Below are 56,356 nucleotides of genomic sequence, written 5' to 3'. Positions count from 1 at the left end.
CGGCGGCGCGCATCACGGGGATGTCGCCGTCATGCCAAGTGCCGTCGAAATAGGTCCGGATATTGCTGCCTGTGGCCATGGTCGCCTCCCTTTGGCGCGGAGCCTAAGCCGGGGGCGCGGCAGGGTCCAGAGGGGTCAGTCCGCCTCAGCCAGCAGCGCCTCTAGATCCAGCCGGGTGTTTACCATCCTGAGGTTGCCAGTGGCGTCGCGCGGCCAGTCCTCGGGCGCGCGGTCACGGTAGAGCTCGACGCCGTTGCCATCCGGATCAGACAGGTAGACCGCCTCGCTGACCCCGTGATCGGCGGCGCCCTCCAACTGGATGCCGGCCTCCAGAACGCGTTTCAGAACCTGCGCCAGCGCCTTGCGGTCGGGATAGAGAAAAGCCGTGTGGTATAGCCCGGTATGCCCCGGCGGAGGCGGTGTGCCGCCCTTGCTGTCCCAAGTGTTCAGGCCGATATGATGGTGATAGCCGCCCGCGGACAGAAAGGCGGCCTCGGTGCCGTAGCGTTGTTGCAATTCGAAACCCAGAACGCCGGAATAGAAGCCGATGGCGCGCTCGAGATCGGCAACACGCAGGTGTACGTGGCCGATGCGGGTTTCGGGATGCGTTGTGAATGCCATGATATGACCCTTTCTTGCTTGCCGCAGAAATGGGCCAGTTTCAGGCTTCAGGCAATTCCGTACCCTGACGCAGAGACGGTGCGCAAACACACAGGGCTTTCATCGTTCTGAAAGTACTCCGGGGTGTTTGAGGGGCAGCGCCCCTCATTCCAGCCAATCCAGCGTGGCGCAGCCACTCATTTGGGTCAGGCGCCGACCATGCCGACGATCTCTTTCGTTTTCTTCAGGATCGGTGCGGCGATCTCGCGGGCCTTGCCGGCGCCGTCCGACAGGATGCGGTCGATCTCGGCGGTGTCCTGCATCAGGCGGGCCATTTCGTCTGAAATCGGCGCCAGCTTTTCCACCGCCAGTTCGGCCAGCGCGGGCTTGAACGTGCCGAATTGCTGCCCGCCCACGTCGCGCATAACCTGATCGACGCTCTGGTCATTGAGGGCGGCGTAGATGTTCACAAGGTTGCGGGCCTCGGGGCGATCCTCCAGCCCTTCGGCGTCGGACGGCAGGGGTTCGGGGTCGGTCTTGGCCTTGCGGATCTTCTTGGAGATCGTGTCGGCGTCGTCGGTCAGGTTGATCCGGGACATGTCCGATGGGTCGGATTTCGACATCTTTTTGGACCCGTCGCGCAGGCTCATGACGCGGGTCGCGGCGCCCTCGATCACCGGTTCGGTGATGGGGAAGAAATCGACCTCGAAATCGTTGTTGAACTTGATCGCGATGTCGCGCGTCAGTTCCAGGTGCTGCTTCTGATCCTCGCCCACGGGCACATGGGTGGCGTGATAGGCCAGGATGTCGGCGGCCATCAGCGCCGGGTACGCAAAAAGGCCCAGCGAGGCGTTTTCCTGGTTCTTGCCGGCCTTGTCCTTCCACTGGGTCATCCGCTTCATCCAGCCCATGCGGGCGACGCAGTTGAAGATCCAGGCCAGTTCGGCATGGGCCGAGACCTGGCTTTGGTTGAAGAGGATCGACCGCGCCGGATCGACGCCCGAGGCGATGAAGCCGGCGGTAAGTTCGCGCGTGGCGTGGCGCAGGGCGGCAGGGTCCTGCCAGACGGTGATGGCGTGCATGTCGACCATGCAGAAGATCGACTCGACCCCGCTGTTCTGGCTGTCGGCGAACCGCTTGAGCGCGCCGAGGTAATTGCCCAGCGTCAGGCCGCCCGACGGCTGGATGCCGGAAAAGACGCGGGGGGTGAAGCTGGCCTCGGCCATGGCGGACTCCGTCTGGAAATTCGTGTCCGCCTCGCTTACTGCTGCGGTCAACAGCCGTCAAGGAGGCCACGACCGATGTCCGACCCCAGACCCAAAGGCCCCGGCGACAGCCCGGTCAACCCGATCCCGCCGCTGGTGCTGGCCATCGTTGCCGCCATGGCCGCCGCCGAGGCGGTGTTCCAATTGGGCGCGCGCGGGCTGGCGGGCGGGCCGGAGGCGATCGGGTGGCGAATCTCCACGATCCAGCAGTTCGGGTTTTCCAACCGTGCGATGACCTGGATGCTGGAGACCGGTCAGTTAAGGATTGATTATCTTGTCCGCTTCGTCACCTATCCGTTCGTCCATGCCAGCCTGTTGCAGGCGGTTTTCGCCATCGTCATGACGCTGGCCATCGGCAAATTCGTGGCCGAGCGCATGGCCGGGTGGGCTGTGGCGATTTTATTTTTCGCCTCATCCATCTTCGGCGCGCTGGTCTTTGGCCTGATCTATCCTGACGGGCCGGGGTTAATAGGGGGTTTCCCCGGCGTCTACGGCCTGATCGGGGGCTTCACCTGCCTGATCTGGCTGCAACTGGGGGCGATCGGCGAGAACCAGATGCGGGCCTTCGTGATGATCGGCGTTCTGCTGGGCCTGCAACTGATCTTCGGACTGCTCTACGGCAACAACTTTACTTGGGTGGCGGATATCGGCGGCTTTGTCGGCGGGTTTCTTCTGTCTTTCGTGCTGGTCCCCGGCGGGATGGCGCGGCTGCGTGAGAAATTACAGCGACGTTAACGGCGAACCGTCTTGCGGAAATCCGACAGGCGGAACGCGCCCAGCAGCTGGCCGAGGCCGAAATAGCTGACGCTGCCCAGCGCGATCAACACCAGGAGCGCGAGCCAACGCCAGCCGCTTAGGCCGAAGAACGGCGTCATCAGCACTTGCAGGCCCCACAGGATGACGCCCAGGAGGAACGAGGCCAGCAGGATGCGCCAGACGCGGCGGCGGAAGCGGTCGTCGAAGCGCGCCACCTCGCCATAGCCGCGTGCGCCGCGCACCAAAAGCCACACCATGACCCAGCCCGCGGCCGTGGCGGCGATGGCCGCGGCCCACCAGCCCACGACCTGTGCCAGCCCCACGGCCAGCGCGGCGTTCACGACCATGGCCACGACGGCGTAGTGAAACGGTTTCTTCGTGTCCGAGCGGGCGAAGAACAGCGGTTGCAGCACCTTTTGCAGCACGAAGGCCGGCAGCCCGAGGCCGTAGATCATCACCGCGAGCGCGGTGGCGGCTGTGTCGTCGGCGTCGAACTTGCCACGCTCGAACAGCACCGACACCAGCGGCAGGGGGATCACCATCAGCGCCACGGCGCAAGGTACGGTCAGCGCCAGAGAGATCTCGGCGGCGCGGGAATAGGCGTGGCGGGCGCCCTCGTGATCCTCGGCCTTGAGCCGGCGCGACAAGTCGGGCAGCAGCACGATGCCGACGGCTATGCCCACGACGCCCAGTGGCAGCTGGTAGAGGCGGTCGGCGGCGTAGAGCCAGCTGACGGCGCTTTCGGTGTTTGAGGCGACAAGCTGACCCACCACCAGGTTGATCTGCACCACGCCGCCCGCAAGGGCCGCGGGCACGGCGACGCGCACCAGCTTGGACATCTCGGGTGTCCAGCGGGGGCGGGTGGGGCGGATGCGCATCCCGGCCCGGTCTGCGGCGATCCAGACCAGCACCAGTTGCGCCACCCCGGCGAAGGGGATCGTCCAGATCAGCGCGTCCGCCACGGGGCCGCCCGTGTAATGCGCGATCATCATCGCGCCGACCAACAGCACGTTCAGGATGACCGGCGCGGCGGCGGCCGCGGCAAAGCGTCCGGCGGCGTTGAGAACCCCGGAAAACAGGGCCGCGAGCGAGATGAAGAAAATATAGGGGAAGGTGATGCGCGCGTAATCCACGGTGATGTCGAAGCGCGGATCGCCGTAATAGCCCTCGGCCGTGGCATAGACCAGCGCGGGCATGAAGATCATCGCCAGCGCGGTCAGGATCAGCAGCACGAAGCTGAGGCCCGAGAGCGCCAGACGGGCAAAGCCGATGGGGTCCTCGTCCGCCTCGAGCCGCCTGGAGAACATCGGGACAAAAGCTGCGTTGAAGGCACCCTCGGCAAAGAAACGGCGGAACATGTTGGGCAGGCGGAAGGCGGCGACATAGGCGTCCATCAGCATACCGGGGCCGATGAGGTTGGCGATGATGACGTCGCGCACGAAGCCCAGGATCCGGCTGGCCAGGGTCCAGACGCCCACGGTCAGGACGCCGGAGAGAAGGCGGATGGGTTTCATGTGCGGTGCCTGCGTCTGCCTTGTTTTCAAGAGCATTAGCCGATTGCCGGGGGCGGGGAAAGAGCCACGTGCGGGGTCCGGCGCGGTGGCCTTGGCGAATCGAAGGTTAACGGCGGGAAATCGCGAGAATTGGCGTCTGTATCGCGTCGGTATTTCTGTCGGTAAAGCGTCGGTGCCGCGGGCATGACCCCATGTGTGAGACCGCCGCGCGCCGCGCCCACCGAAAATTCAGAGGTGGCGGGCGTGGCCGGGGGTGATAGCGTGCGGCGTGCAACCCAGCCCGACCGGAAGGTGCCCCCGATGACGACCTCGCCCTATGACATCCTGTTCGAGCCCGTGAAGATCGGGCCCAAGACCACGCGCAACCGGTTCTACCAGGTGCCGCATTGCACCGGGATGGGGCATCGCTATCCGCAGGCCGAGGCGGCGCACCGGGGCGTGAAGGCCGAGGGCGGCTGGGGCGTGGTGTCGACCCAGGAGACCGAGATCCATCCCAGTTCGGACCTCACGCCGGCCAACGAGGGGCGGCTGTGGGATGATGGGGATATTCCGGCGCTGCAACTGATGGCCGAGGCCGTGCAGGCGCATGGCAGCCTCGCGGCGATCCAGCTGGCGCATAACGGGCATCACGCGACCGGGCGGTATTCGCGACAGCCGACCCTTGCGCCGTCGTCCACGCCCAGCGACTGGGGCGATCCCTGGCAGGCGCGCGGCATGGACAAGGCCGACATCAAGGCGTTCCGCGGCTGGCATGTGGACGCGGCGAAGCGCGCCAAGCGGGCGGGGTTCGACATCATCTATGTCTATGCCGGGCATGACATGACGCTGCTCATGCATTTCCTGCTCGCGCGGCACAACCGCCGCAGCGACGAATACGGCGGCAGCTTCGAGAACCGGTTGCGGCTCTTTCGCGAGGTGCTGGCCGATACGCGCGACGCGGTGGGCGACAGTTGCGCCATCGCGGTGCGGCTGGCGGTGGACGAGCTGATGGGCGAGGCGGGGCTGCGCCACGAGGTCGAGGGGCGCGACATCATCGAGGCGCTGGCCGAGGAGCCGGACCTGTGGGACGTCAACATCTCGGACTGGTCGAATGACAGCCAGACGTCGCGGTTTGCCAAGGAGGGGTATCAGGAGCCTTACACGGCCTTTGTGAAATCCGTGACGACGAAGCCGGTGGTGGGTGTGGGGCGGTACACTTCGCCCGACACGATGGTGCGGCTGGTGAAGTCGGGACATCTGGACCTCATCGGCGCGGCGCGGCCGTCAATTGCGGATCCGTTCCTGCCGAACAAGATCCGTGAAGGCCGGCTGGAAGAGATCCGCGAATGCATCGGGTGCAATATCTGCGTGTCGGGCGACAACCTGATGATGCCGATGCGCTGCACCCAGAACCCGACGGTGGGTGAGGAATGGCGGCGCGGCTGGCATCCGGAGGTGATCACCGGGGACAAGATCGCGTCGGAGCGGTTCCTGATCGTGGGCGGCGGGCCGGCTGGCATGGAGGCCGCGCGCGGGCTGGTGCAGGCGGGCCACGAGGTGGTGCTGGCCGAGGCGAGTGACGCCTGGGGCGGGCGCGTGGCAATCGAGAGCGCGCTGCCGGGGCTGGCGGAATGGGGCCGGGTCCGCGACTGGCGCCTGTGGCAGTTGCAGCAGAAGGATGCGGCCGATCTGTACCTGCAAAGCCGGCTGAGTTCGTCCGACATTCTGGAATACGGAATCGGGCAGGTTGTGCTGGCCACCGGTGCAAGCTGGCGGATGGACGGGGTGGGGCGCACGCACCGCCTGCCGGTCGCGGCGTTCGGGGCGTTGCCGGTGCTGTCGCCCGAAAGCGCGATGCAGGGCGGGCTGGAGCAGGACGACGGAACGGGCCCGATCGTGATCTATGACGATGACGGGTTCTATCTGGGCAGCGTGCTGGCGGAGCTGGCGGTGCAGACGGGCCGCGAGGTGGTGTTCGTGACGCCCGAAGCGGTGGTGGCGCCCTGGACGGAGAACACGCTGGAGCAGACACGCATCCAGGCGCGGCTGATCCAACTGGGCGTGACGATCATTCCGTTGCACGAGGTTGCGGAGGGAGATGGCAGCACGCTGGAACTGGCCTGTGTATACTCGGACGCGCGGCGGCAGATCCCCTGTGCCACGCTGGTGCCGTTGACGTCGCGGGTGCCCAATGACGCGCTTTGGAGCAACCTGAAGGAGCACGAGGCGGACTGGGATGCAGCGGGGGTCACGGCGGTGACGCGGATCGGCGATTGCTATTGCCCCAGCACCATCGCGGCGGCGGTGCATGCCGGGCACGAGTTTGCCCGGACGGTCACGGGCGCGCAGATCGACCCGCCTCGACGGGGCGAGCGGGTGGATTTGTCGCCGGAGAGGTGACGCGGGTGCGGGCCGGAATTTTGGAAAATTCCGGGCGTGAAAATGCGTATTTTCACAGCCATTTCCTGTGCAGGAAATGGTGCCCGCGGGACCCTGCGGTGACGTTGGAGTGCGACGATTGCTTTGGGTCCACTACGATCCTTTTTAACAAGCGCGGCGAATGTTGGCCTTGAGCATTTTATGGACAAGCAGGATCTATAGTCTTGAGCGCCATCGACGGGCCGCGGCGCGGCGATCCAACGGTGGCTCGGCAACACTTTATCCCTGCCAAACCCGAAACAGAATTGAGCGATGCACCAAACGTCACCCAATCGCCGGGCCGTGGGGGCGGCCCGTCGATGGCGCGGGGCCTGCGGCCTGACTCCGCGCTGGGTCTGTAGATCAATCGTCTTTCATGTCCACAAAGCTGCCATCTGTCGCAACCTATCAATGCGGCGGGCGATGCTTTGACGCTTGCTTCCAGCGCATAAAACGCTTTATAGGCGCTGCCGGATCGCCACCCCAGGGGCTGACGATGGCCGGCGTCGTAAATGGCAGCAAAGTCCCGCACAACCGCCCCTCGTTGCAAACATTTTTCAATGCGGGGGGCGACACTTTCACGTCCATGTCCTGCGCAGGAGGCGCGCGCGCCCTGCGTCAGCTGATCGCCTGCTCCACCCCTTCCGAGATCGCCTGGCGCAGCTTGCGTTCCAGCGCCCGCTGCTTGGCCGGGGAATGGAATTTCAGGCCGAACATGTCCTTGACGTAGAACGTGTCGACCACCTGTTCGCCGTAGGTCGCGATGACGGCGGAGTTGATGTAGACGTTGCCGTTGCTGAGCGTGCGCGTCAGGTCGTAGAGCAGGCCGGGGCGGTCGCGGGTGTCGACCTCGATGATCGTGTAGATTTCCGAGCCTTCGTTGTCGAAGGTGATGTGCGTGGGCACGCGGAAGGCGCGTTCGCGTTTCTTGATCTTGTCGCGCGATTGCATGGCGTCGCGGGCCACCACCTCGCCCCGCAGGGTCTTGTGGATCATCTGGGTCAGGCGCGGCAGGCGGTCGGCCTCGTATGGGCTGCCCTCGGCGTCCTGAATCCAGAAGGCCGCCGTGGCGTAGCCGTCCTTGGTGGTATAGGTGCGGGCGTCGACCACGTTGGCGCCCACCAGCGCCAGCGCACCGCACATGCGGCTGAAGATGCCGGGATGATCGGCCAGCGCAAAGCAGACGCGGGTGGCGTCGCGGTCTTCGTCCGGGGTCAGCTGGATGCGGACCTCGTTTTCGGAAATGTCGCGCAGCAGCAGGGCGAAATCCTGATGCGCGGTGACGTGCAGGCCCTGCCAGTAGGGCGGGTAGTGGCGCTCTAGCTCGGTCTTGAGGTCCTTGGCGTCCCAGTCGGTGAGCGCCTCGCGCAGGTTGCGCTTGGCATCCGTGCCGCGCTGTTCGCGGTTGAGCGCCTCGAGCCCGCCTTCCATGGCGCGGCGAGTCTGGCGGTAGAGCGCGCGGATGAGCGAGGCCTTCCAGTTGTTCCAGGTGTTCGGCCCGACGCCACGGATGTCGCAGACGGTCAGCACGCAGAGCAGATCGAGCCGCTCGCGGGTCTGCACCGCCTTGGCGAAGTCGCGCACGGTGCGCGGGTCGGCGATGTCGCGTTTCTGGGCCATGTCGGACATCAGCAGGTGATAGCGCACCAGCCATTCCACCGTGTCGACCTCTTTGGGTTTCAGCCCCAGCCGGGGGGCGACGCGGCGGGCGATCTGGGCGCCGAGGATCGAGTGATCCTCGTCGCGGCCCTTGCCGATGTCGTGCAGGAGCATGGCGACGTAGAGCACCTTGCGGTTCACGCCCTCTTTCAGGATGGAGGACGCAATGGGCAGGTCCTCGGTCAGTTCCTTGCGCTCGATCTTCGACAGCTGGCTGATGCACTGGATGGTGTGCTCGTCCACCGTGTAGCTGTGATACATGTTGAACTGCATCATGGCGCGGATGGGCTCGAATTCGGGGATGAAGGCGGACAGCACCCCAAGCTCGTTCATGCGGCGGAGCGCCCGTTCGGGATTGCCGTGCTTCAGCAGCAGGCCGAGAAAGAGCTTCTGCGCCTCGGGTTTGTCGCGGAAGTCGTCTGTGATCAGGCCGAGATTGGCCGTCACCAGCCGCATGGCATCTGGGTGGATCAGCAGCCCGGTGCGCAGGGCCTCTTCGTAGATGCGAAGAAGGTTGAGCGGGTCCGACAGGAAGGCTTTCTCATCCACGATGCCGAGCCGGCCATGGATCTCCTTGTAGCCGTCCTTGAGCTTGCGCTTGCGGGTGAAGAGGCGTTGCAGCAGCGGCTCGGATTTGACGTGCGCCGCTTCCAGCTTGGTCAGGAAGATGCGGGTCAGGTCGCCGACGGCGGTGGCGTGGCGGAAGTACTCCTGCATGAACACCTCGACCGCGCGGCGCCCGGCGCGGTCCTTGTAGCCCATGCGCTCGGCCACCTCGACCTGAAGATCGAAGGTCAGCTGTTCGGTCGCGCGGTTCGTGACGAGGTGCAGGTGACAGCGGGTGGCCCAGAGAAAATTCTCGGCCTTCAAAAAGGTTTCGAACTCGTCCTGCATGAAAAGGCCGTGACCGACGAGATCGGACACGTCGTCGACATGGTAGAGGTACTTGGAAATCCAGAACAGCGATTGCAGGTCGCGCAGGCCGCCCTTGCCTTCCTTGACGTTGGGTTCGACCATGTAGCGCTCGCCCTGCTTTTCGTGGCGGGCGTCGCGCTCTTCCAGCTTGGCCTCGACGAAGTCGCGTTCGGTGCCTTTGAAGAGGTCGTTGCGCAGGCGGTGGTCGAGATCGGCCGCGAGCCTGTCGTCGCCGTAGAGCAGGCGCTTTTCCAGAAGCGCGGTGCGGATGGTGAAATCGTCGGTGCCCAGGCGGATGCATTCGCGGATCGTGCGGCTGGCGTGACCGACCTTCAGCTTGAGATCCCACAGCATGTAAAGCGTGCTTTCGATCACGCTCTCGGCCCAGGCGGTGATCTTGTAGGGCGTCAGGAACAGCAGGTCGACGTCCGAGAAGGGGGCCATTTCGCCCCGGCCGTAACCGCCGACGGCAAAGACCGTCAGGCGCTCGGATTCGGTGGGATTGGGCAGGGGGTGCAGGTCGCGGCTGGCCAGTTGGAGGGCTGTCATCACGGCGCAATCGGTCAGCCATGTGTAGGCGCGGGTCGCCTCGCGCGCGGCGAACGGCGTCTGGCGCAGCGCCTCGGCGATGGCGGCGTAGCCCGCCGTCATGGCCGCGCGCGTGGCGGTCACCGCCTCCTGTCGCAGGGCGGCGGTGTCCGAGGGGTCGGTCTTGCGCACGGCATCTATCCGCGCCTGCACGGCGTTCTGGTCGAAAATGACCTCGGCCGGGCAGATCAGCGCGTCCGGCGGCGTCAGCGTGTCCTTCATGGCGTGGGCCGGCGGCGCGGGATCAGAGCCCCGCGCGACCGAAACCGGTGGGGGCGGGCGACAGGACCACGACCTGCTGGTTGCGGATGGTCGCCACGGCAAGGCCGCGCTGCGTCGTGCCGTTGGGCAGGAAGCGGAAGATGCCGTTCACGCCCTGAAAGCCCGACGATTGCGTCAGGCTGGAGCGCGACAGGGCATCCGCCCGGCCGGAGCTGGTCAGCGCGCCGATGGCGGCGATGGCGTCGTAGCTGAGGCCCGCAAGATCATGCGGCGCGTTGCCGTTGGCAGCCTGGAAGCGCGAGGCGAACTGGTTGGCGCGCCGCGGGTCGGGAATGGCGAACCAGCCGCCCTGAACGCCCGGCAGTGTGCGGGTCTGCGCCGGTTCGTCCCAGCGGGCGAGGCCGATATACTGCATCTCGGCCGGGGACAGCCCCGCCTCGGGCAGCATTTGGGAAAAGAGCGGCAGCGCGCCGGCGGAGTTGGCGGTGAGGAAGATCGCGTCGGCGCTGTTGGCCTGGGCGTTTTCCTTGATCGCCGGTACGGCGCCGACGACGCCGCCTTGCGAGAATTCGTAGCTTACCACGCCGGCCGATGTGGCGCCGTTGGCACGGATGGCCTGGGCGATGGCGTCGCGGCCCAGTTCCCCGGCGAGGTTGCGCGAATGCACCGTCATGATGCGGCGCTTGCCCTGGCTGACGGCATAGCGGGTGAGGCGGTTGGCGGTGTCCTGGAAGGTCTGGCCGAGGACCAGCAGATTGCCGCCCGCGATGGTGGGGTTGTTGGAGAAGGCCAGCACGTTGACGTTTTTGGGCGCCATCGCGACGGCGACGGCATTGGCGGATTCGGCGTGCAAGGGGCCGACGATGATCTTGGCGCCGTCGGCCACGGCGTTGAGTGCCGCCTGCTGAGCCTTGCCCGCGTCGCCCGCGGTGCCATAGACGCGCAGGTCGATGTTGACGCCAGAAAGATCGGCCACGGCCATGCGCGCGGCGCTTTCCAGATCGCGCGCGAGGCGCTGTTCGTTCGGGTTGGCCGCGCCGTGGGGCACCAGCAGGGCGACCGGCACGGCCGCGCCCGGGTCGATCCGCTGGCCGCTGTTGCCGCCAACAACGGGAATCCCGGCGTCACAGGCGGCGAGCAGCAGGACCGTGGCCAAAAGGGCAAGGCGGTGGAACGGCTTGCGGACAGCATCGAAAACGGCAAACATCGGGGTATGAACTCCTTCTTTCGCGCGGTCCGGACGGACGGCGCAGTTGGCCACGATAATAGACGTCCAGAGAGGCGGGTCCAGTGATGAATCCCGACAAGCAAAGCCTTGCGCCCGGGCTGTACCTGGTGGCGACCCCAATCGGAGCGGCGCGGGACATCACGCTGCGCACGCTCGATATCCTGACGGGCGCGGATGTGCTGGCGGCCGAGGATACGCGCAGCCTGCGGCGGCTGATGGAAATTCACGGGGTGAAGCTGAACGACAGGCCGCTGGTGTCCTATCACGACCATAACGGCGACCGTGCCCGACCGCGCCTGATGGCGGCGCTGGAGCAGGGCAAATCAGTGGTTTACGCGTCCGAGGCGGGCACGCCGATGGTGGCCGATCCGGGGTATGACTTGGCGCGCGCGGCGGTGGCCGAAGGACATGCGCTGGTGTCGGCGCCGGGGCCGTCGGCGGTTGTCACGGCGCTGACGGTGGCGGGTTTGCCGACCGACAGGTTCTTTTTCGCGGGTTTCCTGCCGTCTGGTGGGTCCAAGCGGAAATCCGCACTGAAAGAGGTGGCGGGCGTGCCGGGGACGCTGGTGTTCTACGAATCGCCCAAGCGGTTGGCGGCGATGCTGCGCGACGCGGCCGAGGTGCTGGGCGCTGAGCGGCAGGCGGCGGTGTGCCGGGAATTGACCAAGAAATTCGAGGAGGTGCTGCGCGGCACGCTGGGCGAACTGGCCGAACGGCTGGAAGCGCAGGCGGTCAAGGGCGAGATCGTGGTGGTGATCGAGCGCGGACTGGCAGAGGCGGGCACGGGGGAAGACCTGGATACCGCGCTGAGCGCAGCGCTGGAGACGCAGAGCGTGCGGGACGCGGCCGATACGGTGGCGGCGCGGCTGGGGCTGAAACGGCGGGTCGTCTACCAGCGGGCGCTGGAATTGAGCTGTTAGGGAAAAATTAGATGTTTTGGTGAATGATGGTGGGGTGAGATGAAGGAAGGCTGACCGGTATGACATGCGACACCATCCTGCGCAGGCGCAAGGAACGCGGGCAACGCGCCTATCACAAGGGGGCCTCCGCCGAGAAGTCGGTCGCGCTCGACTATGACCGGCGTGGCGTCGACCTGTTGGAAACGCGCTGGCGCGGTCAGGGCGGCGAGATCGACCTGATCTTTCTCGACCGCGGCGTCTACGTGTTCTGCGAGGTGAAGGCATCGGACACGGTGGACAGTGCGATGGCGCTGCTGCGTCCGGCGCAGATGCAGCGCATTCACGTGGCGGCGTCGGAATACCTGGGCCAGACGCCCGATGGCCAGTTGAGCGAGGTGCGCTTTGACCTGGCGGTCGTGGATGGGCAGGGTGCTGTGACGGTAATGGAAAACGCGTTCGGTCATTTCTGAATTGATCCCCGCCGGTGCTTGGCCCATGTAGAGGGCAGCAAGAGGACGGGGATGGCCCATGAAAATCGCCTTTCAGATGGATCCTATCGGCGCGATCGACATTGCCGGGGACAGCAGTTTTCGCCTGGCCGAGGAGGCGCAGGCGCGGGGGCACGAGCTGTTCTACTACACGCCCGACAAGCTGGCCTATGACCGGGGGCGGATCACCGCGCGGGGCTGGCCGCTGACGGTGCAGCGGGTGAAGGGCGATCATTTCAGCCTGGGCGAAGAGCGGGTGGCGGACCTGTCGGAATTCGACGTGGTCTGGCTGCGCCAGGATCCGCCGTTCGACATGTTCTACATCACCACGACGCATCTGCTGCAGCGGGTCAAGGAGACCACGCTAGTGGTGAACGACCCGTTCTGGGTGCGGAACTTTCCCGAGAAACTGCTGATCCTCGATTTTCCCGAGCTGATGCCGCCCACGGCGATTGCCCGTGACCTGGGCACGATCCGGGCGTTCAAGGAGGCGCATGGCGACGTCATCCTGAAGCCGCTTTACGGCAATGGCGGCGCGGGGGTGTTCCATTTGCCCGAGAGCGACCGGAACCTTTCGAGCCTGCACGAGATGTTCACCGGGTTCAGCCGCGAGCCCCTGATCGTTCAGAAATACCTGCCCGAGATCAAGGACGGCGACAAGCGCGTGATCCTGGTGGATGGCGAGCCGGTGGGCGCGATCAACCGTCTGCCCGGCAAGGGCGAGGTGCGGTCGAACATGCATGTGGGCGGGCGGCCCGAGAAGGTGGCGCTGACCGACCGGGACCGGGAGATTTGCGCCATCATCGGGCCGCGGTTGCGCGAGGCGGGGCAGATCTTTGTCGGGATCGACGTGATCGGGCAGTACCTGACCGAGATCAACGTGACCTCGCCCACCGGCATAAAGGAGTTGGAGCGGTTCGACGGGATCAACGTGGCCGGCAAGATCTGGGACGCGATCGAGGCGAAACGCGCATGAGCGTGATGCGGCCACTGCTGAACCGGTGGCTGCGGCTGACCGAGAAGCCGCACTTGCGCAAGGCCACGGTCGCCAAGGCGCGCAGGTCCTTCGAGACCAAGGCGAAATTCCTGTTCCACGCCCCGCGCGGCACGTCGGTGGCCGAGGACGAGCTGGGCGATGTGCCGGTGCTGTGGACCTGGGCCCTGGGCGTGGGGCGCGAGGACGGGCCGCTGATCCTGTATTTCCACGGCGGGGGCTTCGTGTTCGGCAGTCCGCGGGTCTATCGCAAGATGCTGGCGGTGTTGTCGCGCGAGGCGCGGGCGCCGGCAGCGCTGGTGCAATACCGGCTGGCGCCGGAGACGCCCTTTCCGGGCGCGTTCGACGATTGCATGGCGGCTTACCGCGCGGTGATGGACCGCCCCGGCGGCGTGGTGCTGGCGGGCGACAGCGCGGGGGGATGCCTGGCGCTGGCGGTGCTGGCGGAGATCACGCGGGAGGGGCTTACGCAGCCCAAGGGGTGCATCGCGCTGTCGCCGGTGACAGACCTGACCTTTTCGGGCGATAGCACCCGGGAAAACGCCGAGAGCGAAGCGGTTCTGCCGATCGAGCGGGCCGAAGAGATGTGCGAGTGGTATCTTGGAGACACGGATCCGAAGGACCCGCGCGTCTCACCGCTTTTCGCCGGATTCAAAGGCGCGGCGCCGGTGTGGATCGGGGTGGGCGATACCGAAGTGCTGCGCGATGACACGATCCGCATGGCGGCGCATTTGCGTGACGAGGGCGTGGAGGTGACCGAGGTGGTCGAACACGACCTGCCGCATGTCTGGCCGCTGTTTCACAACATGCTGCCCGAGGGGCGCGAGACGCTGGCGGATCTGGGGGACTGGATCAGGTCTCTTTCATCGTCGTGAGCCGGTAGCTGACCGCTTCGGCCACGTGGGGGCGACGGACGTCCTGGGACCCGTCGAGATCGGCGATGGTGCGCGCCACGCGCAGGACGCGGTGATAGCCGCGCGCCGAGAGCCCCATGCGTTCGGCCACGGTGTTCAGAAGGGCGCGGCCTTCGCTGTCGGGCGCGGCGATTTCTTCCAGAGCCTCGCCTTCGGCATCGGCATTGAGGCGCATGTCGGCGTGATCGCTGAAGCGCGCCTGTTGCACCGCCCGGGCCGTTGCGACCCGCTCGGCCACCTCGAGAGAGCTGTCGCCCGAGGGGGGCAGGTCGAGGTCGGTGAAGCTGACCGGGGGCACCTCGATGCGCAGATCAAAGCGGTCCATCAGGGGGCCGGAAATGCGGGACATGTAATCGTCGCCGCACTGGGGCACGCGTGCGCAGGCGCGGGCCGGGTCGGGCAGGTAGCCGCATTTGCAGGGGTTGGCGGCGGCGACCAGCAGGAAGCGGCAAGGGTAGCGGACATGGGCATTGGCGCGGGCGACGACCACTTCGCCCGTCTCGATGGGTTGGCGCAGGGTTTCGAGCACGGCGCGGGGGTATTCGGGAAATTCGTCCATGAAGAGTACGCCGTTATGGGCAAGGCTGATTTCGCCGGGGCCTGCCCGCCGCCCGCCGCCGACGATCGCGGCCATGGAGGCGGTGTGGTGCGGCTCGCGGAAGGGGCGTGTACGGTTGATGCCGCCTTCGGTCAGAAGACCCGCGAGGGAGTGGATCATCGAGGTTTCCAGCGCCTCGGGCGCCGTCAGGGGCGGCAGGATGCCGGGCAGGCGGGCCGCGAGCATGGATTTGCCGGAGCCGGGCGTGCCGACCATCATCAGGTGATGTCGCCCGGCGGCGGCGATTTCCAGCGCGCGCTTGGCGCGTTCCTGGCCCTTGACGTCGCGCAGGTCGCGGCCCGAGACATCTGCGGTGACCTCGCCGGGTTCTGCCGGGGGCAGGGGCGACTGGCCAGTGTAATGGCGGACGACGTCGGCGAGGGTTGCAGCGCCGATCACCTGGGTGGCGCCGACCCAGGCGGCTTCGGCGCCCGAGCCCTTGGGGCAGAGAAGCGTGCGGCCTTCCTCGGCCGCGGCCATGGCTGCGGGGAGCGCGCCGATGACGGGGATGAGGGAGCCGTCGAGCGAGAGCTCGCCCAAGCTGCAGGTGCCCTCGACGGCGTCGGGGGGGATGATTTCCAGCGCGGCGAGCAGGGCGAGGGCGATGGGCAGGTCGAAATGGCTGCCTTCCTTGGGCATGTCGGCGGGCGAGAGGTTGATGGTGATGCGCTTGGAAGGCAGCGCGATGGCCATGGACGACAGCGCGGTGCGGACACGGTCGCGGGCCTCGGACACGGCCTTGTCGGGCAGGCCCACGAGCGAGAAGGCCGGGACGCCGGGGGTGACGGCGCATTGCACCTCCACCTGGCGGGCCTCGACGCCCTCGAAGGCGACGGTGTAGGCGCGGGCGACCATGGGGGACTCCGTTCCCGTGAGAATGGTTAACGGATAGCGCGCCAGTGGTTTAAGAATGGTTAACCGCTCTGGAGGTCGCGCCGGTGGTGGTCGTCGGAGCCTCCGGCGGGGATATTTGGGGCCAGAGGAAGAGGGGGGTCAGGTGGTGCCGTCACGCAGGGCTGTGAAGGCGGGCCAGGCCTCGGGGTCAATGACCGTCTTGTCGCGGCAGGTGGCGTTGCAGAAGCCGAAAATACGGCCGCCGGTTTCCATCAGGTGCGTGGGGGCCTTGCCGGAATAGGGGCAGGCGGTGTTTTCGGGGGTGCCATCGGTGACGGCGCGGGCCGGGACGGGGCGGAGGCCGGGCCACGCGGTGTGGTCGAGCGGCTGGTCGTAGGGATCGGGGTCGTAGGACTTGGTGAGGCCGAGCGCGCGCCACTGGCGGAAGGCCGGGTCGGCCAGCGTGGTGTCGACATAGGCCTGCGCGGTCTTGCCCACGGGCAGGGCGTAGCCCGCGATGCGGGCGGCCACGGGGGCGTAGAAGGCATCGGCGAGGCTGTAGCGCCCGAAAAGCCAGGGGCCGTCCGCGCCGTGGCGGGTGCGAGCGATGGCCCAGAGCGTGCCGATGCGGGAGAGATCGGCCTTGACGGCGTCTGACGGGGTGAAGCCCTGCCACTGGTGCCGAAGCTGCATCGGGCAGTCGCCGCGCAGGGCGGAAAAGCCGGAATGCATTTCGGCGGTGATCGAGCGGGCGAGGGCGCGGGCGGCCGGGTCGGCGGGCCAGAGGTTGGCGTCGGGGTGGCGTTCGGCCAGGGTTTCGGCCATGGCGAGACTGTCGAAGATGACGAGGCCGTCCGCGTCGCGCATCACCGGGACGAGGCGGGCGGGCGTGAGATCCTTGAGATCCTGTTCCATGGTGCCGTCATAGAGCCCGACCATGTGGGTGCGGTGCGGCAGACCGAACTTTTCCAGCATGAGCCAGCCGCGCAGGGACCAGCTTGAAAACGTGCGGTCGCCGATGAAGAGATCGTATGTCATGGCGCGACGTTAGGCCGGGGTCGGGCCGGCGCAAAGCGGTCATTTGTGCGCATGTGCATCACGGGACGTGATTGATGCCGGACACGTGCCAGCCAGTCGGCGTGTGATGCAGTTCGGTCACCGAGAGCGGGGCGATACTGTGTGAGAACGCTTCGGTCGCGGTGAGGGCGAGCGCGCGCTGAAGCTGGGTGAGGATGACGCCGAGATGGGCGACGATCACGAGGTCGGCGCCGGGATGCGTGGCAATGAGCGCGTCGGTGGCGGCGTCCACGCGGGCGGCAAGCTCGGGCCAGGTTTCGCCCGAGGGCGGGCGCACCTCGCCGGGGTGGTCCCAGAAGGCCTGGTAGCGGGACTGGTCCTTTATGTCCTCGGGGGCCTTGAGATCCCAGTCGCCGAAATGAAGTTCCCGCAGCGCCGGGTCGTGGGGCAGGCGCGTGCGGTCTGCGGCCAGCGTGTCGGCGGTGGCGGCGGCGCGGCTGAGATCGGAGGAGACGAGCAGAGCCTGCCGCGGCAGGTGGGCATCGAGGCGGGCGATGCGCGCGGTGTCGGAGAGGTCGGCGGGCAGATCGGCCCAGCCGACGAGGCCCTTGGCGTGGGTGGGGCCGTGGCGAACCCAGAAGAGGCGGGTTTTCACGGCAGGCTGCCCTTGAGTACCTGGGGCAGGCCGGCGATGACGTGGACCGCGAGGCCGGCCCTGGCGGCCAGTTTGAGGTTCAGTTGTGCGAGCGCGGTGCGGAATTCGGGTGGGTCGGACAGGGCCGGTTCGCGGCTGAGCACGATCACGGGCGCGGCGCAGAGGGCGAGGCCGGCCATCAGCTCCGCCTCGGCCTCGGCCGGGTCCTTGCCGTCGGCGATGAGGGTGTCGAGCCACGCGGGCAGCGCACTCAGCAGGACGGCGGAGTCGCCGCTGATCCCGGCGAGGGTGCGGCCGATGTCGCGCGGTGCGTGCAGGATGGTCCAGTCGGTTTTGCGCCCTGCGACGCCGGGCTGAGTGACAGAATCCTCGGAGGGTGCGGTGAGGATGCACACTGGGCTTCGGCCTGTGCCCAGAGCGAGGGTTTCGGCGTATTCCGCAACACCGGAGCCGACGCCACCTAAAACAAAAGTGAGTCCCGGCAACATTTTTTTTGCATCCTTTTCGTGATCCGCGCGTTGGGATCGTGCGTACCACCACCAAAGACTGCGAAAAAGCTGCTTTAAACCGCGACCGGGAGTATTTCACCATGGCCTTGGATGGCAATTTCAGCACAAACATGTCACGCACGGCGATGAAGGCCGAACTGCTTGATGCCGAGACGGAACTGACACTGGCCTATGCGTGGCGCGACCAGCGAGACGAGGCGGCGCTGCACCGCCTGATCACCGCCTACATGCGGCTGGCGATCTCGATGGCGTCGAAATATCGCCGCTATGGCGCGCCGATGAACGATCTGATTCAAGAGGCTGGTCTGGGGCTGATGAAGGCCGCCGACAAGTTCGACCCCGATCGTGGCGTGCGATTTTCGACCTACGCTGTGTGGTGGATCAAGGCCAGCATTCAGGACTACGTGATGCGCAACTGGTCGATGGTGCGCACCGGCTCGACCAGCAGCCAGAAGTCGCTGTTCTTCAATATGCGCCGGGTGCAGGCGCGGCTGGAGCGGGAATCCATGGCCAAGGGCGAGACGCTGGACCGCCACCAGATGCGCGAGATGATCGCGATCGAGGTGGGCGTGCCGCTGCGGGACGTCGAGATGATGGAAGGCCGGTTGTCGGGCACCGATTTCTCGCTGAACGCGACGCAGTCGACCGAGGACGAGGGCCGCGAGTGGATCGACACAATCGAGGACGAAGGCAAGCGCGGTGACGAGCTGGTCGAGGAAGACCATGACCGTGGCGCGCTGCGCAACTGGCTGGGCGGTGCGATGTCGAAGCTGAACGAGCGCGAGCGGTTCATCGTCGTGCAACGCAAGCTGAAGGACGAGGCGCGGACGCTGGAGAGCCTGGGCGAAGAGCTGAGCCTGTCCAAGGAGCGTGTGCGCCAGATCGAGGCGGCGGCGTTCCAGAAGATGCGGAAGTACCTGGAAAAGCAGGGTGGCGAGGTGCAGAGCCTGCTGGCCTGAGAGGGTTTGCCGGGTTCGTGACCCGAAAAATGACGCTGTCGCGTGTTGCGGCGGCGTTTTTTCTTGTCCGGGTGGCGGGCCTTGTACCGTGCGGGGTCCGGGCATAGTGTTCGCCCAAGTGTTGAGGGAGCCGACGGATGCTGGCCGGAAAACGAATTTTGCTGATCATCGGAGGCGGAATCGCGGCGTACAAGGCGCTGGACCTGATCCGGCGGCTGCGCGAGCGGGGAGCTTCGGTGACGCCGGTGCTGACTCGGGCGGGCGGTGAGTTCGTGACGCCGCTGTCGGTGTCGGCGCTGGCGGGCACGAAGGTGTTCCAGGACCTGTTCGATCTGACGGACGAGGCCGAGATGGGGCATATCGAGCTGAGCCGCAGCGCGGATCTGATCGTGGTGGCCCCGGCGACGGCGGATCTGATGGCCAAGATGGCCGGAGGGCAGGCGGATGACCTGGCCTCGACGCTGCTGCTTGCGACGGACACAGCCGTGCTGCTGGCGCCGGCGATGAACGTGCGGATGTGGGGCCATGCGGCGACGCAAAGGAATATCGCGACCCTGAAAGGAGACGGGATCGGGTTTGTCGGGCCCAATGCGGGCGACATGGCCTGTGGCGAGCATGGGCCGGGCCGGATGTCGGAGCCGCTGGAGATCGTGGCGGCGGTGGAGGCGCGGCTGGCGGCCGGGCCTTTGGCGGGCAAGCGGATCGTGGTGACCTCGGGGCCGACGCATGAGCCGATCGACCCGGTGCGGTACATCGCCAACCGGTCGTCGGGCGCGCAGGGCACGGCGATTGCCATGGCGCTGGCGGGCGCGGGGGCGGAGGTGGTTTTCGTGACCGGGCCGGCGGATGTGCAACCGCCGGAGGGGGTCGAGGTGGTGAGGGTCGAGACCGCGCAGGAGATGTTGCAGGCGGTCGAGGCCGCACTTCCCGTCGATGCGGGGGTATTTGCCGCCGCCGTGGCGGATTGGCGCGTGACGCGTGCGGGCACGAGCAAGATCAAGAAGGAAGGTGGCAAGCTGCCGGTGCTGGAGTTTGCCGAGAATCCCGACATCCTGGCCACGGTCAGCCAGATGGAGGCCGGGCGGCCGACTCTCGTGGTTGGGTTTGCCGCCGAGACCGATGACGTGGTGGCGCACGCCACGGCCAAGCGGGCGCGCAAGGGCTGCGACTGGATCGTGGCCAATGACGTGAGCCCGGCGACGGGGATCATGGGCGGGGTGGAGAATGCGGTGACGCTGATCATGGCAGACGGGGCCGAGGAATGGCCGCGCATGTCGAAGGCGGAGGTGGCGCAGCAGCTGGCGGAGCGCATTGCGGAGGCGTTGGGCTGAGGCCGCGCGGTGCGCCGGAAGAGTTTAATGCCTTCGGCGAGGATATTTATGGCCAGAGGAAAAGCGGGAAGACCCGGCGCATGGTGAGCATTTCGGTGATGTGGGACGAGGGCGCGGACCGCGATTTGGGCCTGCCGCGCTATGAGACGGCGGGGGCGGCGGGGGCGGACCTGCGCGCCAACTTGGCCGACCGGGGCGCGGTAGTGATCGCGCCGGGGGCGCGGGCGCTGGTGCCGACGGGGCTGCGGCTGGCCATTCCCGAAGGCTACGAGGTGCAGGTGCGGCCACGGTCGGGGCTGGCGCTGAAGCACGGGATCACGCTGCCCAACAGCCCGGGCACGATCGACAGCGATTATCGCGGGCCGTTGGGGGTGATCGTGATGAATGCCGGGGCTGAGGCCTTTACCGTGGAGCACGGGATGCGGATCGCGCAGATGGTGGTGGCGCCGGTGGTGCAGGCCGGTTTCGAGGTGGTGGAAACCCTTGAGGAGACCGCGCGCGGGGCGGGCGGTTTCGGGTCCACGGGGGCAAGCTGATGCTGTTGGTGCTGATCCTGGCCGGGGCGATCTGGGGCCTGGGCGCGTGGATGGGTGCGCCGCGCCGGCAGCGCTGGGGCATGATCGGGGTGCTATGGGCCTTCGTCGTCTTGACTCATTTGGTGCTGCCCGACGGCAATGGATTGCGCGAGGCGACGGGGGGCGAGGTGGCGCCGTGGCTTCTGCTGGGGGGCGGCGTGGCGCTGGTGCTGGCCTATCGCCAGGTGTTGCGGCGGTTGCGGCGCCGGGTGGCGGTGCCGGAGCCGGAAAAACCCAAAGGTGTGTTCGCGCCGTCGGAGCTGGAACGCTATGCGCGGCATATCGTGCTGCGCGAGATCGGCGGGCCGGGGCAGAAGGCGCTCAAGCAGGCGAAGGTGCTGGTGATCGGGGCCGGGGGGCTGGGTTCGCCTGCGATCCTGTACCTGGCGGCGGCGGGCGTTGGCCGGATCGGGGTGATCGACGATGATGTGGTGGATGCCACCAACTTGCAACGGCAGGTGATCCATACCGACGCCCGGATCGACATGCCAAAGGTGCAGTCTGCGGCGCAGGCGGCGGAGGCGGTGAACCCTTACGTGGAGATGCGGCCCTATGAGCGGCGGTTGAGTGAGGAGATCGCGGCGGACCTCTTTGCCGAGTATGATCTGATCCTGGACGGGACGGACAATTTCGATACCCGCTACCTGGCGAACCGGGTGGCGGTGGCGCAGGGCAAGCCCTTGATTTCAGGAGCCTTGTCGCAGTGGGAAGGACAGGTGAGCGTGTTCGACCCGGCGCAGGGCGCGCCGTGCTACCAGTGTATCTTTCCCGAGGCCCCGGCGCCCGGGCTGGCGCCGAGTTGCGCGGAAGCCGGCGTGCTGGGGCCTCTGCCGGGTGTCGTGGGGTCGATGATGGCGGTGGAGGCGGTGAAGGTGATCGCGCAGGCGGGTGCGCCGCTACGGGGTGAAATGCTGATTTACGATGCCCTATATGGGGAAAGCCGGAAAATCACACTGAGCCGCCGGGCGGATTGCCCCGTGTGCGGCCAACGAGGAGAGCAACATGACCAATCCGCTGTTGAGTGAGTGGGACACGCCGTTCGGGATGGCGCCGTTCGACAAGGTCTCGGACGAGGATTTCGCGCCGGCATTCGAGGCCGCATTGGAAGAGGCGCGGGGCGAGATTGCGGCGATTGCCGACAATCCCGAGCCGCCGACTTTCGCGAACACGGTGGAGGCGCTGGAAGTGGCGGGCGAGAGGCTGGACAAGGTGTTGTCGGTGTTCTTTACCGTGGCGGGGGCCGACAGCAACGACAGGCGGCAAGAATTGCAGCGGGAGTTCAGCCCGAAGCTGGCCGCGTATTCTTCCGAGATTTACGGCAACAAGGTGCTGTTCCAGCGGATCGCGACGTTGTGGGAGGATCGCGAGAGCCTTGGGCTGACCGACGAGCAGGAGCGCGTGCTGATGCTGACGCATCGCGGGTTTCGCCGCGCCGGGGCCGGGCTGGAAGGCGATGCAGACAAGCGGATGCGCGAGATCCGGTCGCGGCTGGCGGAACTGGGCACGGCGTTCACGCAGAACCTGCTGAAGGACGAGGCGGGGTGGTTCATGGAACTGCGCGAGGCGGACCTGGACGGGCTGCCGGAGTTCGTCGTGCGCTCGGCCCGGGCGGCGGGCGAGGAAAAGGGCGCGGCGGGGCCGGTCATTACCTTGTCGCGGTCCTTGATCGTGCCTTTCCTGCAGTTCTCGCCGCGGCGCGACCTGCGCGAGAAGGCCTACGCCGCGTGGACGTCGCGCGGGGCAAACGGCGGCGAGACGGACAACCGGGGGATTGCCGCCGAAGTGCTGAAGCTGCGCGAGGAGCGGGCGAAGCTGTTGGGGTACGAGAATTTTGCCGCCTTCAAGCTGGAGACCGAAATGGCCAAGACGCCCGAGGCGGTGCGCGGCCTTTTGATGGATGTCTGGGGACCGGCCCGCGCGCAGGCGGAGGCGGATGCCGCAGTGCTGACCGAGATGATGCGAGAGGATGGCGTCAATGGCCCGCTGGAGCCGTGGGACTGGCGGTATTATTCCGAGAAGCGGCGGAAGGCCGAGCATGACCTGGATGAGACGGCGCTGAAGCCGTATCTGCAGTTGGACCGGATGATCGAGGCGGCGTTTGCCTGTGCGCATCGGCTGTTCGGGCTGGAGTTCAAGCGGCTGGATGTGCCGCTCTACCATCCCGATTGCCGGGCGTGGGAGGTGACGCGGGAGGGGCGTCATGTGGCTGTGTTCATCGGGGATTACTTTGCGCGCGGGTCGAAGCGGTCGGGGGCGTGGTGCTCGGCGATGCGGGGCCAGCGGAAGTTTCCCGATGTGAAGGGGCCGGTGGTGATCAACGTGTGCAATTTCGCCAAGGGCGATCCGGCGCTTTTGAGCTATGACGACGCGCGGACACTGTTTCACGAGTTCGGTCACGCGCTGCACCAGATGCTGTCGGACGTGACCTATGAAAGCATTTCGGGCACATCCGTGGCGCGGGATTTCGTGGAGTTGCCAAGCCAATTGTATGAACACTGGCTGGAGGTGCCGGAGGTTCTGTCGGAGTTCGCGACCCATGCCGAGACTGGCGAGCCGATGCCGCAGGAGATCTTGGACAAGGTGCTGGGGGCCGCGACCTATGACATGGGGTTCCAGACGGTGGAATACGTAGCGTCGGCGATGGTCGACCTGGCGTTCCACGAGGGCGAAGCGCCAGACGATCCGATGGCGAAACAGGCCGAGGTGCTGGCGGAGATGGGGATGCCGCACGCGATCCGGATGCGGCACGCGACGCCGCATTTTGCGCATGTGTTCAGTGGTGATGGGTATTCCAGTGGCTACTACAGCTACATGTGGTCGGAGGTGATGGATGCGGATGCCTTCGCTGCCTTCGAGGAAGCCGGAGGCGCGTTCGACGCCGAGAAAGCGCAGGCACTGAAAGAGAATATCCTGTCGATGGGCGGCTCGCGCGAGGCGGAGGAGCTATACCTGGCCTTCCGCGGCCGGATGCCGGGGGTCGAGGCGCTCTTGAAAGGGCGGGGGCTGGCGGCATGACACCGGAAGAGATCGAGAAACTGCCCTATCGGCCCTGCGCGGGGGTCATGCTGGTGAACGGGGACGGGAAGGTTTTCGTCGGTCAGCGGATCGACAGCGAGTATGACGCTTGGCAGATGCCGCAGGGCGGGATCGACGAGGGCGAGGAGCCGCGCGATGCGGCGCTGCGGGAGCTGTGGGAAGAGACCGGGGTGACCGCCGATCTGGTGACGGTGGAGGCCGAGACGCCGGAGTGGATCCCCTATGATCTGCCGCACGAGCTGGTGCCGAAGCTGTGGAAGGCGCGTTATCGGGGGCAGATGCAGAAATGGTTCCTGATGCGGTTTCACGGGAGCGATGCGGACGTGGACATCACCCTTCCGCCGGCGGAGTTTTCCGAGTGGAAATGGATCGCGCCCGAGGACGTGGTGGATGCCATCGTGCCGTTCAAGCGCGGGGTTTATGCCAAGGTGATGGAGGCGTTCGGAGACAGGCTATGAAGATGTTTTTGACGAGCATGGCTTTTGTTCTGGCCGCCGGACCGGCGCTGGCGCTGTCCTGCCTGCGGCCGGATGTGGCGCGCACCTACAACCAGGCGTCGGAGGCGGAGCAGGCCTATGTGGTGGTTTCGGGCGCGTTGCGCTTTGACGAAACCCGGTTGCCGGAGAATGACGGGACCAACAACGACAGGCGCAACGTGACGATCCCGGCGCGGCTGGAGGGGACATCGCTGTCGCGGGCGGGCTTCACGACGCCGTTCGCACGGGACATCACGCTGGAAGTGCGGTGCTTTGGGCCGTGGTGCGGCGGGGCGCAGTCGGGGGTGGAATACTTGGTTTTCTTGGAGAAGCATGGGCGGAACCTGGTGATGGTCGCGGATCCCTGCGGCAGCTGGGCGTTCCCGGAGCCGTCGGCCGAACAGGTGCGGCAGGTGGAGACCTGTATCGGCGGGCTGGAGTGTGTGGCGTTGAAGTGAGGCGGGCGCGCGTGGGTTGTCACCCACCCTACGAGGTGCCGGATCCGGTCCGGTACGCGTTGAGTGGGGGCCGCGCGGAATCAAGGCCGCAGGCCGCCTCGCGATCGCCAGACCGCCCGGACGGGCTGGCGATTGGGTGACGTAAGCGCTTCGATTGAGGGTTTTGCGGAAGTTGCCGGCATAAAGTGCGTTGAATGAAGGTTGTTCGCCAGCCCGCAGTCTGGCGATCGCGCGGCTTGGTAGGCGGGGCGCGCGTGGGTTGTCACCCACCCTACGATTCGGACTCGAAATGAGAACAAAAGGTGAATATCATGGGGGCCTGCCATGTTCACCGAATTGTCGATCACTTCCAATTTCACCTTCCTGACCGGGGCGTCCCATGCCGAGGAATACGTGGCGCGGGCGGCGGAGCTGGGTCTGGCAGGGCTGGCCATTGCTGACGAGAACTCGGTCGCGGGGGTGGTGCGCGCCCATGCGGCGGTGCGCGAGATTGCCCGCGTGGTGGCCGAGCGGGAACGGATCGAGGCGCGCGACGGTCCCATCGGCCCGCCCGCGCCGGAGCCGCGCGCGCCCGAGTGGGCGCATGTGCCACGCTTCTATCCCGCCGCCAGGCTGGTGCTGCGCGAGGGGCTGGTGCTGACCGCCCTGCCCGAGACGCGGCAAGGTTGGGGGCGGCTGAGCCGGCTGATCAGCGCCGGGCGGCTGCGGGTGGAGAAAGGCGAATGCGACCTGCGGCTCGACGACCTGCTGGAGGGGATGGAGGACATCGTGCTGTTGCTGCACCCGCCGGAGGGGGCACTGCGGGACTGGAAGCGGCTTGCGGGGCGGCTGGTGAAGGGTGTTGGTGGGCAGTGCTACCTGCTGATGGCGCCGCGCTATGACGGGCAGGATGCGGGGCGGTTTGATCGGCTGGCAAAGTTGGCAGAGGAGCTGGGGCTGGAAACCGTCGCCTCGGCCCTGCCCGCGATGCACCATGCGCGGCGGCGGCGGCTGGCCGATGTGCTGACCGCGATCCGGCAGGGGCGGCGGGTGGACGAACTGGGCCGGGATGCGCTGGCCAATGGCGAGCAAAGATTGCGCTCGGAAGCGGAAATGCTGCGGCTGTTTGCAGGCCACGAGGAGGCGGTGCGGCGCACGGGGGATGTGGCGGCGCGGCTGCGGTTTTCGCTGGACGAGTTGCGGTACGAGTATCCCAGCGAGGTGTCGCAGGGGGAAACGGCGGCGCAGAGGCTGCGGCGGCTGGCGATGGAAGGGCTGCGCTGGCGCTATCCCGACGGCGCGCCGGAGCGGGTGCGGGGGATGATCGAGCACGAGCTGAGCCTGATCGCCAAGCTGAAGTACGAGCCTTATTTCCTGACAGTGCGCGACGTGGTGGCCTTTGCCCGGTCGCGCGGGATCCTGTGCCAGGGGCGCGGGTCGGCGGCCAATTCGGTGGTGTGCTATTGCCTGGGCGTCACGTCCGTTAGCCCGGAAACCGGCACGATGGTGTTCGAGCGGTTCGTCAGCGAGGCGCGCAACGAACCGCCAGATATCGACGTGGATTTCGAGCATGAGCGGCGCGAGGAGGTGATCCAGCATATCTATGAGCGCTATGGCCGGCACCGCGCAGGGCTGTGCGCGACGGTCATTCATTACCGTGGCAAGCGGGCCATCCGCGAGGTCGGCGCGGCGATGGGACTGAGCCAGGACACGGTGGGGGCGCTTTCGTCGCAGTTATGGGGGTTCTTTGCGACCTCGGGCGCGGTGGAGCGGGAGCGGATGCGCGAGATCGGGCTGGATCCCGACGACCGGCGGCTGCGCCAGACGATGGAGCTGGTGCGCGAGATCGAAGGGTTTCCGCGGCACCTGAGCCAGCATGTGGGTGGGTTCGTCATCACCGAAGGGCGGCTGGACGAACTGGTGCCGATCGAGAACGCCACGATGGAAGGGCGGACGGTGATCTGCTGGGACAAGGACGATATCGATGCGCTGGGCATCCTGAAGGTGGACGTGCTGGCGCTGGGGATGCTGAGCTGTCTGCGCAAGGCGTTCGACCTGATCGAGCAGCATCACGGGCAGGCGCATACGCTGGCCTCGCTGCCGCCGGAAGACCCGAAGGTCTATGACATGCTGTGCAGGGCGGATACGATCGGGGTGTTCCAGGTGGAGTCGCGCGCGCAGATGAATTTCCTGCCCCGGATGCGACCGCGCACGTTCTATGACCTGGTGATCGAGGTGGCGATCATTCGGCCCGGGCCCATTCAGGGCGACATGGTGCATCCTTATATCCGGCGGCGGAACGGTGAGGAACAGGTCGAGTTTCCGTCTGACGAGCTGGGCCGGGTGCTGGGCAAGACGCTGGGCGTGCCGCTCTTTCAGGAGCAGGCGATGCAGATCGCCATCATCGGGGCGGGGTTCACGCCGGAAGAGGCGGACCGTCTGCGCCGGTCGCTGGCGACGTTCAAGAAGCACGGGAATATCAGCGAGTTCCGCACGCGGTTTCTGAAGGGCATGCGGGCCAATGGCTATGACATGGAGTTCGCCGAACGGTGTTTCAGCCAGATCGAGGGGTTCGGCAGCTACGGCTTTCCCGAAAGCCACGCGGCGAGCTTTGCGCTGTTGGTCTATGCCAGTGCATGGGTCAAGCGGCACCATCCGGGGATCTTTGCCTGCGCGCTCTTGAACGCGCAGCCGATGGGGTTCTACGCGCCGGCGCAGATCGTGCGGGATGCGCGGGAACATGGGGTGGAGGTGCGGCCCGTCTGCATCAACGCCAGTTTCTGGGACAACGTGATGGAGCCGGATGACGCGGGCGGGCTGGCCCTGCGGCTGGGGTTCCGGCAGGTCAAGGGGATGGTGGAGGAGGACGCCCACTGGATCACCGCGGCGCGGGGCAACGGGTACCGCGAGGTGAGCGACGTGTGGCGGCGGGCGGGGGTGGCGCCCGAGGTCATGACGCGGCTGGCCGAGGCGGATGCCTTTGCCGGCATCGACGTGGCGCGGCGCGGCGCGCTGTGGGACACCCACGCGATGGTGGGCAAAGAAGCGCTGCCGCTGTTCGCCGGCGACATGGAGGGCGAGGCGGTGTTCGAGCCTGAAGTGGATCTGCCCGCCATGACCACGGGCGAGGAGGTGGTGGAGGATTATGTCTCGATACGCCTGTCGCTGAAGGCGCATCCCCTGGCGCTGCTCAGGGATGTGTTGACGCCTGCCGCTTCGACACGGCGCCCGCCCACCCACCCCGCCGTGTCGAAGCGGCAGGGGGAAGACACGCAGACCTCATCGCACGTGGCAGATGCCGGAGCCTCCGGCGGGAGTATTTGAAGAACGATGAACGGATGTCAGATTTCATTGTTCCCGAAATACTCCGGGGAGGAGACCGAAACGAAGTTTCGGGCGGAGGGGCAGGGCCCCTCTTAAATACTCTGATCGTATTCACCCACCGAAGGCTCGGTGCGGATGACGGTGTCGATTTCCTTGAAGATCGCGCGCATTTCGTCGTCCGACGTGGCGCTTTCACAGACCACGACGAGGTTGGGTGTGTTCGACGACGCGCGCACCAGGCCCCAACTGCCATTTTCCAGGATGACGCGGGCACCGTTGACGGTGACGACTTCCTTGATGGGCTGGCCGGCGAATGTTTCGCCCGCCTCATGCTTGGCGACGAGTTTCTGCACCAGGCGGTCGAGCACCTCGTATTTCTCGGTATCGGCGCAGTGGGGCGACATGGTGGGCGTCGACCAGGTGATGGGCAGAGCGCGGCGCAGGTCGGACATGGACATGTCGGGATTGCGGTCCATCAGCTTGCAGATTTCCACAGCCACCCTCATGCCGCAGTCGTAGCCGCGGCCCACGGGTTCGGCCAGGAAGTAGTGACCGGATTTTTCGAACCCGGCGAGTGCGCCCAGTTCCTTGACCCGGCGTTTCATGTGGCTGTGGCCGGTTTTCCAATAGTCGGCTTTCACGCCGTTCTTTTGCAATTCGGGATCGGCGGCGAAGAGGCCGGTGGATTTCACATCCGCCACGAAGGTGGCATTGGGGTGCAGCTTGCTGAGGTCGCGGGCCATGATGACGCCCATCTTGTCTGCGAAGATCTCCTCGCCTTCGTCATCGACCACGCCGCAGCGGTCGCCGTCGCCGTCGAAACCGAGGGCGAAATCGGCGCCCGAGTCCTTCACCGAGGCGGCCATGTCGTGCAGCATTTCCATGGCTTCGGGGTTGGGATTGTAGTTGGGGAAGGTGTAGTCGAGCGTGTTGTGCGAGGGGATTACCTCGACGCCGAGACGCTCGAATAGCTCGGGCGCGAAGGCCGAGGCGGTGCCGTTGCCGGTGGCGCAGACGACGCGCAGCTTGCGCGACATTTTGAAGTCGCCGACGAGATCGTCGAGATAGGCTTCGCGCACGCCATCGACAAACTCGTAGCCGCCGCCTGAATGGGGTTCGCCCTCGCCGCCGAGGACGATGTCGCGCAGCTCGCCCATCTCGTCGGGGCCGTGGGTGAGAGGGCGGTCGAAGCCCATCTTGACCCCGGTCCAGCCGTTCGGGTTGTGCGAGGCGGTGACCATCGCCACGGCGGGCACGTCGAGGTGGAACTGCGAGAAGTACGCCATTGGCGAGAGCGCCGGGCCGATATCCTTGACGTGGATGCCGGCCTGCATGAGGCCGACGATGAGCGCGTTCTTGATCGAGAGCGAATAGTCGCGGTAGTCGTTGCCGACCGCGATCACCGGGTCGATGCCGCGGCGGCGCATCTGGGTGCCGAGGCCGAGGCCGAGGGCGGTGATGCCGGGCAGGTTGATCTCGTCGGGGAATTTCCAGCGGGCGTCGTATTCGCGAAAGCCGGTGGGCGTGATCATCGGGTCGCGGAGAAACGCCCAGGTATTCTGGGACACGGTGGCGGCGGGTTTGGTCATGGAAATACCTTCAATTTGAATCAATGCGGCAAGGGTATTCTTTGGCGAGCCTGTCGAATTGCATGAGGCTCTGCAAGAGGGCGGGCATCTGGTCCAGCGGGATCATGTTGGGGCCGTCGGAGGGCGCGGTGTCGGGCGCTTCGTGGGTCTCGATGAAAACCGCCGCGATGCCCAGGGAGACGGCGGCGCGGGCCATGACGGGTGCGAATTCGCGCTGGCCGCCGGAACTGCCGCCCTGGCCGCCGGGCTGTTGCACGGAATGGGTGGCGTCCATCACCACCGGATAGCCGGTGGCGGCCATCTGGGGCAGGGATCGCATGTCGGCCACAAGCGTGTTGTAGCCGAAGGAGGTGCCGCGTTCGGTCAGCAGGATGCGGGTGTTGCCGGTGCTTTCCACCTTGGAGATGACGTTGGGCATGTCCCAGGGCGCTAGGAACTGGCCTTTCTTGACGTTGATCGCGGCGCCGGTCGCGCCGGCGGCCAGCAGAAGATCGGTCTGGCGGCAGAGGAAGGCGGGGATTTGGAGGATATCCACGACCTCGGCCACGGGGGCGCATTGGTCGGGCAGGTGGATGTCGGTCAGGACGGGGACCCCTAGTGCGTCCTTCACCGACTGGAGCGCCTTGAGGCCGTCGTCGATGCCAAGGCCGCGCTTGCCGGAAAGCGACGTGCGGTTGGCCTTGTCGAAGGACGCCTTGAAGACATATTGCGCGCCGGCCGCTTTGCAGGCCTCTTGCATCGCGCCCGCGATCATCTGGGCGTGATCGGCGCTTTCCAGCTGGCACGGCCCGGCGATGACGGTGAGCGGCGCGTCGTTTCCGACGCGCAGGTCTGCGATTTCAACTGTTTTCATGTCTTACGACGAAACCTGTTCCTTGAGCACCGACGCGGTCAGCGACAACAGCAGGTAGATACCGCCGAAGATCAGGAACGCAAGCAAAGTGTTCTCGAACTTGCGCGGATAGGAGGGATCCTGCGAAGCGACGGGCTTGACCGCGACCGTGAGGTAGCGCACCTGCTTGTTTGCCTCGATCTCGGACTGGCGTTTGGTTTCTAGCGCGGATTGCAGCACGAGGTCGGCGGTGGCGAGGTCGGCCTGCGCCATCTGGATCTCGGCGGCCTGGCTGGCGAGCGAGGCGTTCTCCTCGGTTGCCTCGGTCAGGCGGGCGTTCTGCTTGGCCAGTTCGCGCGACAGGACCTCGACTTCGGAGCGCAGCGCCTGGACCCGGGCCGAGTTGGGGCGGGAATTGGCCAGTTGGGTGTTCAGATCCAGCTGCTTTTCCTGAAGCTGAAGTTCGACATTGCCGATGAGCTGGCGGATATTGGCGATCTCGCCTTCGGGATCGAGGATCGAGCCTTCTTGCAGCTCGACCAGCCGGCGCTGGGCGGCGCGGCGTTCGTCCTTGGCCTCTTCCAGCGCGGCCTCGGCGGTTTTCACCGCGTCGAAGCGTTTTTCCTGGCTGAGCGCGTCGACACGTTCCTCGGCGTATTCGATCAGCTTTTCGGAAAATTCCTGGCTGGTTTCGGGATCGGCGGTCGACACGTCGAGCCGGATCACACCTTCGGTCGGGTCATAGCCGAGCTTGACATATTTTTCGTAGACCTTGTAGGCCTCTTCGTTGGTCGCATCGGGGTCGAGCCGCTGAATCGGGTCGATCTCTTCGCCGCTGAACATGGCCTTGAAACCCACATCCTCGTTCAGGCGCAGCATGGCGTCCTTGGATTCGAGGTAGGATTGGACCGCGATGGAATCCTGCCCGGTGGCGAATTGTGACGGCAGAAGCCCGCCCAGCCCGCCCTGGCCACTGCCGCCGCCGTCGGCGGTGATGATCAGGAATTCGGACTTGGTGGCGTACATCGGCGTGGCGATGGTGTAGAAATAATAGCCCGCGATCAGGGTGGGCAGCATGACGAAGGCCGCCAGCCGCGACATGAGCAGCAGCATCTTCTTGCGGCGGCGCGAGGCGATGTCGCGCTGGATCTTCTGGATTTCCTTGGCGCGGCGGTCGGCCGGGCTGAGCTCGGTCGAGGGCAGGGCGATCTGGCCCACCGGCACGGTCTGGGGCAGTTGCACGCGTTCGGACGGGATTTCGGCCGGCTGGGTGTTTTCGCCGCCCGAGACCAGCTCGACGATGTTGGAGCGCTGGAACGGGTCGATGCCGCGGGCGCGCAGAAGGCGGACTGCGTCGAAATCGGAGGTGGGAGCCAGCCCGTGTTTCTGGGCCATGCGGCGGGCCATGCGCAACTGGCGGCCGGTCAGACCCTCTTTGCGGATCTCGTCGATATCCTGCGACACGGACATTTCGCGCGCCGAGGACACTTCGCCCTGGTGCACCGCGCTTTGCGAAGCCGCGTCCTCGGACGGTTGCGGGGTGGTGTCGGGCGTCTGCTGCACGTCCTCCTCGGCACCCGATTCGGGGCCGGGGGCGGCAGCATGTCCGCCACCCGAAGAGGTGCGGCGGATGCGGAATTTTCTAGCCTTGGGTTTCGTAGTCATAAAGCTGTTTTGCCTCTTCCAAGGTGTCGAAGATATGCAGCTTGCCATCCATAAGAACGGCAGCCTCGCGCGCGAATTTTTCGAGCGTTGCGGGCTGGTGCGATACGATCACCACTGTGGTTGTGCGCAGTCGTTCCCGAAGGATGTCGCCCGCGCGCCGGTTGAATTCAACGTCGGTGGAGCTGGGCATACCCTCGTCGATAAGATACATGTCGAAATCCAGCGCCAGCATCAACGAGAATGTGAAGCGCGATCTCATGCCCGAGGAATACGTGCCGAGCGGCTGGTCGAAATATTCGCCCAGGTTGCAGACATAGCGGCAGTATGCCTCGACATAGTCGGGATCGAGCCCGTAGAGCGTGGCGATGTAGCGGGCGTTTTCCTTGGCCGAGACACGCCCGATGACGCCGCCCATGAAGCCCAGGGGAAACGAGATGCGGCAGCCGCGGCGGATCTCGCCCTCGTCTGGTTTTTCCAGGCCGGCCATCATCTTGATCAGCGTGGTCTTGCCCGTGCCGTTGGGCGCGAGGATGCCGAGCGAGCGGCCAAGCTCCACCCGGAACGAGACGCGGTCAAGGATCACCTTGCGCTGCGTGCCCGTCCAGAAGGACTTGCTGACATTGTCGAACTCGAGCATCCAGGGGCTCCGTCGCTGCTCTTACCCTCGTTTAGCGAGGTTTTCTTAAGGCTGTGTTAGCCATGATCCCGCGCATTATGTCGGAATTGTCCACGATATGACAACAAATCAGGGCAATTTTATGTGCTTGGTGAGAAAAAGTGAGGAAGGGGCGGGGCGGCCGTGAGGGCCGCCGCACCCGGGTGTGGTCGCAAGGACCGGTTCGCCGGGTCAGGCGATGGCGTGCCAGGCCATGCCGGCCAGGACGGCGCCGAGGAAGCCGAAGCCGAAATAGGCGAAGAAAATCCGCGGCTTGACCAGTGCCCAGACGGCGATGGCGGCGGGGATACAACTGACGCCGCCGGCGATGACGAAGCTCATGGCGGCGCCCTGGCTCATGCCCTGGGCCAGAAGCGCATCGACCAGCGGCACGGCGGCATAGCCATTGAGATAGGCGGGCGCGCCCACGAGAGCCCCGAGGAGGATCGTGCCGATGCCGTCACCGCCCAGCACCGTGGCGATGGTGTCGGCCGGGATGTATTCCAGCATCATCGCCTCGATCACGTAGGCCAGCGTCAGCCATTTCAACAGGAAGATGCCGTTGTCGATGGCGGTCTCGCGGAAGGTGTCGTTGCGCGCGGACTCGGTCCAGAAGCGCCAGACGGGGCGGCCCTGGAACGGTTTCTTCGCGCCACAGCAGCCGCCGGTCTGGCGGTTTTCGCGCAGGGGATCGGCAAAGAGGGGCGAGCGGGCCAGCGCCATGGTGGCGAACCCGCCCATGAGGCCCAGGCCCACCGCCGCGACGGCCTTGGCCACGGCGAATTCCCAGCCGATGGTGCCGGACGTGATCAGGAACATGGCCGGGTCCATCAGCGGTGAGGCCAGCCAGAAGGCCATCACGGCCCCCAAGGGCGCGCCGAGAGCCAGCATGGCGGCGATGAAGGGAATGACCTCGCACGAGCAGAAGGGCGAAAGGCCGCCCAGAATGGCCGCGAGGAAGATCATGCGGACCTGGCGGCCCTCGAAGGCCTTGGCCAGCAGGGTCTCGGCACCCGTCGCCTTCATGTAGGCGACCGCTAGGACGGCGAAGACGATGAAGGGCGCGGTGTGCAGCAGCGCGTTCGCGGTGAACGTGACCGTGGGCCAGAATTGCGGCGGATCGAGTACGGCCACGGCGGCGAGGATCATGGCAAGCGCCAGCCACGCCTTGTCGAGGCTGGCCCATGTGCGGCGCAGGGTGGGTGCGGTTGTATCAGCCATTGGCGTGGTCCTCGTGGGGGCAGTCGCTGTCGGCGCAGCATTCGCGCAGCAGAAAGTCGGCCAGCAGGCGCAGTTCGTCATAGGCGACGGCGGCGCAGATGATGCTGCGACCCTGTTTTTGCTGCTTCACCAGCCCGGCTTGCGACAGTATTTTCATGTGGTGAGTCAGGGTGGAGCCGGTGACGCCGGCGCGTTCGCCCAATTCGCCGATGCGCAGGCCTTCGGGGCCGGCACGAACGAGAGTGCGCAGCACGGCAAGGCGTTGTTCGGATCCCAGCGCTGCAAAGGTCGAGGCGGCGAGGGCGAGATCGAGGTCGGGAATCGGTGTCTGTTTCATATTTCTAGATTTATCGAAATGAAGATCCAGTGCAAGCCATATTTCTAGAAATATCGAAATGAATGCCTGCGCGGGGGCTTGAAGCCCTTTAACATCGTGCTGCACTGCGGTATGAGCGGCGCAAAGAGACCCGAAACGAAGAGGATTTCCCCAGATGGGTTACAAAATCGTCGTCGCAGGCGCCACGGGCAACGTGGGCCGCGAAATGCTGAACATTCTGGCCGAGCGCCAGTTCCCTGTCGACGAGATCGCCGTGCTTGCCAGCCGCCGGTCCATCGGCACAGAAGTCAGCTTTGGCGACAAGACCTTGAAGACCAAGGACATCGACGGGTTCGATTTCACTGGGTGGGACATGGCGCTGTTCGCCATCGGCTCGGAGGCGACCAAGAAATACGCACCGATCGCGGCCAAGGCGGGCTGCGTGGTGATCGATAACTCGTCGCTTTACCGCTATGACGCCGATGTGCCGCTGATCGTGCCGGAAGTGAACGCGGACGCGATCACGGGCTATTCCAAGAAGAACATCATCGCCAACCCCAACTGTTCGACCGCACAGATGGTCGTGGCGCTGAAGCCGCTGCATGACCGCGCCAAGATCAAGCGGGTTGTGGTCAGCACCTACCAGGCGACCTCGGGCGCGGGCAAGGAAGGCGTGGACGAACTGTGGGATCAGACCAAGTCGATCTACAACCCGACGCATGAGGTGCCGCCGAAGAAGTTCCAGAAGCAGATCGCGTTCAACGTCATTCCGCATATCGACGTCTTCATGGAAGACGGCTCGACCAAGGAAGAGTGGAAGATGGTGGTCGAGACGAAGAAGATCGTCGATCCGTCGATCAAGGTCACGGCGACCTGCGTGCGGGTGCCGGTGTTCGTGGGTCACGCGGAATCGGTCAATATCGAGTTCGAGGAATTCCTGGACGAGGACGAGGCGCGCGACATCCTCCGCGAGGCGCCGGGGATCATGGTTGTCGACAAGCGCGAGGACGGTGGGTACGTGACGCCGGTGGAATGCGTGGGTGATTTCGCCACCTTCATCAGCCGGATCCGGCAGGACAGCACGATCGAGAACGGCATCAACCTGTGGTGCGTCAGCGACAACCTGCGCAAAGGTGCCGCGTTGAACGCGGTGCAGATCGCCGAGACGCTGGGCAACCGGGTGCTGCAGAAGGGCTAAGCCCTTTTCATCGCTGTGAGATTTTTGCCGCGCCGTCCTTTGCCAAGGGCGGCGCGTTTTCTTTTCGTGGAAAAATTTCACCGTGCGGCCAAGAAGGGCGGACTTGCGCGCGTCCCATTAGAGACCGATCATCCGGCCAATTATTCTGGAGTAGACACCATGCGTTCGCTTTCCCTGATCATCCTTGCCGCCCTGCCGTTTCCCGCGCTGGCCGAAGATTTCGCCCTGACCAGCGACGTCGGCGCGGTCACACTTTATCCGCAAGGCGCCACCGTTACGCGGCAGGTGCCGTACAGCATCCCCGCGGGGCAGCATCAGCTGATCCTGACGGATCTGCCGCGCTCGACGCCCCTGGCCTCGGTCCGGGTGGCGGTCGAGGGCGCGGCGATGGGCAGCGTGACGGCGCGGCGTGACTTCGTGCCGCCACGCACCGAGGAAGAGACCGCCGCCTTGCAGGCCGCCCGCGCCGAGGTGGAGCGGCTGGAGGACGAGTTGCGCGACGCGCGCGCCGCGGTCGAGACGATCCGGCTGGAGGCCGAGGCGGCGCGGGCGCGGGTGGCGTTTCTTGAAAAGCTGGGCGAGGGCGAAGGCGTGACCGCGCTGGATATCGCGGCCCTGCGCGACCTGTCGGCGATGATCGGCGAAGAGACCCTGGCGGCGCTGCGCACGGCCCAGGATGCCGAGCGGCGGGCCGACGCGGTGGCGCGGTCGCTGGAGGATCTGGAAGACGAGCTGACGCGGGCGAAACAGGCCGAGGCCGCGCTGGTGCCCGAGGACGAGGACCGCGCGATGCTGGCCGTGGCCGTCAGCGCCGAGGCTGCCGCCGAGGGCGTGCTGACCGTCACCTACAACACCGAGGCCGCCGGGTGGGAGCCGGTCTATGACCTGCGGCTGGATCGTAAGAGCGGCGCGCTGACGCTGGAACGCGGCGCCTATGTGGCACAGTCGACGGGCGAGAACTGGCAGGCGGCGGAGCTGACCCTGTCGACCGTGCGCCCCAGCGAGCAGACCGCGCCGAGCGAGGTGTGGCCGTGGCTGCGCCGGATCTACAACGAGCCGCCGTTGCAGCCCGTGCCGCTGGCGCGCAGCGCGCCGGAGTCCGACATGGCCGCGGGCGCGCAGATGGAAGAGGCCATGGCCGTGTCCCCCGAGCCGATCGTCGCCAAGGCCGATTTCGACGGGCTGTCGGTGAGTTACAGCTATCCCGGCAAGGTCGGCGTCGCCACGGGCGCGGACCGGGTGCGCCTGGCACTGGGAACGCTGGACATTCAGGCCGAGACGGTGGCCAAGGCGGTGCCGCTGAACGACCTCAGCGCGTTCCTGGTGGCGGAGTTCACCAATGATACGGGCGAGGTGATCCTGCCCACGGCCGAGGCGAGCTTTTACCTGGACGGGCGCTTTGTCGGGCAGCGTTACATGGAGATGATCCCGGCGGGGGACGAGGCGGAGCTGTCCTTTGGTCCCATCGACGGGCTGCGCCTGACGCGTACCGTAGAGGACCGGGCCGAGGGAGATCGTGGCGTGATCTCGAAATCCAACCGGATCGCGGAGACGGTGCGGATCGAGATCGAGAACCTGACCGGAGAGGCCTGGCCGCTGCGGGTGCTGGACCGGGTTCCGGTGTCCGAGCAGGAGGATCTGGAGATCACATGGGACGCGACGCCAACCCCGGTAGAGGAGCGTGTCGACGACAAGCGCGGCGTGCTGGCGTGGGAATTCGAGCTGGGCGCGGGCGAACGCCAAGAGATCCGCCTGAGCCACACGATCAAGTGGCCGGACGGGATGGTGCTGCGCTGAGGTGCGTGTGTGGCCCTGAGCGGAACGTGTGCACTGGCCCTACCGGGCCGGTGCTCGGGGCGCCTTCCGGGGCGCGGCCTAGAACCGTTCGGCGCGCAGGACTTGGCAATCGGTGACGCAGACCACGCCGATATGCCGCTCGACGACGGAAAAAGCGGCCTCCAGAAGGTTGTCCAGCCGGTCCGGGCGGATGATGCACACCACCTGGACCATACCGTCGGCGCGGCCGACCTGGCCCGCGCGGTCCCATTCGCCCGAGCGGCCCGATCCGCCCGAGACGGGCAGGACGGTGTAGCCGGTGACGTCGGCGGCCCGAAGCGCCTTGGTCAGGCGGCTTTTCATCACTTTCTCGATGGTGATTTCGACACGTTTCGCGTCATGGGTCTGCATGTCAGCCTCCTGTCGCGGTGCGGGCGATTGCCACGTAAAGCGGGATGCCCAGCACAAGGTTGAAAGGGAAGGTCACGCCGAGTGACAGCGTGAGATAGATCGAGGGGTTCGCCTCGGGCAGGGCGACGCGCATGGCCGCCGGCACGGCGATATAGCTGGCCGAGGCCGCGAGCACCATCAGCAGGACCACACCGCCGGTGGACAGACCCAGAAGCAGCGCTGCTCCGAGGCCGAAAAGGCTGCCGACCACGGGCATGACGAGGCCGAAGACAAGACCGCCAAGACCGATGTCGTGGCGGCCCTTGGCCATGCCGCGCCCGGCGACGAGGCCCATGTCCAGAAGAAAGAGGCAGAGCACGCCCTTGAAGGGGGCGACGATGAAGCTGCTGATTTCCTCAAGGCCCTCGGGGCCGGTGACCCACCCGATGAGGAAGCTGCCGACCAGCAGGACGATCGAGCCGTTCAGAAGGATCTCGCGCCAGAGGCCGGCATCCATGCGGCCCGATTTCTCGCCCCGCGATACCAGCCAGAGGGCCGACAGGATCGCGGGCGCCTCCATCGCGGCGGCGACGGCGACCATGTAGCCCTCGGACCCGATGCCGCGGCTTTCCAGTACGGACGTGGCGGCGACGAAGGTGACGATGGAGATCGAGCCGTAATGCCCCGCGACGGCGGCGGCGTTCAGGCGGTCCATCCGGGTGACGATGCGTAGCAGAAGGTAGGCCACGAAGGGCAGGAGGCCGGAGAGGATCACGCCGGCCAGAAGCGTCAGACCCAGCGTGGCGTCGATGCCGTGATCGGCCACGCTGACCCCGCCTTTGAACCCGATGGCGAAAAGCAGGTAGATCGACAGGGCTTTCGCCGCGGCCTCGGGCACAGAAAGGTCCGACCGCGCAAGGGCGGCGGCGAGGCCGAGCGCGAAGGACAACACGATTGGCGAGATCAGGTTGTCGCCGGCCAGTGCGAGTATCTCCATCATCCAGCATCCCCTCCGAATGAAATTTGGAGTGATTTATGGCATTGGCGGAGGAAGGCAACAGGAATCCCGCGCGGCGATCATGGATTGCGCGGCAGGCCGGGTGCGATGTCAGACCGTGACGAACCCGCCTTCTTCGGGCACGTAATGTTCGATCTCGCCCTCGCCGATGTCGTGCCAGAGGCCGTGCAGGGTGAGGTGGCCGCTCTCGATGGCCTCGGCCACGAAGGGAAATGTCACGAGGTTTTCAAGGCTGACGAGAACGGCCTGTTTTTCGAGCGCCGCGACGCGTTCTTCGGTGTCCTTGATCTTTTTCACCCTTTCGTAGCCGGGGCGCAGGATATCCATCCAGCGGCCCACGAAGCTGGTCTTGTCGTTGAGTTCGGGCGCGTCGCCCGAACACATCGCGTCGCAGCCGCGCACGCCGCCGCAGTTGGAATGGCCCAGCACGATCACGTGGGCCACCTTGAGCGCGGTGACGGCGTATTCCACCGCCGCCGAGGTGCCGTGCTGCTGGCCGTCGGGGGTGAAGGGCGGCACCAGGTTGGCGATGTTGCGGTGCAGGAAGAATTCGCCCTGGTCGGCGCCGAAGATCGCGGTGACGTGCACGCGGCTGTCGCAGCAGCAGATGATCATTGCGCGGGGGTGCTGGCCCTCTTGCGCCAGGTGACGGTACCAGGCCTGGTTGTCCTGATATTTCGTGGCCTTCCAGCCCTTGTAGCGTTGCACGAGGTAGCTGGGGAGCGGGCGGACTCTTTTCATGATGGCGCCTTTGGGTCTGTCACTGGTCCGAAGGGTGATAATCGGGATTCTAGAAGAATTCGAGATAGAAATTGGTGGATGGCAAACCAATTCAAAAGGCTTTGCAGGCATGGTCGGCCCCGCCGAGGGGGCATGGAAATGTGGGAAGGACCGTGGAAAGAATTATCCTTTTGAACCAGACCGAGGTCGTGCAGCTGGACCAGGGACGGCTGGAGCAGCTTTACCTTCAACTGGGCGAGGCCGGGGCCGAGGACGTCGTGTGCCGGGCGCTGGAAGAACTGGCGGTGCGCCTGTCGCATACCGAGCGGTGTTATCGCAGCGACCGGGTGCAGGACATGCGCAAGAGCGCGCGCAGCCTGATTGCCATTGCCGAGCAGGTCGGGATGAGCAAGCTGGCGCGGGTGGCGCGGGACGTGACGCAAAGCATCGACCTGCATGACAGGGTGGCGATCGCGGCCACGCTGTCGCGGCTGCTCAGGATCGGCGAGACGTCGCTGCACGAAATCTGGGACGTGCAGGATTATTCCGTCTGAGGTCTTGCAGGTGCTGCGGGTCAGGCTAGGCTGCGGATGAACGAAACCATCCCGGGACATGCGCCATGCCGCTTGAGTTTGCACCGGAAGGGGCCGCTGCCCTTCCGCTTCACGTGATCGAACAGGACGCGCTGGAGGACTGGCTGTCGGGCCAGTCGGCCACGGTTGCGACATGGGTGCAGGCGGCGGGGTTCACCGGCGGGCTGGGCCAATCGCTGCTGGTGCCCGACGGCAATGGCGCGCCGGAGATGGCGTTGGCGGGCTATGGCACCGAGGCCGCACGCAAGCGGGGGCGGTTTCATCTTGCCGCGCAGGCCGCGAGCCTGCCCGAGGGTGTCTATCGTCTGGAAGGGCTGGCGCCGGAGCGGGCTGCGGAAGAGGCGCTGGGCTGGCTGTTCGCGGGCTACGCCTTTGACCGATACAAGGATCAGAAACCCGCCAAGGCAACACTGGTGGCTCCCGTGGGCGTCGACGCGGCCCGGCTGGAGGCGATTGCGGCGGGCGAGGCGCTGACGCGCGACCTGATCAACACGCCGACCTCGGACATGGGGCCGATCGAGCTGGAAGCGGCCTGTGCCGATCTGGCCAAGGCGCAGGGCGCGGAGATCGAGGTGATCCGTGGCGAGGCGCTGCTGGACGAGAATTTCCCCATGATCCACACGGTGGGGCGCGCCGCCGACCAGGCACCCCGGCTGATCGACATGCGCTGGGGCGACACGGGGCCGAACCTGACGCTGGTGGGCAAGGGCGTGTGTTTCGACACCGGGGGGCTGAACCTGAAGCCCGGGTCCAGCATGGGCCTGATGAAGAAGGACATGGGCGGGGCCGCGACCGTGCTGGGGCTGGCGCGGATGATCATGGCGCTGAAGCTGCCGGTGCGCTTGCGGGTGCTGATCCCGGCGGTTGAGAATTCGGTCAGCGGCAACGCGTTCCGGCCCGGCGATATCCTGACCGCGCGCAACGGGATGACGGTGGAGATCAACAACACCGATGCGGAGGGGCGTCTGGTGCTGGCCGACGCGCTGAGCTTTGGGGCCGAGGCGGAGCCGGATCTGATGATCTCGATGGCGACTTTGACAGGGGCCGCGCGCGTGGCGGTGGGGGCGGATATCGCGCCCTATTTCACCGATGACGGCGTGCTGTCCGGCGCGCTGGACGCGGCGGCGCATGAAGTGGCGGACCCGGTTTGGCGGCTGCCGTTCCACGAGCCCTACGAGGCGATGATCGAGCCGGGGATTGCCGATCTGGACAACGCGCCCAAGGGCGGTTTTGCCGGAGCGATCACGGCGGCGCTGTTCCTTCGGCGGTTCGCCGGGGCGACGCGCTACGCGCATTTCGACATCTACGGCTGGAACCAGAGCGCCGCACCGGGCCGTCCCAAGGGCGGGGTCGGCATGGGGGCACGGGCGCTCTTGCAGGCGCTGCCCGAGGTGTTGGCGCTGTGACCGACCGGCGTCGGTTGCATTCCAACGGGCGCGTGGCGGATGCAGGCCTGTTGGGGCAGGTCGAGGCGGAGCTGTTCGTGGAAGGCGACGATCGGCAGGTGATCGTGCCTGTGACGCCAATCCTGTCGGAACCGGAGGGCAAGCGCGAGCGCGAGCTGGTGTTCGGTGAAGGCGTGCGCCTCTTGGAAGAGAAGGATGGCTGGGTTTTCGGCTATGCGCTGCGCGACGGGTATGCGGGGTATTTTTCGGCTGGGGATCTGGCCATGCCGAAAGGTCCGCCGAACCACATCGTGCAGGCGCGGATGACCCACGCGCTGGGCGCGCCGGATTTCAAGGCGCAGACCGAGCATCTGATGCTGAGCCTTGGGGCCTGGGTGAGCGTGACCGGCACCGAAGGGCGCTGGGCCGAGATCCTTGCGCCGGAAGGCCGGATGTACGTGCCGGCGGTCCATTTGCGCGTGGCCAGCGCGGTCGAGGATGACCCGGTGCGCGTGGCGGAGCGGCTGATCGGAACGCCCTATGTGTGGGGCGGGAACTCGGCGCTGGGGATCGATTGTTCGGGGCTGGTGCAGGTGGGCTGCCTGGCCAGCGGCCTGGCCTGCCCCGGCGACAGCGACATGCAGGAGGCTGAGCTTGGTGAAGCGCTGCCCGAAGATGCGCCGTTGCGGCGCGGCGACCTGCTGTTCTGGAAGGGGCATGTGGCGTGGGTGGTTGACCCCGAGACGCTGTTACATGCCAATGCGCATCACATGGCCGTCGCCTATGAGCCGATGGCCGACGCCATCGCGCGGATCGAGGCGCAGGGAGATGGGCCGGTGACGGCCCGCAAGAGACTGGAGACCAAAGCATGAGTGAACCGTTTTTCCAACCCGTTTCGGGCTTTGAGCTGCCGCGTTTCGCGGGCGTGCCGACCTTCATGCGGCTGCCCTATGTGCTGCCCGACCATGCGCGCTATGGCGATGTGGATGTGGGCGTGATCGGTGTGCCTTGGGACAGCGGGACGACAAACCGGCCCGGGCCTCGACATGGGCCACGGCAGTTGCGCGATGCGTCCACCATGATCCGGGCGCAGCACGCGGTGAGCGGTGTGCGGCCGTTCGAGGCGCTGAATTGCGCCGATCTGGGGGATGTGGGGCCGAACCCCGCCGATATCGCCGACAGCATGGAGCGGATCACGAATTTCTACAAAGGGGTGGTGGATGCGGGGATCACGCCGCTGACGGCGGGGGGCGATCACCTGACCAGCCTGCCGGTGCTGCGCGCGGTGGCCAAGGATGGACCCTTGGGCATGGTGCATTTCGACAGCCACACGGACCTGTTTCACAGCTATTTCAATGGGCAGATGTATACCCACGGCACGCCCTTCCGCCGCGCGGTGGAGGAGGGTCTGCTGGACCCCAAGCGCGTGGTGCAGATCGGGCTGCGGGGCAGCATGTACGATTCCGAGGATCGCGATTTCGCCCGCGCCGAGGGCATCCGCCTGATCCTGATCGAGGAATTCTTTGACCGGGGCGTGGCCGACGTGATGGCCGAGGCGCGCGAGATCGTGGGGGAGAAGCCCACTTACGTGTCCTACGACATCGATTTCGTCGATCCGACGTTTGCGCCCGGCACCGGGACGCCCGAGGTGGGCGGGCCGAATTCGTATCAGGCGTTGCAGGTGTGCCGCGAGCTTGAGGGCGTCAATATCGTGGGCGCGGACATGGTCGAGGTGTCGCCGCCGTTCGACGCCAGCGGGAACACCGCGTTCCTGGGCGTGTCGATCATGTTCGAGATCCTGTGCGTGATAGCCGCGAGCCGCGCGGCATGAGCGGGATCGTCAACACCGAACAGGCCGAGCACTGGTCGGGCAAGGCCGGCGAGGTCTGGGTGCGCGAGCAGGCGATGTTCGACGGGTTGATGGCGCCGGTTCTGGACCTGTTGTTGGAGCGTGCCGGGTTGCGGGCTGGGGACCGCGTGGTCGACATCGGCTGTGGCACGGGCGCGGGGCTGATCGCCGAGGCGGACCTCGTGGGCGAGGATGGCCATGTGACCGGGCTGGACGTGTCGGGGCCGATGCTGGAGTTGGCCAAGGAGCGGTTGAGCCAGGCGGGCGTGACCAATGCGACCTGCCTTCTGGCCGATGCGCAGTCCCATGATTTCGGGGACATGGCGGCGGATCACATGGTGTCACGTTTCGGCGTGATGTTCTTTGCCGACCCGGTGGCGGCCTTCGCCAACATGCGGGGCGCGTTGAAACCTGGCGGGCGCATGACCTTCGTGTGCTGGGCCGGGATGGACGGCAACCCGTGGTTCCGCGTGCCTGCCGAGGCTGCGAAATCGGTGGTCGGCGCGCCGCCACCGCAGGACCCGCGCGCGCCGGGGCCGATGGCGTTTTCAGAGGCGGGCTATGTGCGGGACATTCTGGGGCAGGCCGGGTTCGAGGGGATCGGGTTGACCACCGAAGAGATCACTTTGACGCCCATCGGAGACCTGGAGCAGAACGCCACGTTCGCGTCACGCGAAGGGCCCGCCGGGAGGATCGTCAAGGATATGGGCGGCGGGCGCGAAGAGTATGCCTCCGTGGCGGCAAATTTGCGCGAAGCCTTGAAGGAGTTCGAGACCCCGGACGGCGCGCTGCGCATTCCGGGGCGGGTGCACGTGGTCAGCGCGACCGCAGGCGGTTGAGCACTTCGCGCGAGGCGTAGCCGTCGACCTTCATACCGGCGCTTTGCTGGAAGTTCATGATCGACTTCGCGGTATTGGGACCGATGATGCCGTCGATCTTTTCCAGCGGATAGCCCATCTGTTGCAGCTGGCGCTGGATTTCCTTGCGTTCCTCGAAGCTGACGGGGGTGTAACCGCGCGGCCAACTTGCCTGGATCGCGGGGCCGCCCTTGATGCGGTCCGACAGGTGGCCCACGCCGATGGCGTAGGCGTCGGCGTTGTTGTAGCGCTTGATCACGTCGAAATTGGCGAAGACCATGAAGGACGCGCCGGTAGGCCCCGCCGGTTGCAGGATACGGGCCGAGCCATAGTCGCGCACCGGGCGGCCATCGACGCCGACGACGCCCTGCGCGGCCCATTGCGAGGGCATCCGGCTGGTATCGCCGAAGCGGGCGCCGTTGGGCACGCGGACCTCGACGCCCCAGGGCATCCCTTTGCGCCAGCCGAAGCGTTTCAGGTACGCGGCGGTGGAGGCGAGCGCGTCGGAGGGGTCGTTCGACCAGATGTCGCGGCGGCCATCGCCGGTGAAATCCACGGCATAGGCCTCGTAAGAGGTGGGGATGAATTGCGTGTGGCCCATTGCCCCGGCCCATGAGCCGAGGAAATTGCGCGGCGTGGTGTCGCCGTTCTGGAGGATCTTCAGCGCGGCGATCAGTTGTTTCTCAAAAAAGGCGCCGCGGCGACCGTCGAAGGACAGCGTGGACAGGGCCTCGATCACCGGGATGTCGCCCATGCGGGTGCCGTACTTGCTTTCCAGACCCCAGACGGCGGTGACGACCTCGGCCTCGACCCCGTAGGCCTGTTCGATCCGGCTTAGCGCGCTGCGGTGGCGGCTGAGGGCCTGCTGGCCCATGTCGACGCGTTCGGGCGAGGCGGCGCTGTCGAGGTAATCCCAGATCTGGCGCTTGAACTCGGCCTGGTTGCGGTCCTTGGACACGACGTCGGCGTTGTAGCCGATGCCTTGGAAGGCCGCATCGAAAACCTGCGAGCTGATCCCGCGCGACAAGGCGCGGGCCCGGAAGGAGCGGACCCAGCTGTCGAAGGCGGGGTTGGCGACGCGGGTGGGTTGCGCCTCGTCAGTGCCGCTGCTTGACGTCTTGGGGCGCAGGCGGGGGCGCAGCGATTTGGTGGAAAGCGCCGCCGCCGTCGGCGTGGTGGCGACGTCGGGCGCAGGCGTTGCGGGCCGTGCGACGGGACGGATCGAGGATTCGAGGGCCGTGGCTGGCGCGCTGCCACACAGAAACGCCGCGCCCAGAACTGGAAAGAGATACCTGACAAACATTGCTCGCCCCTTTTTCGATGGGTTTGATTGGATCATATGCCGAAACGGTGTGTTTCAAAAGCGTCCAGTATCGGGACCGGGCGAAGTGTCGCCGTTCCTCAGGTCGCTTGCGGGGCCCTTTCCTGCCCCGTGTCGCAAGTCATCGCCGCCAGACAATCGCGCAAAAGCGTTGCGCGGCGGGGGCGGAAGGACGCGCCGGTGAGGTCCAGCCCGCGCATCCGGTCGAGGCGGAAGGCGCGGAAATCGTTCCGCAGGTGGCAAAAGGCCAGAAGGCAGAGCGAGGATTGCATGAGAACGACCGACAGCGGGTTGACCTCGCGGGTGGTTTCGCGACCCTCGGCATCTGAATAGTCGAAGCGGATGGTCTTTTCCTCCCACGTCGCGCGGCGCAGGCGGGCAGTGTCGACGCCCGATTGCGGGAGAGGCGTGAAGCGGTGGGCCGAGAGGACGGCGTGATCCAGCCGGTGCGCCTGCGTCTGAGGCAGGCGGGCGCGCAGCTTGGCCAGGGCCGATTGCGCGGCCTCGGCCAGTGTGCTGTCGCCCACCTCTTCGACCTCGCGCAGGCCCAGCACCAGCGCCTCCAGCTCGTCCTCGTCGAAGTTGAGCGGGGGCAGGGCGGCATCCTCGATCAGGCGGTAGCCGAAGCCCGCCGCCCCGTCGATCACCGCGCCGAGGCCGCGCAGGGCGTCGATATCGCGATAGATGGTGCGGGCGGTCACGTCGAGCCGGTCCGCCAGCGCCTGTGCCGTGGCGGGGGGCGGGACGATGCGCAAGGCCTGCATCAGTTTGAAAAGGCGTTCCGTCCGGGTCATGGCGCGGAGTATGATGCCACATGGTGACGGTTTTTGTCAGCAGGGTTACCGGCCTGAAGACGCGAAAAACGCGTCACAGCGTCGGAATCTTTGCTGCGCTGTCTTGAAGTGAGACTGAGCCTGATCAGATTCCCAGAAACGCGCCTGTCGTGCGGGATTGGAGTTACCTGAATTGGATATCGTATACGTGATCGCCGGGCTGGCGGGGCTGGTCCTTGGCGGCGAGTTGCTGGTGCGCAACGCGGTGCAGCTGGCGCGGGGCCTGGGCGTGTCGCCGCTGGTGATCGGGCTGACCATCGTGGGGTTCGGCACCTCGGCACCGGAGCTGGTGACGAGCTTGCAGGCCGCGTGGGTCGGCGCGCCCGGCATCGCGCTGGGCAACGTGGTGGGCAGCAATATCGGCAACGTTCTTCTGATCGTGGGCATTGCCGCGATCCTTTCGCCGATCCTGGTGGAACGGCGCGCATTGGCACGGGACGGGACCGTGATGATGGGTGCGACGCTGGCCTGTGCGGCGCTGGTGCTGAGCGGCGAGATGGGTCGTGTGGCGGGGCTGGGCCTGCTTATCGCTCTCGCCGCGTACCTGGCCTACACGTTTCGGGCCGAACGGAACGGTCCGACACCCGCAGGCGAGGTCTATGCCGCGGAGGGAGAGCTTATGCCGGAAAGACCGGTGCATCCCGGGCGTGCCGGCCTGGGCCTGCTGATCGGGCTGATCGTGCTGCTGGCAGGCGCGCGATTCCTGGTCATGGGGGCGGTCGGGCTGGCGCAGATGCTTGGTATGAGCGACGCGGTGATCGGGCTGACGGTGGTGGCCATCGGCACGTCGATGCCGGAACTGGTGACATCTGTTCTTGCGGCCCGCAAGGGTCAGGGCGACGTCGCGTTCGGCAACATCATCGGCAGCAACATCTTCAACATCCTCGGCATACTGGGCGCGACGGTGCTGGTGGTGCCGATGGCGGCGCCGCTGCCGATAACGGGCGTGGACCTGGCGGTGCTGGTGGGCTCGGCGGCGGTGTTCGTGCTGTTCGCCTATACCGGGGCCCGGATCAGCCGTCGCGAGGGGGCGGTGCTGGTGCTGGCCTATGCGGGGTACATGACCTGGCTTTTGGCGGGCGTTTAGCGCCGTTTGCGCGAGACCTTGCGCCTGGTCTTGTCGGACTTGTGCTTTTCGCGCGCCAGCTTGCGCTTGGGCCCGCCGCGCCCGCCCTTGGGCGCGCCGCGCCCCCGCCCCTTGCGGGGCGTGTCCGGTCCGGCGGGGGTGATCGCCTTGCCGTCGAGGCGTATCAGTTCGAGCCCGAGGCCGCCGGTGACCGGCGCGGCCTCGCTGAGGCGGACGACGACGCGCTGGCCGAGGCCGATGACCATGCCGGTATCGGACCCCATCAGCGTGCCGCGGTCGCGGTCGAGGTGGAAATACTCGTTGCCAAGCGCGCGCATCGGGATGAGGCCGTCCGCGCCCGTTTCGTCCAGTCGCACGAAGGCGCCGAACTTGGCGATGCCGCTGATCCGCCCGGTGAATTCCTCGCCCACGCGTTCCGACAGGAAGGCGGCGAGGTAACGGTCGTTGGTGTCGCGTTCGGCCATCATCGAGCGGCGCTCGGTTTCCGAGATATGCTCGCCGGTGCTTTGCAGGCGTTCCTCGTCGGATTTCGAAAGCCCGTCCTCGCCCCAGCCATGGGCCGAGATCAGCGCGCGGTGCACGATCAGGTCGGCATAGCGCCGGATGGGCGAGGTGAAATGCGCATAGGATTGCAGCGCGAGGCCGAAATGGCCGAAATTGGACGGGGCATAGTAGGCCTGCGTCATCGAGCGCAGGGTGGCGAGGTTGATGACTTCGACATGGTCGGTGCCCGCCGCGCCGTGCAGAAGTTGGTTGAGGTGCGATGTTTTCAGCACCTGCCCCTTGGCCAGCGTCAGGCCCGCGGCCTCGGCCACCTCGCGCAGGGTGTCGAGTTTTTCTGGCGGCGGCTCTTCGTGGACGCGGAAGAGGAGGGGGGATTTCTTGGCGATCAGCGTCTCGGCGGCGGCCACGTTGGCCAGCACCATCATGTCCTCAATCAGCTTGTAGGCATCGAGGCGGTCGGCGAAGTTGACGGACGTCACCTTGCCTTCGTCGCTGAGCACGACCTTGCGTTCCGGCAGGTCGAGGTCGAGCGGCTGGCGGATGTTGCGCGCTTCCTGCAGGGCGGCGAAGGCCTCGTAGAGCGGGTTTATGACCTCGTCCATTAGGGGGCCACACTTGTCGTTCGGGGCGCCGTCGCGGGCGGCCTGCACGTCCTGATACGTGAGCGAGGCGGCGGAGCGCATCAGTCCGCGCACGAAGCGGTGGCCGATTTTTGTCCCATGGGCGTCGATCTGCATCCGCACGGCGATGCAGGCGCGCGGCACGCCCTCGTGCAGGGAACAAAGGTCGCCAGACAGACGGTCGGGCAGCATCGGCACGACGCGATCGGGGAAATAGCTGGAATTGCCGCGCTTGCGGGCCTCGGCGTCGAGGGCCGAGCCGGAAGTGACGTAACAGGCAACGTCGGCGATGGCGACCCAGATGACGTGCCCACCCTCGTTCTTGGGGTCGTCGTCGGGATGGGCCCAGACGGCATCGTCGTGGTCGCGGGCATCGGCGGGGTCGATGGTGACTAGCGGCAGGTCGCGCAGGTCTTCGCGGCCCTTGAGGCCCTGGGGTTTCTGCGCGTCGGCCTCGGCGATCACGTCGTCGGGGAAATCGTCGGGGATGCCGTGCTGGTGGATGGCGATCAGCGACACGGCCTTGGGCGCGGTCGGATCGCCCAGGCGGTCGAGGATGCGGGCCTGCGGCAGGCCCATGCGGCCCTTGGGACCGGCCTGTTCGGCCTCGACCAGCTCGCCGTCCTTTGCGCCGCCGGTGGCGGAGGGTGCGACCAGCCATTCTTTGCCGTCGCCCTTGTCGATCGGCAGGATGCGCCCGCCCTCGGCGGTTTTCTTGAAAACGCCCAGCACCTTGCGCGGGTTGGTCCCGATCCGGCGAATGAGCCGCGCCTCGTAGTGATGCGCCTCGCCCTTGACCTCTTGCAGGCGGCCCAGGATGCGGTCGCCGGGGCCAAGCGCGGGATCGCTGGCGCGGGGGATCAGCAGGACGACCGGCTCGACCCCTTCGCCATGCCACTCCAGGGGTCGCGCCAGAAGCTCGCCGTCCGGCGTCTGGTCGCTGACTTGCAGCACGCTTACGGGCGGCAGCTTGTCGGGGTCGCGATAGGTTTTCTTGCGCTTCTCCAGGTGCCCTTCGGCCTCGAGCTCCTTCAGGATGCGCTTGAGGTCGATCCGCGCCGCCCCCTTGATGCCGAACGCCTTGGCGATGTCCCGCTTGGAGGTCAGGGTCGGATTGTCCGAGATCCATTGCAGGACCTGTGATTTGGAGGGCAGCTCGCTCATGCTTCGGGACGTAGCACGAAGGCGTGGGGCGTTCCATGCGAAGATTGCGGAACAGGGTGAGACGCCCTGTTTTTTCCGGGCAAGGCGGGTCAGACCGCGCGAAGGTCGTCGGCCGTGTCCACGTCCCGCAACGTATCGACCAGTCCGATCCGCGAGTCCGGTAGTGTTGCACAGCTGTCGGCCAGCGCGTGCTGGGTGGACCAGCGGACGTCTTGCAGAAACGCCGCCGGTATTGCGCGGGTGCGTTTCATGCCGATCAGCCAGTAGCCGCCGTCGGGCGCGGGGCCGAAGACCGCGTCATGCCGGCCAAGACTGGCAAATGCGCTGGCGAGATGCGCGCGGGTGATGCCGGGAATGTCGCCGCCTACGATGCAGACCGGGCCGGGCGGGCGGCTGCGCATGACGCGGGCCATGCGGGCACCGAGGTCGCCGGGGCCCTGGGGGATGCGTTCGAGGTCCGCGGGCCAGGCGCGGCTGGTCAGGCCCGCCACGTCCGGCGCGACGGCCAGCACAAGGTCCCAGCGGGGATCGCGCAGGCGGCGCAGCAGGCGGTCGGTCTGGTGGCGGACCCACCAGGTGGCCGCGATGGGGCCGATGTCGCGGGCCAGGCGGGTTTTCACCCGGCCCGGGCGCGGGTCCTTCAGCATGACGACAAGCTGTTGCCGGATCACGCGAAATAGTCTTTCAGGATACGGGCATAGATCGCCTTGAGCTGTTCGATCTGCGCCACCTCGACCCGTTCGTCGACCTGGTGCATGGTCTGCCCCACAAGGCCGAATTCCACCACCGGGCAGTGATCCTTGACAAAGCGCGCGTCCGAGGTGCCGCCGCTGGTCGACAGGACGGGCGTGACGCCGGTTTCGGCCTCGACCGCGCTTGCGATGAGGTCTGAGAGAGGTCCCGGCGGGGTCAGGAAGCTTTCGCCGGAATTCTTGACCTGCATGGCGCCGCGCACGCCGAAGGTCTCGCAGACGTTATCCATTTCCGCTTGCAGCCACTCGGTCAGGCTGTCGCCGCTATGGGCGTCGTTGTAGCGGATGTTCACGGTCATGCGCGTGGATTCGGGGATCACGTTGGTCGTCGGGTTGCCGGTGTCGATGGTCACAACGGCCAGCGTGGACGGGTCGAAATGATCGGTACCCTTGTCCAGCGTGTGAGACGACAGCCGGTCCGCCAGCCGCGCCATGGCGGGCAGCGGGTTGCAGGCGCGGTGGGGATAGGCGGAATGGCCCTGCACGCCGGTGAGGGTGATCCAGGCGGACAACGAACCGCGGCGGCCGATCTTGATCATGTCGCCCATGGTTTCGGGGCAGGTGGGTTCGCCCACCAGGCAGACGCTCATCGCTTCGCCTTCGGTCTTCATCCAGTCGAGCAGGGCGCGCGTGCCGTCGCGGGCGTCGCCTTCCTCGTCGCCGGTGATGGCGAAGATTACCGCGCCGTCGGGGGGTGTCTGCCGGACGAAGTCGATGGCGGCGGCGGCAAAGGCCGCGACGCCGGATTTCATGTCGGTGGCGCCGCGGCCCCAGAGCTGACCGTCGCTAATCTGGGCGCCGAAGGGATCGGTGGTCCATGCCTCCGCGTCGCCCACCGGCACCACGTCGGTATGGCCGTTGAAGCCGAAGCTGCGCGCCGCCCCCTTGTCGCCCCAGCGGGCATAGAGATTGGCGATGCCGTTTCGATCGACGCGGGTGCAGGCAAAGCCGGCATCGCTGAGCAGCCGGTCCAGCAGTTGCAGCGCGCCGCCTTCCTCGGGGGTGACCGAGGCGCAGCGCACCAGTCGCGCGGTCAGGTCGACGGGGTCGGTCGGGGCGAAATGCGAGGCCATGAAGATTTATCCTGTGAATTTTTGAAAGACCTATCCCGCACGGTTCGTGACCGCAAACCCGCGTCGGCAAAAAACTTCGCCGTAGAGGTGAGATCGGTGACGGAATTCCTTAACAAAGCGAAAGAAACGTGGTAATTGATCCTTAATAAATGACCCGAGGCAGGGCAAAAGAGCAGCTGGGCACATCGCCCGACACGTCAGCAGGCATAAAAAAACAAAGCCGCGACGTGTCAGACCGGACCACCGGAAAAGCCGATTCTTGGCGTGCGCTGACCTTGGACGTACATGAGGTGGGCAGTATGGTCAGGGGCGTTGAAATCCCGATAGACGATCGCGCGTCGGCAAGAGAAATGGCCGAGACGATCTTTGGTGACGGTGTGCAGGTGGTCAGCGCCTCTTACACCGGTGATCCCGACTCGTCGGGCATATACACGCAAGGCAACTCGATCTCGCCGGGGGTGATGCCGTCGGACACCGGGGTGATGTTCTCGACCGGGGATCTGAACGGGTTCACCAATTCCACGCCTTGGTGGTCGAGTAACTCGAACCAATCCACCAACACGACGACCAGTTCCAGCGGGCCGAACAACGATCCGCTGTTCAACGCGGCGGCGGGCGCCCCCACATACGACGCCTCTTTCCTCGACGTCGATTTTATCCCGACCGGCGACGTGATGACGATGCAGTTCGTCTTTGCGTCCGAGGAGTTCCCCGAATACGCGACGGGCGCGTTCCAGGATTTCGTGGGCGTCTGGATCAACGGCACGCAGGTGCCGCTGAGCGTGGGCGACGGGGATATCGACCCCAACAACCTCAATGCCGGGTCGAACGCCAACCTGTTCGTCGACAACACCTCGGACCAGTACAACACCGAGATGGACGGGTTCACCGTCACCATGACCCTGACGATCCCGGTCAATTCGGGCGACGTGAACTCGATCCGGATCGGGATCGCGGACGTGACGGACGCCAATTACGACTCGACGCTGATCATCGCGGGCGACAGCGTGCAGACGACGCTGGTGGCGCAGGACGATGTGTCGAATCTGTTCCCCACCGGTTTCAAGACGCTGGACGTGCTGGGCAACGACGTCAACAACACCGCCGGCGCCCTGACGATCACCCAGATCAACGGTCAGAACGTGGTCGCGGGCAGTACCGTCACCCTGGCGACGGGGCAGGTGGTGCTGGTGAACGCGGACGGCACCATCACGGTCGAAGGTGATGGGGACGTCGAGGAAGTCAACTTTACCTACACTGTCGAGAGTGCGAACGGTCAGAGTGACGTCGGCTTTGTCACGCTGAATTCTGTGCCGTGTTTTGTGGCTGGCTCGCGTATCCTGACCGAGTGCGGCGACGTCCCGGTCGAACAGTTGCGGGCCGGCGATCTGGTGCTGACGCGCGACGAAGGGTTGCAGCCGCTGCGCTGGGTCGGCCATCGCGAGGTGCCGGGCGTGGGGGCCTTTGCCCCGGTCCGCATCCTGGCGAACACGTTCGGCGAGCATAACGAACTGTGGCTGTCGCCCTTGCACCGGGTGCTGATCCGCGACAGCCTGGCCGAGCTTCTGTTCGGAGAGCGCGAGGTGCTGGTGGCGGCCAAGGACCTTGTAAACGACCGCAGCGTGCGGCGCGTCGAGGTCGAGACCGTCGATTATTTCCACCTGCTGTTCGACCGGCACCAGGTGATCATGTCCGAAGGGTTGCCGACCGAAAGCTTCCTGCCCGGACCGCAGATCAAGAACAGTTTCGAGGCCGAGATCGTGCAAGAGATCTGCACCCTGTTCCCCGAGTTGGATATTGAAACCGCCGAGGGGTACAGCCCCGCGGCACGACGGATGCTGCGCGGCTACGAGGCGCAGATTCTGTCCAGAAAATGGGCGGCGTGAGCATGAGTTGGATCGGACTTCGCGACAGTCATGATGGCTGGTTCAAGCTGGACCCGCGGCTGACCGAGACGGGCGCAGACCGGGTGTTGCACCGGGGCAGTCTCGTGGTCGAGACCCGCATCTCGGCCCAGGCGCGGCCGCAAACATTGCTGGCGTTCCGGCGCACATGGCCGATGCCCGGCTTGTTCACCATTCAGGCGTTGCCGCAGGGCGGGATTGTCCTGGTGGACGCGCAGGGCGACGATATCTGTCATGCCACCCTGCCACTTGCGGGCGACGTGCGGCTGGACATCCTGCGGCTGACCTATTCCTGGGACAGTGCCGAGGGCTGGGCGCGGCTGACGCTGGAGCGGCCCGAGACCGACCAGGTGGAGAGTGTGGCGCTGAATGCCACCCTGCCGCTGCCGGTGGATGATCTGAACGCCATCTTTGCGCATGGCTGCAATTTCGAGGTCGACGAGGAAGTGGTCTTTCTTGCCCTTTCGAACCAGATCGAGCCGGTCGGGCCGTTGCCCGCGCTGACCGCGCAGGTGCCGATCCTGACCGATCGCGGAGAGCGTCCGGCGGGCGAGATCCGGCGCGGCGATGTCGTGGTGACGGACGAGGGCCAGCGCGTGCCGGTGCTGCAAGTCGTCAAGCGCACCGTGCCCGCGCGCGGCAGTTTCCGGCCCATCCGCTTGCGGGCGCCCTATTTCAAGCTGACCAAGGACATCGTGGTGTCGCCGCAGCAGCGGCTGGTGATGCATGGCAGCGAGGTGGAATACATGTTCGGCCGCGAGGCGGTTCTGGTGCCCGCGCGGCATCTGGTGAACGACCGCTCGGCGTTCCAGGCCAAGGGGCCCGACTTGGTGACCTATCACCACCTCTTGTTGCCGGGGCACGAGGCGGTGCTGGCGGCGGGATGTGCGCTGGAGAGCCTTTACATCGGCCGGATGCGACGCAAGCCCGAGGCGATCGCGGCCAGTATCCTGGCCGGATTCGACCGCAACCGCCTGCCCGAACACGCCAAGCCGGTCTGGCCTGTGCTGAAACCGTTCGAGGCGGTGACGCTGGCGACAAGCCGCGCGGCCTGAACCGCGCGCAAGGTCAGTCGTAGAAGGGCGTCATCTGCGCGACGATCACGGCGTTTTCGTCCAGAGCGCGTTGCATCAGTTCTTTTTCGTCGTCGCCGATCTCGTGCCCTTCGGCGAGCCGTTCGTCGAGCGTTCCATAACCCGAGACATCCAAGGGCGCGGTGTCGGCCTGTTTCAGGATCGCCACGGTTTCGCGCACCGCCTCGGCCTCGTCCACGCCCGACGCATAGACCACCAGCGCGGCCCCCGTGGCGGTGTCGGGCAGGCCGTCGCCCTGTTTGCGCCCGATCTCGACCAGCAGGGTAAAGACCTGCTGGGGCTTTTTCTTGTCAGGATCTTTGGCCATGAGGGACCTCGTGCCGGGCCTGCCGCGCAGGGATCAGTCTCGCAGAAGCTCGTTGATGGCGGTCTTGGAGCGGGTTTGTTCGTCCACCCGCTTGACGATCACGGCGCAGTAGAGGTTGAGGTTGTTCTTGGTCGGCATCGAGCCCGAGACCACGACCGAATAGGGCGGCACCTCGCCCATGAAGACCTCGCCGGTTTCGCGGTCGACGATCTTGGTGGACTTGCCGATATAGACGCCCATGCCCAGCACCGAGCCCTCGCGGACGATGCAGCCTTCGACGACCTCGGAGCGGGCGCCGATAAAGCAGTTGTCCTCGATGATCGTGGGGCCGGCCTGCATCGGTTCCAGAACGCCGCCGATGCCCACGCCGCCCGAGAGGTGCACGCCCTTGCCGATCTGCGCGCAGGACCCGACGGTGGCCCAGGTGTCGACCATCGTGCCCTCGTCCACATAGGCGCCGAGGTTCACGAAGGAGGGCATCAGCACCACGCCGGGGGCGATGTAAGCCGATTTGCGCACGATGCAGTTGGGCACGGCGCGAAAGCCGGCCGCCCCCCATTCGTTGTCGCCCCAGCCCTTGAACTTGCTATCGACCTTGTCCCACCAGGTGCCGCCTTGCGGGCCGCCGGCCTGCGGCTCCATGTCTTTCAGGCGAAAGCCCAGCAGCACGGCCTTCTTGGCCCATTGGTTGACGTGCCAGTCGCCGTTGTCCTGACGCTCGGCCACGCGCAGTTTGCCGCTGTCGAGGGCGTTGAGCGTGTCCTCGATGGCCTCGCGCGTCTCACCACCGGTCGAGGGCGTGATCTGGTCGCGGGTGTCCCAGGCGGACTCGATGGCGGTTTCAAGCTGTGCGTTGGACATCTGGTGCGTGCTCCCCTTGGCAGATCCGTACTGTGCTGGAATGCCCTATACGGGCGGACGGAGAAGATCGCAATGCGCCGCGACGCGGGGCTTTCGCGGCAGGTGCGACCGCGTGGGCATGAAAAAGGCGGGCGTCCGAGGGACACCCGCCATCTGTCTTGTCCTGATCGATCGGTGTTACCGCACGAGGTAGACCACGCGGCGGTCTGCCGGTTCGACCAGCACCGGCACGCCGTTTACATATGCGTAACGGTACTCGGTGTCGGGGACGGGTTGCAGGCCTACAGCCGCGGGCAGTTGTGCGCCGGTCACGACTTCGCCGTCGAGATATATCGGCTCCATCGGGTTGTCGCGCACGTAGACCAGGGTGTTGTCGGCCGGAACAGAAGGAGCGACGTAGGTATCGCCAACATAGGGGCTGATAGCGCCACCGGCCTGAACGGTGTCGGCTTCGCTGTATTCGTAGGTGACAGTGGGCACCTCGATCACGCTGCGGTTCTCGATCACGCGGACAGAGCCTGAATCCGAGGATGCGGCGAGATAGTCGCCATAGGCCCAGCCTTGAGTACCGTTGTAGTTGAC

General features: G+C 66.1%; 51 protein-coding genes (2 of these 51 cut by a window edge). 24 read left to right on the top strand and 27 right to left on the bottom strand.

Annotated elements, in window-relative coordinates; translation table 11 throughout:
* From XM53_RS10705 to trpS, 3 genes are all read right to left on the bottom strand, one after another.
* Positions 1 to 79: the 5' portion of a branched-chain amino acid aminotransferase gene (locus XM53_RS10705; RefSeq protein ID WP_057793127.1), read on the bottom strand. The gene continues 785 nt to the left of window position 1, outside the view; the window shows 79 of its 864 coding nt (coding positions 1-79); the start codon lies at positions 77 to 79; its stop codon lies off the left edge, out of view.
* Positions 80 to 135: 56 nt separating this feature from the next.
* Positions 136 to 621 (bottom strand): VOC family protein, encoded by a 486-nt coding sequence (locus XM53_RS10700; protein ID WP_057793125.1) that lies wholly within the window; start codon positions 619 to 621, stop codon positions 136 to 138.
* Between the two features lie 185 nt (positions 622 to 806).
* On the bottom strand, positions 807 to 1,826 hold the full coding sequence (gene trpS / locus XM53_RS10695) for a tryptophan--tRNA ligase (RefSeq protein ID WP_057793123.1): 1,020 nt from the start codon (positions 1,824 to 1,826) through the stop codon (positions 807 to 809).
* Between the two features lie 75 nt (positions 1,827 to 1,901).
* On the opposite strand from trpS, the gene XM53_RS10690 reads away from it, so the two are divergent.
* Complete coding sequence (locus tag XM53_RS10690) at positions 1,902 to 2,600, top strand: rhomboid family intramembrane serine protease (RefSeq protein WP_057793121.1); 699 nt, start codon at positions 1,902 to 1,904, stop codon at positions 2,598 to 2,600.
* On the opposite strand, the gene murJ is transcribed toward XM53_RS10690, so the two are convergent.
* A complete protein-coding gene (gene murJ / locus XM53_RS10685; RefSeq protein ID WP_057793119.1) occupies positions 2,597 to 4,135 on the bottom strand; it encodes a murein biosynthesis integral membrane protein MurJ in 1,539 nt (512 codons plus the stop codon). The genes XM53_RS10690 and murJ overlap by 4 nt on opposite strands.
* Positions 4,136 to 4,435: 300 nt before the next feature.
* Here murJ and XM53_RS10680 point away from each other — a divergent pair, with 300 nt between their 5' ends.
* Positions 4,436 to 6,514, top strand: coding sequence for an oxidoreductase (locus XM53_RS10680; RefSeq protein WP_057793350.1), 2,079 nt, complete (start codon positions 4,436 to 4,438; stop codon positions 6,512 to 6,514).
* A gap of 636 nt (positions 6,515 to 7,150) precedes the next feature.
* On the opposite strand, the gene XM53_RS10675 is transcribed toward XM53_RS10680, so the two are convergent.
* Positions 7,151 to 9,916, bottom strand: a complete 2,766-nt coding sequence (locus XM53_RS10675; RefSeq protein ID WP_057793117.1) for a [protein-PII] uridylyltransferase — start codon at positions 9,914 to 9,916, stop codon at positions 7,151 to 7,153.
* 22 nt (positions 9,917 to 9,938) lie between these two features.
* A complete protein-coding gene (locus XM53_RS10670) occupies positions 9,939 to 11,123 on the bottom strand; it encodes a penicillin-binding protein activator (protein WP_057793115.1) in 1,185 nt (394 codons plus the stop codon).
* An 86-nt stretch (positions 11,124 to 11,209) separates the two neighbouring features.
* On the opposite strand from XM53_RS10670, the gene rsmI reads away from it, so the two are divergent.
* From rsmI to XM53_RS10650, 4 genes are read left to right on the top strand one after another with little or no spacing between them, the layout of a single operon-like run.
* Positions 11,210 to 12,064 carry a 16S rRNA (cytidine(1402)-2'-O)-methyltransferase gene (gene rsmI / locus XM53_RS10665; RefSeq protein WP_057793113.1) on the top strand — a complete coding sequence of 285 codons (855 nt, stop codon included), beginning with the start codon at positions 11,210 to 11,212 and terminating at the stop codon, positions 12,062 to 12,064.
* A gap of 59 nt (positions 12,065 to 12,123) precedes the next feature.
* On the top strand, positions 12,124 to 12,513 hold the full coding sequence (locus XM53_RS10660; RefSeq protein ID WP_057793111.1) for a YraN family protein: 390 nt from the start codon (positions 12,124 to 12,126) through the stop codon (positions 12,511 to 12,513).
* A gap of 58 nt (positions 12,514 to 12,571) precedes the next feature.
* Complete coding sequence (gene gshB, locus XM53_RS10655) at positions 12,572 to 13,507, top strand: glutathione synthase (RefSeq protein ID WP_057793109.1); 936 nt, start codon at positions 12,572 to 12,574, stop codon at positions 13,505 to 13,507.
* Positions 13,504 to 14,400 (top strand): alpha/beta hydrolase, encoded by an 897-nt coding sequence (locus XM53_RS10650; RefSeq protein ID WP_057793108.1) that lies wholly within the window; start codon positions 13,504 to 13,506, stop codon positions 14,398 to 14,400. The genes gshB and XM53_RS10650 overlap by 4 nt, the downstream gene beginning before the upstream one ends.
* Here the strand turns inward: XM53_RS10650 and XM53_RS10645 are convergent.
* The 4 genes from XM53_RS10645 to XM53_RS10630 form a co-directional block, all read right to left on the bottom strand.
* Positions 14,378 to 15,892, bottom strand: a complete 1,515-nt coding sequence (locus XM53_RS10645) for a YifB family Mg chelatase-like AAA ATPase (RefSeq protein WP_057793106.1) — start codon at positions 15,890 to 15,892, stop codon at positions 14,378 to 14,380. The two genes, XM53_RS10650 and XM53_RS10645, sit on opposite strands and share 23 nt — an antisense overlap.
* Before the next feature lie 138 nt (positions 15,893 to 16,030).
* Entirely contained in the window at positions 16,031 to 16,909 is an 879-nt protein-coding gene (locus XM53_RS10640; protein ID WP_057793104.1) for a glutathione S-transferase, read from the bottom strand.
* 58 nt (positions 16,910 to 16,967) lie between these two features.
* The gene (locus XM53_RS10635) at positions 16,968 to 17,543 is read right to left on the bottom strand and encodes a histidine phosphatase family protein (RefSeq protein ID WP_057793102.1); all 576 of its coding nucleotides are present in this window, start codon (positions 17,541 to 17,543) and stop codon (positions 16,968 to 16,970) included.
* The gene (locus XM53_RS10630) at positions 17,540 to 18,031 is read right to left on the bottom strand and encodes a bifunctional adenosylcobinamide kinase/adenosylcobinamide-phosphate guanylyltransferase (protein WP_057793100.1); all 492 of its coding nucleotides are present in this window, start codon (positions 18,029 to 18,031) and stop codon (positions 17,540 to 17,542) included. The genes XM53_RS10635 and XM53_RS10630 overlap by 4 nt, the downstream gene beginning before the upstream one ends.
* 101 nt (positions 18,032 to 18,132) lie before the next feature.
* Here XM53_RS10630 and XM53_RS10625 point away from each other — a divergent pair, with 101 nt between their 5' ends.
* The 8 genes from XM53_RS10625 to XM53_RS10590 all read left to right on the top strand — a co-directional run bounded on the left by XM53_RS10625 (position 18,133) and on the right by XM53_RS10590 (position 28,190).
* Complete coding sequence (locus XM53_RS10625; protein WP_082630933.1) at positions 18,133 to 19,011, top strand: RNA polymerase factor sigma-32; 879 nt, start codon at positions 18,133 to 18,135, stop codon at positions 19,009 to 19,011.
* A gap of 137 nt (positions 19,012 to 19,148) precedes the next feature.
* Entirely contained in the window at positions 19,149 to 20,342 is a 1,194-nt protein-coding gene (gene coaBC / locus XM53_RS10620; protein WP_057793098.1) for a bifunctional phosphopantothenoylcysteine decarboxylase/phosphopantothenate--cysteine ligase CoaBC, read from the top strand.
* 80 nt (positions 20,343 to 20,422) lie between these two features.
* Positions 20,423 to 20,878 (top strand): dUTP diphosphatase, encoded by a 456-nt coding sequence (gene dut, locus XM53_RS10615; RefSeq protein WP_057793096.1) that lies wholly within the window; start codon positions 20,423 to 20,425, stop codon positions 20,876 to 20,878.
* Complete coding sequence (locus XM53_RS10610; protein ID WP_057793094.1) at positions 20,878 to 21,942, top strand: HesA/MoeB/ThiF family protein; 1,065 nt, start codon at positions 20,878 to 20,880, stop codon at positions 21,940 to 21,942. The genes dut and XM53_RS10610 overlap by 1 nt, the downstream gene beginning before the upstream one ends.
* Entirely contained in the window at positions 21,920 to 23,932 is a 2,013-nt protein-coding gene (locus tag XM53_RS10605) for a M3 family metallopeptidase (protein ID WP_057793092.1), read from the top strand. Before XM53_RS10610 ends, XM53_RS10605 begins: the two co-directional genes overlap by 23 nt.
* On the top strand, positions 23,929 to 24,411 hold the full coding sequence (locus tag XM53_RS10600) for an RNA pyrophosphohydrolase (protein WP_057793090.1): 483 nt from the start codon (positions 23,929 to 23,931) through the stop codon (positions 24,409 to 24,411). Before XM53_RS10605 ends, XM53_RS10600 begins: the two co-directional genes overlap by 4 nt.
* Entirely contained in the window at positions 24,408 to 24,887 is a 480-nt protein-coding gene (locus XM53_RS10595) for a hypothetical protein (protein ID WP_057793089.1), read from the top strand. The genes XM53_RS10600 and XM53_RS10595 overlap by 4 nt, the downstream gene beginning before the upstream one ends.
* 324 nt (positions 24,888 to 25,211) lie before the next feature.
* Entirely contained in the window at positions 25,212 to 28,190 is a 2,979-nt protein-coding gene (locus tag XM53_RS10590; protein WP_082630931.1) for an error-prone DNA polymerase, read from the top strand.
* Between the two features lie 92 nt (positions 28,191 to 28,282).
* Here the strand turns inward: XM53_RS10590 and XM53_RS10585 are convergent, their stop codons facing one another.
* The 6 genes from XM53_RS10585 to XM53_RS10560 all read right to left on the bottom strand — a co-directional run bounded on the left by XM53_RS10585 (position 28,283) and on the right by XM53_RS10560 (position 34,489).
* Entirely contained in the window at positions 28,283 to 29,779 is a 1,497-nt protein-coding gene (locus XM53_RS10585; protein WP_057793086.1) for a phosphomannomutase/phosphoglucomutase, read from the bottom strand.
* Between the two features lie 10 nt (positions 29,780 to 29,789).
* Positions 29,790 to 30,632, bottom strand: a complete 843-nt coding sequence (kdsA, locus tag XM53_RS10580; RefSeq protein WP_057793084.1) for a 3-deoxy-8-phosphooctulonate synthase — start codon at positions 30,630 to 30,632, stop codon at positions 29,790 to 29,792.
* Between the two features lie 3 nt (positions 30,633 to 30,635).
* Entirely contained in the window at positions 30,636 to 32,276 is a 1,641-nt protein-coding gene (locus XM53_RS10575; protein WP_057793082.1) for a hypothetical protein, read from the bottom strand.
* The gene (locus XM53_RS10570) at positions 32,254 to 32,913 is read right to left on the bottom strand and encodes an ABC transporter ATP-binding protein (RefSeq protein WP_057793080.1); all 660 of its coding nucleotides are present in this window, start codon (positions 32,911 to 32,913) and stop codon (positions 32,254 to 32,256) included. The genes XM53_RS10575 and XM53_RS10570 overlap by 23 nt, the downstream gene beginning before the upstream one ends.
* 210 nt (positions 32,914 to 33,123) lie before the next feature.
* Positions 33,124 to 34,152, bottom strand: coding sequence for a permease (locus XM53_RS10565; protein ID WP_057793079.1), 1,029 nt, complete (start codon positions 34,150 to 34,152; stop codon positions 33,124 to 33,126).
* Positions 34,145 to 34,489, bottom strand: a complete 345-nt coding sequence (locus tag XM53_RS10560) for an ArsR/SmtB family transcription factor (protein ID WP_057793077.1) — start codon at positions 34,487 to 34,489, stop codon at positions 34,145 to 34,147. The genes XM53_RS10565 and XM53_RS10560 overlap by 8 nt, the downstream gene beginning before the upstream one ends.
* 154 nt (positions 34,490 to 34,643) lie before the next feature.
* On the opposite strand from XM53_RS10560, the gene XM53_RS10555 reads away from it, so the two are divergent.
* Complete coding sequence (locus XM53_RS10555; RefSeq protein WP_057793075.1) at positions 34,644 to 35,666, top strand: aspartate-semialdehyde dehydrogenase; 1,023 nt, start codon at positions 34,644 to 34,646, stop codon at positions 35,664 to 35,666.
* A 159-nt stretch (positions 35,667 to 35,825) separates the two neighbouring features.
* A complete protein-coding gene (locus XM53_RS10550; protein WP_057793073.1) occupies positions 35,826 to 37,463 on the top strand; it encodes a DUF4139 domain-containing protein in 1,638 nt (545 codons plus the stop codon).
* Positions 37,464 to 37,541: 78 nt separating this feature from the next.
* Here XM53_RS10550 and XM53_RS10545 read toward each other — a convergent pair whose 3' ends face one another.
* From XM53_RS10545 to XM53_RS10535, 3 genes are all read right to left on the bottom strand, one after another.
* Positions 37,542 to 37,853, bottom strand: a complete 312-nt coding sequence (locus XM53_RS10545; protein ID WP_057793071.1) for a P-II family nitrogen regulator — start codon at positions 37,851 to 37,853, stop codon at positions 37,542 to 37,544.
* 1 nt (position 37,854) lies between these two features.
* Positions 37,855 to 38,832, bottom strand: coding sequence for a sodium-dependent bicarbonate transport family permease (locus XM53_RS10540; protein WP_057793069.1), 978 nt, complete (start codon positions 38,830 to 38,832; stop codon positions 37,855 to 37,857).
* A gap of 108 nt (positions 38,833 to 38,940) precedes the next feature.
* Positions 38,941 to 39,591, bottom strand: a complete 651-nt coding sequence (locus tag XM53_RS10535) for a carbonic anhydrase (protein ID WP_057793067.1) — start codon at positions 39,589 to 39,591, stop codon at positions 38,941 to 38,943.
* A gap of 152 nt (positions 39,592 to 39,743) precedes the next feature.
* Here XM53_RS10535 and XM53_RS10530 point away from each other — a divergent pair, with 152 nt between their 5' ends.
* From XM53_RS10530 to XM53_RS10510, 5 genes are all read left to right on the top strand, one after another.
* Complete coding sequence (locus XM53_RS10530) at positions 39,744 to 40,124, top strand: hypothetical protein (protein WP_082630929.1); 381 nt, start codon at positions 39,744 to 39,746, stop codon at positions 40,122 to 40,124.
* Between the two features lie 65 nt (positions 40,125 to 40,189).
* The gene (locus tag XM53_RS10525; protein WP_057793065.1) at positions 40,190 to 41,569 is read left to right on the top strand and encodes a leucyl aminopeptidase family protein; all 1,380 of its coding nucleotides are present in this window, start codon (positions 40,190 to 40,192) and stop codon (positions 41,567 to 41,569) included.
* Complete coding sequence (locus XM53_RS10520; RefSeq protein WP_057793063.1) at positions 41,566 to 42,420, top strand: C40 family peptidase; 855 nt, start codon at positions 41,566 to 41,568, stop codon at positions 42,418 to 42,420. The genes XM53_RS10525 and XM53_RS10520 overlap by 4 nt, the downstream gene beginning before the upstream one ends.
* Complete coding sequence (gene speB / locus XM53_RS10515) at positions 42,417 to 43,379, top strand: agmatinase (protein ID WP_057793061.1); 963 nt, start codon at positions 42,417 to 42,419, stop codon at positions 43,377 to 43,379. The genes XM53_RS10520 and speB overlap by 4 nt, the downstream gene beginning before the upstream one ends.
* Entirely contained in the window at positions 43,376 to 44,236 is an 861-nt protein-coding gene (locus tag XM53_RS10510) for a class I SAM-dependent methyltransferase (protein ID WP_057793059.1), read from the top strand. Before speB ends, XM53_RS10510 begins: the two co-directional genes overlap by 4 nt.
* On the opposite strand, the gene XM53_RS10505 is transcribed toward XM53_RS10510, so the two are convergent.
* Positions 44,214 to 45,557, bottom strand: a complete 1,344-nt coding sequence (locus XM53_RS10505; RefSeq protein ID WP_057793057.1) for a lytic murein transglycosylase — start codon at positions 45,555 to 45,557, stop codon at positions 44,214 to 44,216. The genes XM53_RS10510 and XM53_RS10505 overlap by 23 nt on opposite strands.
* 98 nt (positions 45,558 to 45,655) lie before the next feature.
* Positions 45,656 to 46,369, bottom strand: a complete 714-nt coding sequence (locus XM53_RS10500; protein ID WP_057793055.1) for a helix-turn-helix transcriptional regulator — start codon at positions 46,367 to 46,369, stop codon at positions 45,656 to 45,658.
* A 172-nt stretch (positions 46,370 to 46,541) separates the two neighbouring features.
* On the opposite strand from XM53_RS10500, the gene XM53_RS10495 reads away from it, so the two are divergent.
* The gene (locus tag XM53_RS10495) at positions 46,542 to 47,495 is read left to right on the top strand and encodes a calcium/sodium antiporter (protein WP_057793053.1); all 954 of its coding nucleotides are present in this window, start codon (positions 46,542 to 46,544) and stop codon (positions 47,493 to 47,495) included.
* Here the strand turns inward: XM53_RS10495 and rnr are convergent.
* The 3 genes from rnr to dapE form a co-directional block, all read right to left on the bottom strand.
* Positions 47,492 to 49,783 carry a ribonuclease R gene (gene rnr / locus XM53_RS10490; protein WP_057793051.1) on the bottom strand — a complete coding sequence of 764 codons (2,292 nt, stop codon included), beginning with the start codon at positions 49,781 to 49,783 and terminating at the stop codon, positions 47,492 to 47,494. The genes XM53_RS10495 and rnr overlap by 4 nt on opposite strands.
* 89 nt (positions 49,784 to 49,872) lie before the next feature.
* Positions 49,873 to 50,451, bottom strand: coding sequence for a TIGR04282 family arsenosugar biosynthesis glycosyltransferase (locus XM53_RS10485; protein WP_057793344.1), 579 nt, complete (start codon positions 50,449 to 50,451; stop codon positions 49,873 to 49,875).
* Positions 50,451 to 51,608 (bottom strand): succinyl-diaminopimelate desuccinylase, encoded by a 1,158-nt coding sequence (gene dapE / locus XM53_RS10480; RefSeq protein WP_057793049.1) that lies wholly within the window; start codon positions 51,606 to 51,608, stop codon positions 50,451 to 50,453. Before dapE ends, XM53_RS10485 begins: the two co-directional genes overlap by 1 nt.
* A gap of 299 nt (positions 51,609 to 51,907) precedes the next feature.
* Here dapE and XM53_RS10475 point away from each other — a divergent pair, with 299 nt between their 5' ends.
* Positions 51,908 to 53,494 carry a Hint domain-containing protein gene (locus XM53_RS10475; protein WP_057793047.1) on the top strand — a complete coding sequence of 529 codons (1,587 nt, stop codon included), beginning with the start codon at positions 51,908 to 51,910 and terminating at the stop codon, positions 53,492 to 53,494.
* A gap of 2 nt (positions 53,495 to 53,496) precedes the next feature.
* Positions 53,497 to 54,567: a Hint domain-containing protein gene (locus XM53_RS10470; protein ID WP_057793045.1), complete on the top strand. Its 1,071-nt coding sequence runs from the start codon at positions 53,497 to 53,499 to the stop codon at positions 54,565 to 54,567.
* Positions 54,568 to 54,580: 13 nt separating this feature from the next.
* Here the strand turns inward: XM53_RS10470 and XM53_RS10465 are convergent, their stop codons facing one another.
* The 3 genes from XM53_RS10465 to XM53_RS10455 form a co-directional block, all read right to left on the bottom strand.
* The gene (locus XM53_RS10465) at positions 54,581 to 54,913 is read right to left on the bottom strand and encodes a hypothetical protein (RefSeq protein WP_057793043.1); all 333 of its coding nucleotides are present in this window, start codon (positions 54,911 to 54,913) and stop codon (positions 54,581 to 54,583) included.
* 33 nt (positions 54,914 to 54,946) lie between these two features.
* Positions 54,947 to 55,774, bottom strand: a complete 828-nt coding sequence (dapD, locus tag XM53_RS10460; protein WP_057793042.1) for a 2,3,4,5-tetrahydropyridine-2,6-dicarboxylate N-succinyltransferase — start codon at positions 55,772 to 55,774, stop codon at positions 54,947 to 54,949.
* A 177-nt stretch (positions 55,775 to 55,951) separates the two neighbouring features.
* Positions 55,952 to 56,356 carry the 3' portion of a DUF1236 domain-containing protein gene (locus XM53_RS10455; protein ID WP_057793040.1) on the bottom strand. Its footprint extends 198 nt past the window's final position, so only the last 405 of its 603 coding nucleotides appear in the window; its start codon lies beyond the right edge, outside the window; its stop codon occupies positions 55,952 to 55,954.

This window comes from Roseovarius atlanticus (assembly GCF_001441615.1).
Lineage (GTDB): Bacteria > Pseudomonadota > Alphaproteobacteria > Rhodobacterales > Rhodobacteraceae > Roseovarius > Roseovarius atlanticus.
This window is presented reverse-complemented; position numbering and strand designations above follow the sequence as displayed.

Coding starts and splice junctions, on each gene's coding strand:
- XM53_RS10560 (WP_057793077.1), bottom strand. CDS start 34,489: ATGAAACAGACACCGATTCCCGACCTCGATCTCGCCCTCGCCGCCTCG.
- XM53_RS10575 (WP_057793082.1), bottom strand. CDS start 32,276: ATGACTACGAAACCCAAGGCTAGAAAATTCCGCATCCGCCGCACCTCT.
- XM53_RS10470 (WP_057793045.1), top strand. CDS start 53,497: ATGAGTTGGATCGGACTTCGCGACAGTCATGATGGCTGGTTCAAGCTG.
- XM53_RS10595 (WP_057793089.1), top strand. CDS start 24,408: ATGAAGATGTTTTTGACGAGCATGGCTTTTGTTCTGGCCGCCGGACCG.
- XM53_RS10505 (WP_057793057.1), bottom strand. CDS start 45,557: ATGTTTGTCAGGTATCTCTTTCCAGTTCTGGGCGCGGCGTTTCTGTGT.
- XM53_RS10535 (WP_057793067.1), bottom strand. CDS start 39,591: ATGAAAAGAGTCCGCCCGCTCCCCAGCTACCTCGTGCAACGCTACAAG.
- XM53_RS10555 (WP_057793075.1), top strand. CDS start 34,644: ATGGGTTACAAAATCGTCGTCGCAGGCGCCACGGGCAACGTGGGCCGC.
- XM53_RS10690 (WP_057793121.1), top strand. CDS start 1,902: ATGTCCGACCCCAGACCCAAAGGCCCCGGCGACAGCCCGGTCAACCCG.
- coaBC (WP_057793098.1), top strand. CDS start 19,149: ATGCTGGCCGGAAAACGAATTTTGCTGATCATCGGAGGCGGAATCGCG.
- XM53_RS10605 (WP_057793092.1), top strand. CDS start 21,920: ATGACCAATCCGCTGTTGAGTGAGTGGGACACGCCGTTCGGGATGGCG.
- trpS (WP_057793123.1), bottom strand. CDS start 1,826: ATGGCCGAGGCCAGCTTCACCCCCCGCGTCTTTTCCGGCATCCAGCCG.
- XM53_RS10645 (WP_057793106.1), bottom strand. CDS start 15,892: ATGGTCGCCCGCGCCTACACCGTCGCCTTCGAGGGCGTCGAGGCCCGC.
- XM53_RS10475 (WP_057793047.1), top strand. CDS start 51,908: ATGGTCAGGGGCGTTGAAATCCCGATAGACGATCGCGCGTCGGCAAGA.
- rnr (WP_057793051.1), bottom strand. CDS start 49,783: ATGAGCGAGCTGCCCTCCAAATCACAGGTCCTGCAATGGATCTCGGAC.
- XM53_RS10525 (WP_057793065.1), top strand. CDS start 40,190: ATGCCGCTTGAGTTTGCACCGGAAGGGGCCGCTGCCCTTCCGCTTCAC.
- XM53_RS10600 (WP_057793090.1), top strand. CDS start 23,929: ATGACACCGGAAGAGATCGAGAAACTGCCCTATCGGCCCTGCGCGGGG.
- dapD (WP_057793042.1), bottom strand. CDS start 55,774: ATGTCCAACGCACAGCTTGAAACCGCCATCGAGTCCGCCTGGGACACC.
- dut (WP_057793096.1), top strand. CDS start 20,423: ATGGTGAGCATTTCGGTGATGTGGGACGAGGGCGCGGACCGCGATTTG.
- XM53_RS10675 (WP_057793117.1), bottom strand. CDS start 9,916: ATGAAGGACACGCTGACGCCGCCGGACGCGCTGATCTGCCCGGCCGAG.
- XM53_RS10590 (WP_082630931.1), top strand. CDS start 25,212: ATGTTCACCGAATTGTCGATCACTTCCAATTTCACCTTCCTGACCGGG.
- XM53_RS10550 (WP_057793073.1), top strand. CDS start 35,826: ATGCGTTCGCTTTCCCTGATCATCCTTGCCGCCCTGCCGTTTCCCGCG.
- XM53_RS10640 (WP_057793104.1), bottom strand. CDS start 16,909: ATGACATACGATCTCTTCATCGGCGACCGCACGTTTTCAAGCTGGTCC.
- XM53_RS10570 (WP_057793080.1), bottom strand. CDS start 32,913: ATGCTCGAGTTCGACAATGTCAGCAAGTCCTTCTGGACGGGCACGCAG.
- XM53_RS10630 (WP_057793100.1), bottom strand. CDS start 18,031: ATGTTGCCGGGACTCACTTTTGTTTTAGGTGGCGTCGGCTCCGGTGTT.
- XM53_RS10660 (WP_057793111.1), top strand. CDS start 12,124: ATGACATGCGACACCATCCTGCGCAGGCGCAAGGAACGCGGGCAACGC.
- XM53_RS10650 (WP_057793108.1), top strand. CDS start 13,504: ATGAGCGTGATGCGGCCACTGCTGAACCGGTGGCTGCGGCTGACCGAG.
- XM53_RS10680 (WP_057793350.1), top strand. CDS start 4,436: ATGACGACCTCGCCCTATGACATCCTGTTCGAGCCCGTGAAGATCGGG.
- kdsA (WP_057793084.1), bottom strand. CDS start 30,632: ATGAAAACAGTTGAAATCGCAGACCTGCGCGTCGGAAACGACGCGCCG.
- XM53_RS10625 (WP_082630933.1), top strand. CDS start 18,133: ATGGCCTTGGATGGCAATTTCAGCACAAACATGTCACGCACGGCGATG.
- XM53_RS10610 (WP_057793094.1), top strand. CDS start 20,878: ATGCTGTTGGTGCTGATCCTGGCCGGGGCGATCTGGGGCCTGGGCGCG.
- speB (WP_057793061.1), top strand. CDS start 42,417: ATGAGTGAACCGTTTTTCCAACCCGTTTCGGGCTTTGAGCTGCCGCGT.
- XM53_RS10500 (WP_057793055.1), bottom strand. CDS start 46,369: ATGACCCGGACGGAACGCCTTTTCAAACTGATGCAGGCCTTGCGCATC.
- XM53_RS10465 (WP_057793043.1), bottom strand. CDS start 54,913: ATGGCCAAAGATCCTGACAAGAAAAAGCCCCAGCAGGTCTTTACCCTG.
- rsmI (WP_057793113.1), top strand. CDS start 11,210: ATGAATCCCGACAAGCAAAGCCTTGCGCCCGGGCTGTACCTGGTGGCG.
- gshB (WP_057793109.1), top strand. CDS start 12,572: ATGAAAATCGCCTTTCAGATGGATCCTATCGGCGCGATCGACATTGCC.
- XM53_RS10700 (WP_057793125.1), bottom strand. CDS start 621: ATGGCATTCACAACGCATCCCGAAACCCGCATCGGCCACGTACACCTG.
- XM53_RS10585 (WP_057793086.1), bottom strand. CDS start 29,779: ATGACCAAACCCGCCGCCACCGTGTCCCAGAATACCTGGGCGTTTCTC.
- XM53_RS10540 (WP_057793069.1), bottom strand. CDS start 38,832: ATGATGGAGATACTCGCACTGGCCGGCGACAACCTGATCTCGCCAATC.
- XM53_RS10670 (WP_057793115.1), bottom strand. CDS start 11,123: ATGTTTGCCGTTTTCGATGCTGTCCGCAAGCCGTTCCACCGCCTTGCC.
- XM53_RS10545 (WP_057793071.1), bottom strand. CDS start 37,853: ATGCAGACCCATGACGCGAAACGTGTCGAAATCACCATCGAGAAAGTG.
- XM53_RS10565 (WP_057793079.1), bottom strand. CDS start 34,152: ATGGCTGATACAACCGCACCCACCCTGCGCCGCACATGGGCCAGCCTC.
- murJ (WP_057793119.1), bottom strand. CDS start 4,135: ATGAAACCCATCCGCCTTCTCTCCGGCGTCCTGACCGTGGGCGTCTGG.
- dapE (WP_057793049.1), bottom strand. CDS start 51,608: ATGGCCTCGCATTTCGCCCCGACCGACCCCGTCGACCTGACCGCGCGA.
- XM53_RS10510 (WP_057793059.1), top strand. CDS start 43,376: ATGAGCGGGATCGTCAACACCGAACAGGCCGAGCACTGGTCGGGCAAG.